Genomic DNA, 55,080 nt, shown 5'->3' on the forward strand with positions numbered 1-55,080 from the left:
GCCTCTTAAGAGAAGCAGGGTTCTACCTTGCGTCCGAGAATTATGAATATGATCAAATCACGAGCTGCCGTCGCCTTTGCGGCGAACCAGCCTCTGCAAATTGTCGAAGTCGATGTGGCGGCACCGCAAGCCGGCGAGGTGCTGGTACGTATCGTCGCCACAGGTGTCTGCCATACCGATGCCTTTACCCTGTCCGGCGCCGATCCCGAAGGGATTTTTCCGGTGATTCTTGGCCACGAAGGCGGTGGTGTCGTCGAGGCCGTGGGTGAGGGCGTGACGTCGGTCGCCGTTGGCGATCATGTGATCCCGCTCTACACCCCGGAGTGCGGTGAGTGCAAATTCTGCATGTCCGGGAAGACTAACCTTTGCCAGAAAATTCGTGCGACTCAAGGTAAAGGCCTGATGCCAGACGGCACCAGCCGCTTTTCCTACAAAGGCCAGCCCATATTCCACTACATGGGCACCTCGACGTTCTCCGAGTACACGGTGTTGCCGGAAATCTCGCTGGCTAAAATTCCCAAAGAAGCGCCACTGGAAAAAGTGTGCCTGCTGGGTTGCGGTGTGACGACCGGCATCGGCGCGGTACTCAACACCGCCAAGGTGGAAGAGGGCGCCAGCGTGGCCATTTTCGGCCTGGGCGGTATTGGTCTGGCAGCGATCATCGGCGCCACCATGGCCAAGGCAGGCCGAATAATCGCGATCGATATCAACCCGGCCAAATTCGAAATCGCCAGGCAATTGGGCGCTACCGACTTTATCAATCCAAAGGATTACGACAAGCCGATCCAGGACGTGATTGTCGAACTGACCGAGGGTGGCGTGGATTACTCCTTTGAATGCATTGGCAACGTCAATCTGATGCGTGCTGCCCTGGAGTGCTGCCATAAGGGTTGGGGCGAGTCGGTCATTATTGGTGTCGCCGGCGCCGGCCAGGAAATCAGTACCCGACCGTTCCAGCTGGTGACCGGCCGTGTCTGGCGCGGCTCGGCCTTTGGCGGCGTGAAAGGACGCAGCGAACTACCCAGCTATGTCGTGAAGTCTCAGGCCGGTGAAATCCCGCTGGAAACCTTCATCACCCACACCATGGGCCTTGAAGACATCAACAAGGCCTTCGACCTGATGCGTGAAGGCAAAAGTATCCGCACCGTTATTCATTTCGATCGCTGACTCAACTGGCCTGGCGATCATCGTTAAACGAATGGCGCCCGGTCGGAAAACTGCAATACCCACCCTGTTTCTAACCAAGAGAACATCACAATGAGCATTTTCACGCATGTCACCGTCGGCACCAACGATCTGCAAAAAGCCCGTAGTTTTTACGACAATGTGCTGGGTGCACTGGGTCAAAAACGCATCGCCGATCTGGACGACAATGGCTCGATCTGGGGGAAGGACGCCCCGTCCTTCTTCGTGCTGAAACCGGCCAACGGCGCCCCGGCCAGCGTGGGCAACGGTGTCACTGTCAGCTTTGAAGCATCGGATCGCGCAGCCATTGACGCTTTCCACGCCGCAGCGTTGGCCAGTGGCGGCACCGACGAAGGTGCTCCCGGGGCACGAGGCTGGGCACCCAACGCTTATGCCGCTTACGCCCGAGACCTCGACGGTAACAAGCTGGCTGCGTACTGCTTCAAGCCTGTCTAAGCTGTCTTATCGAGTGTCTGCGCGTCCAATCTGAATCGTGAATCATCCCAGGCCTGCTTCCCCCTGATCGATTCAGTCACTGCGATGTGCACGGCATGACATGACCAAGGACAATGTGGGTAGCCCGGAGCCGGAGGAGGTTTGGAAATGGCTACGGGTTACCTTTTAGCCGCGTGATTTACCGAGTAATGAGGCGCAGAACTGACAAAGGGCCAGCGGCAGTCGGTACTAACCACAGGCATCAGTTACGGCCTTCGCGGCGCGTTCAATTTCCTGCTTGATGTCAGTGGTTATGCGCTGTTTGATGAGTTTCTGTTCGAGGAATAGCTGGCTTCCCTGGTTTTTTAATTGGGCGTCGGCTGCGGCGTCCTGCGCCTTCAGCTCGGCGGCGTGTGCGTCGATGACGGCTTCAACCTCGGCAACATTGTTGGCGGAGTCCAGGGCTCTGACTAATTTGCCCACGTCCGCGTTCTCGGCCTCGGCATAAGCCTCGACAGACAGTCCAGCCGCCATCGCTCGCGCTCGAACTTCAAGGCTTTCGACATGCTGGTGTGCTGCCTTGCATGCCGCATCCCGCCGTTCGCTCTCGCCGGCTCTCCAATCCATAAACACATGCGCAGTAATACCCATCACGGCCAGGGTGATGGCGGTACCTATCAATTGGCCTCTCACACTCAGCCACCTCAGGGTTAAGGGGAACACTATCTTGTGATTATCGCTCGACTCCATTCAAGGCATTAAGAGAAGAGCGTAGCAGGCCGAGCGGTGCTGAAAAGCTACTGTTGTCACTTGCCGTACGTCGTCCCCGGTGAACGTCCCGATTTGCGACGCTCTCTAACGCAACACGGCCCTTTGGAGGCGTCGCCATGGACGAAGACCGGAAATCACAAGCGCTTGCGACCTGGCAACAATTGTTGGGCAGGTCTGAAGTTCGAATGACTGCGCAAGAGCAATACGAGGAGCTGCTCCGACTTGCAGAGCAGTACCTCAAACAAGGTTTCATCGATCGCGACGAGCGTAAGCACCTCGTGACCGAGGCGACCAAACGTTATGCCCGGACAGTGGAAGGCGTGGGTGGCGGGACATAGGATTTTTTTTGACGCCTGTGAGACCTGAGAGCGCTTGCATGGATATCCTGTGTATCCATACTTGAGCGTTATCCGGAGCTTTGCATGAAAGTTGGCGTGATCTCCGACACCCATGGCTTACTGCGCGCCGAAGCCCTGGTGGCTCTGGAAGGTTGTGAACGGATCATTCATGCCGGCGACATCGGCAAACCGGAAATTCTCGACCAACTGGCGTCAATTGCCCCGTTGCACGTCGTACGCGGGAACAATGATCGGGATGCCCCTTGGGCAGACAGTCTCGCCGACCGCTTATGTTTCGACCTGAATGGATGGCAGACCTTGCTGGTACATGACATTGCCGATGTTCCAGCCGTGCTGGATGCAGGCGTCAAGCTGGTTATCACCGGTCATTCGCATAAGCCAGGCATAGAATGGCGCGGCCAACAGCTCTACCTCAATCCAGGCAGCGCGGGCCCGCGACGTTTCAAGCTACCGGTGACGCTGGCGCTACTCGAGGTGCTGGAGTGCTCGATTGAGCCGCGCCTGGTCTCGCTCCTGGAATGACAACGCCGACCCTGAGTCCACTGTAGGAGCGAGCTTGCTCGCGATGGTTGTTAACGATGACGCGTATTTACTGACTAAACGCGGCACTCTTGAGCCCATCGTCGGAACGCCGCCCGGAGCAAGCTCGCTCCTACAATTTCCTAACCCTGAGTCGGTGTTGTTTTTTTCAGTTTACCGCAGTGCCACGCTGACCTCTGGCGTGCGCTTGCCCAGCTTCATCAGCCAGTAATAGCTCAGCGCGGGCACCAGGAGCCCGACGATCCAGGCCAGGTCCACACCGTCCAGCGCGTTGGCCACCGGTCCCACATACAGCGTGGTGTTCATGAACGGAATTTCCAGAGCGATTGCCAGCAGGAAGCTGCCACAGGCGATCCAGTTGATACGACCGTAGATCCCGTTCAGGTTGAAGATGTCATCGATCTGGTACTGGCCTTTGCGCAAGCAGTAGTAGTCCACCAGGTTGATCGCCGTCCAGGGGATCAGGAAGTAGCTCATGAAGAAGATAAAGTTGAGGAAGAAGTTGATGAAGTTGTCCTGACTGATGGTGCACAACGCCGTGGCCAGCAGGCTGATCAGCAACATGAACAGTCCGCGCACCCGAGGCGTTACCTTGAGTCGGGCAAAGGGTTCGATCACGGTGATGGTCGACATGAACGCGCCGTACAGGTTGAAGACGTTGATCGACACCTGGCCATACAGGATGAACACGAACAACAACACAGCGCCGCCGCCGAACAGCCCGGCGACATGACCTCCGACGTTGCCGGAAAAGTCAGTGATACCTACGCTGAGGATCGCGCCGAGGATCATCATCCATGCGCCACCGCTGACCGTGCCGGCGTAGCTGTACCAAAACACTTTTGCGGTGGGTGTTGTGCTCGGCAGGTAGCGTGAGTAATCGGCGACATAAGGGGCGTACGACAGCTGCCAGGTGACCGCGATGCTCACCGCCACGAGGAACTTCGACAGTGAGAAACCGGTTGGCAGCCATTGTTCAGCGGGTATCGGCAGCTGCAGAGCCAGCAGGGTGGCGGCAAAGAACACCACCAACGACAGCAGCGACAGCCACTTCTGCAAACGATGGATCAGGCGATAGCCATACAGCGCAACGACGAAGCACAAGGCCCCGATCAGGTAGACATTCGCAGTCGCCGACATGGGGCTGACGGACTCTATGGCCTGGGCCGCGAGCAAGGTATTGCTGACGAAGAATCCCAGGTAGATCAGCATTACAAACAGCAGCGGCAACACCGCGCCCAACACGCCGAATTGCGCACGGCTCTGGATCATTTGCGGGATGCCCAGTTTCGGGCCTTGGGCGGAGTGGGAAGCCATGAAAATCGCCCCCAACAGTGAGCCGATAATGATCGCCAGCGCACTCCAGAACAGATTGAGCCCCATCACCACCGGCAACACGCCGGAAGCGATGGTTGTGATGTTCATGTTGGCGCCGAACCAGATGAAAAACAGTGAGCCGGGTTGGCCATGGCGTTCGGATTCAGGAATGAAATCAATGCTTCTTTTTTCGACTTGCATGGCGATTACTCCTGAGTCCGGGCGAGGTGGGTTTGCAGACGGGCAATGGTGCTTTCGAACTCATGCGGTTGATGAGCGAACAGGTCCGGGCTCTCGGGAATCAAGCTCAGGTAGTCGCGAGATTCGAGGGCGTGCAGACATTGGGCGCTGGTCAGGATCTCCAGTGAGTAAACCCAGTTGGCCATGATCAACAGTGCCGAGTAATGCCCCGCCAGGGTGGTCGTGGTGCAGGCATCGCTGACCAGCCGAACGTGATAGCCCAAGGCAAAGGCGTCGAACACGCTGCTGAGGACGCAGACATCGGTCAAGACGCCACAGACGATCAGCGTATCGACGCCTTGCGCCTTGAGTCGGGCATCCAGATCGGTGCAGTGGAAGGCGCTGTAACGGCCCTTGTCCAGGACCTGCTCATCAGGCAGCGGCGCCAGTTGCTCGAGTATTTCCACTTGCCGGGTGCCGGCGCGGTAACTGCTCGGACCGCCGTCGGCTGCCCGTGGTTCGCCGCGCGGCATGTCACTGCCGTCGGCTTGATTGATGTGACGGGTATAGATGACAGGTACCCGCTGGCGGCGGGCGGATTCGAGCAAGGCGGTCGTGTTAGCCACCACCGTGTCGAAGTTTTCCAGGACGAAACCGTCCTCCTGTTGCATGTCGATGATCAACAGCGCGTTGTTATTGTTCATTGAGCAAACCTGATCATGAGCCAAAGCACAATGCACCGTGCACGTCCCCGCGATGGCGAGAAGTGGGGTGCGTGAATGTCTGTTCGGGTGGGCTCAGTGAACTAATTGCCAGAAACCGTTCTGCTTGGCAGAAACGCTGGCGCGCAGGCGCTTGAAATGGATATGCGAAGCGGTCCATTCGCCGCGCAGGTAGGCCTGCTCGGCGCTGGAGGGAGGGGCGAGTGATGGGAGACGACCGTTCTGCATTGGAATCGACCCTACACGTCAATCAGCCCCCCGGCTTCGCGTCCGGGGGACAGGGCAGCGGACTCAGCGAAACGCCGGGACCACGTGTTTGATAAACAGCTCCAGGGATTTTTTCTTTTCCGCATGGGGCAGGCTGTTATCGCACCAAAAGCTGAACTCGTCGATGCCCAGTTCCTCGTAATACTTGATGCGCGGGATGATTTCTTCCGCGGTGCCGATCATGGCGGTCTTGTGCAGACTCTCCAGCTCGAACTCCGGGCGACCGGTGAATTTTTCTTCCGGGCTCGGCGCCAGGAAACCGTTGACCGGTACTGCCTTGTTGCCAAACCAGGCGTCGAAGGTGCGGTAGAAACGGGAGATCGCCTTGGCCCCGACTTTCCAGCCCTCTGGGTCATCGACGGCGTGGACGTGGGTGTGACGCAGCACCATCAATTGTGGGCGCGGCACGTCCGGGTTGTTATCCAGCGCGGCCTGGAACTTGTTCTTCAGGTCCAGAACTTCTTCATCGCCCTTCATCAGCGGCGTGACCATGACGTTGCAGCCGTTGGCCACCGCAAAGTTGTGGGAGTCCGGGTCGCGGGCGGCGATCCACATCGGCGGGTTCGGCTTCTGGATCGGCTTCGGCACGCTGGTGGACGTCGGGAATTTCCAGATATCGCCGTCATGGGCGTAATCGCCCTGCCACAGGGCGCGAACGACCGGAACCATTTCCCGCAGTGCCTGGCCGCCGGAAGAAGCAGGCATGCCGCCTGCCATCCGGTCGAACTCCACCTGATAGGCGCCACGTGCCAGGCCGACTTCCATGCGGCCATTGCTGATCACGTCCAGCAACGCGCATTCACCGGCCACCCGCAACGGGTGCCAGAACGGCGCGATGATGGTGCCGGCGCCCAGGTGAATGGTGGTGGTCTTGGCTGCCAGGTAGGCCAACAACGGCATCGGGCTTGGCGAGATGGTGTATTCCATGGCGTGGTGTTCGCCGATCCAGACGGTGCTGAAACCACCGGCCTCGGCCATCAGGGTCAGTTCGGTCAGGTCTTCGAACAACTGACGGTGACTGACGCTTTCGTCCCAGCGCTCCATGTGCACGAACAGGGAAAATTTCATGACGCTTACCTCAAATCTTTTGTTGTCGGCCTGTCGACTGCGGGCCTGTTGCCTGGAATGAGCGCTGAGCGCTCCCGGGTGTTCTCGCCAATGTGACGCGTTGCAGAGTGCGGCTGTTCGGCTGATTGGTTATTGGTATACCATAATATGGAATATCCGCAAAATATTTCTCTCCGACGGTCGCTTATCTGGCCGAGCCCCCGCAGCTGCAGAACATTGATGCCAGCCTGAAACGCTATTTGGCAAGCGATGCAGCTCAAGTTCCGATGGGTGAGTACGTCGTTTCAGAACGTAAGGCAAGCACGGCAGCGGCGGTGATACACGCCGCTGCCGTGTGCTCGAATCAGGCGAGGACGGGCAGGGCGCCCATCTTGCCGTGGCAGTACACCAGTGGCCCGGCGTTCTGCTGGGGCACGATCAGGTTCTTCACCGCGCCGACCATGATTGCGTGGTCGCCACCTTCATACTCACGCCACAATTCGCATTCGATCACCGCCGTGGCATTGGCCAGAATCGGATTGCCCAGCTCACTCAATGTCCACTCGATGCCTTGCGCCTTGTCCTTGCCTTTGCGCGCGAAGGCGTACGCTTCGCTTTGCTGGCCGCCGGACAGTACGTGAATGGCAAAGCGCTTGTTCTTGATCAGTACCGGATAGGAATCGGAGCTGTAGTTGGGGCAGAACAACACCAGCGCCGGGTCCATGGACAGCGAACTGAACGCGCTGGCGGTCAGGCCGACGATTTGTCCGTCGTCATCCAGCGTGGTGATCACGGTGACCCCGGACGGAAACGAACCCATCACTTGTTTGTAGATGGCGGAATCGATCATGGGACGGTCCTCTCGCGGTGAAACAGATTTTTATGAGTTTGTAGGTCTGATGGTATACCGTAATACATCGTTTGCAAGGGCTTTTTAAGGCACCCGATAAACGTATGCGTTTGGTCTTAAAGTCAATGATTACGGGGCTTCTAGCTAGGTTTGGCAGGCGGTTACAGGTCAAAATGGCGGATCAGATGCGAATTCTAAGACCAGATCAGTCTTGTGAAAATGTTGGAATACCATAATATGGCCCGCATCTGAGGGGCAGCCGTAGAGCACCCCCGGTTTGGCTTCATACAAATATAAGATCAGACAAACTTGAGTTAATGCACATGTCCCAGATGTCCCGGCAAGACCCCCTGATCGAGAATCACACGGTTGACTACGTCCCACTCGCAGAGCGCCACGGGAAGGCCCGCGATCTTTTCACCCTATGGTTCAGCACCAACATTGCGCCACTGCCTATCGTCACCGGTGCCATGGTGGTCCAGGTGTTCCACCTCAATCTGTTCTGGGGGTTGCTGGCGATCGCGCTTGGGCACATGGTCGGCGGGTTGGTGATTGCGCTTGCGTCGGCCGAGGGCCCGCGCATGGGCATTCCGCAAATGGTTCAGAGCCGCGGCCAGTTCGGCCGGTATGGTGCGTTGCTTATCGTGTTTTTTGCGGCTCTCATCTACATCGGTTTTTTCATCTCCAATATCGTACTGGCGGGCAAATCCATCGTCGGCATCGCGCCTTCGGTTCCCGTGCCGGCCAGTATCCTGATCGGTGCCCTCAGCGCCACGGCCATCGGGGTGATCGGTTACCGCTTCATTCATACCCTCAACCGCATCGGCACCTGGGTCATGGGCAGTGCTTTGCTCGCCGGCTTCCTGTTTATCTTTGCGCATGATCTGCCGGCGGACTTCTTCACGCGCGGTGGTTTTAACCTGTCCGGCTGGTTGGCCACGGTGTCGCTGGGGATTATCTGGCAGATCAGCTTCTCGCCGTATGTGTCGGACTATTCGCGTTACCTGCCGGCGGATATCGGTATTGCTCGTCCGTTCTTCGCCACCTACCTGGGCGCGACGTTGGGCACCATTCTTTCGTTCTCCTTCGGCGCGGTGGCCGTGTTGGCAACCCCGGAAGGTACTGAGGCGATGCTGGCGGTGAAGCAATCCACCGGTTGGCTGGGGCCGATTCTGATGGTGCTGTTTTTGCTCAACATCATCAGCCATAACGCCTTGAATCTGTATGGCGCGGTGTTGTCGATCATCACCTCGATCCAGACGTTTGCCAGTCAGTGGACGCCTAGTATCAAGCTGCGCGTGGTGTTGTCGGGTTTTGTTTTGGCGGGCTGCTGCCTGGTCGCGCTGAGTGCTTCGGCGGATTTCATTTCGCAGTTCATCGGGCTGATTCTGGCGCTGTTGCTGGTGTTGGTGCCGTGGGCTTCGATTAACTTGATTGACTTTTATCTGATCAAGCGCGGCAGCTATGACATTGCTTCGATCTTTCGTGCGGATGGCGGGATTTATGGGCGTTTCAACCTGCATGCGATCGTTGCGTATTTCATCGGGATTATCGTGCAACTGCCGTTTGCCAATACGTCGTTGTATGTGGGGCCGTATGCCAATTTGGTGGACGGCGCTGATCTGTCGTGGCTGGTGGGGTTGGTGGTGACGTGTCCGTTGTATTACTGCCTGGCGACGCGTGGGCAGGCTCAGGAGGTCAGGGCTTCGCGGCTTGGTTTTGCTGATTAGTTTTTGATTCGTGTTTGTCTGGAATGCCCGGTTTATGCCGGGCATTTTTTTGTCGTGTGTATATCCGTTTTTTGGGTAGCGGCCGCTATCGGTTCCGCCCTTACGGCGGGTCACTTTGAAAAGCGCAAAGTAACCAAACGCTTCTTCCCCTGTCGTTCGGTGCCTAGCCTAGGCTCGGCATGCCCTCGCTCCGGTCCTGCTCCGTGGGCCCGCCGCCATCGGCCATCCATGCCGGGTTGCCCACTGCGCAGAACCTCCACTCGGCCTCACGAGGGGGCGGTGCATCGAGATCAAAAGCTGCAGGCGAGCTAACGCTCGGCCTGATGAGTGGTGAAAAGCAAAAGCTCCACGCCGATCTGCTGTATGTGGGAGCGAGCCTGCTCGCGATGGACGTGAACGATAACGCGTGCTGTCTGGAAAAATGCGTTGCCTTCGAATTCATCGCGAGCAAGCTCGCTCCTACAGGGGGAATGCGTACGCTCTGTAGGAGCTGCCGAAGGCTCGGGCCGCGTTCGGACGATCTTTTGATCCTGATGTTGCTGTTGCCTCAGATCTGCTGCCCCTTTCCCGGAGTGAGGGCATGCCGAGCCTAGGCGAGGCACCGAATGAAGGGGCGTACGTTTTGGTTCCTTTTTGGCGTTTGAAAAAGGGACTCGCTGTAAGAGCGAAATCGCCAGCAGCCACAACCAAAAAACGGATATGCCCACAAACCAAAGCGCAAAAAAAGGCCGCCACAACCCGACGTTGCAGCGACCCGAGGGTGACTCTATTTAATCCGGCCCACTAACATGAGCCGTCAAAAGTTTAATGCGCCCCAGCAGCCTTGTTCAGATCACTCTCAGCCCATTGCGTATAAACGCACGCATCCGCAGTGGCCCAGCGCACGCGAACCGGGTCGCCGGTCTTGAGCGGCATGCCGGCGGCGGAGAGTGCCTTGACGGTCATCGAGGTGCCGCCGAGGGTTTTCACGGTGCAGGTCTGACTCTCACCGAGGAACAGCACCTCACCGACGATGGCCGACACTTCATTCCAGCCTGCCGCCAAGGGTTCTTGAGCGGCTTGCTCAACACTCAAGGCCAAGGCTTTTTCCGGGCGAACCATGAGCAGGACATCCTGATCGATTTGCAACCCCGCGGTCAGGCGGATGGACAGCGATTGGCCTTCAAACGAAGCCACCGCATTGCCTTGAGCCTTGAGCTTGAGGAAGTTCGAGTTGCCGAGGAACGAAGCGACAAAGGCATTCGGCGGATTCTGGTACAGGTCATAACCGCTGCCCAAACCGACAATCTTGCCGTGGCTGAAAATGGCAATGCGCTGAGACAAGCGCATGGCTTCTTCCTGGTCGTGGGTCACGTAGACGATGGTGATGCCAAGGCGCCGATGCAGCTGGCGCAGTTCGTCTTGCAGGTCTTCACGCAGTTTTTTATCGAGCGCACCGAGCGGTTCGTCCATCAGCAAAATGCGTGGCTCATAGACCAGTGCCCGAGCAATGGCGACCCGTTGCTGTTGGCCGCCAGAGAGTTGCGAAGGGCGGCGATGGGCGAACTGTTCGAGTTGCACCAGTTTGAGCATGGCATCGACCCGGCGCTCGCGCTCGGCACTGGCCAGTTTGCGAATCGCCAACGGAAACGCGATGTTGTCGCGCACCGACAGGTGAGGGAATAGCGAGTAACGCTGGAACACCATGCCGATGTCGCGCTTGTGCGGCGGCACGTTGACCAGCGATTGGCCGTTGACCAGGATCTCACCGCTGCTCGGGGTTTCGAAGCCGGCGAGCATCGACAGCGTGGTACTTTTGCCGGAACCACTGGAACCCAGGAAAGTGAGGAATTCACCGTCCTTGATGTCCAGAGAGATGTCGTCCACGGCGGCAAATTCGCCGTAGTACTTGTTCAGGTTACGCAGGCTCACCAGGGGTTGGTCATTGTGTTGCGCGGTATCTTTGATCACTGCACTCATGTCGTACTCCTGGGCGCTCAGGCGCTGATTTCATTACGCCGGCGAACGGCGGCGGCGATCACCATGACCAATACCGAGAGGCCGATCAGCAGCGTCGAGGCGACGGCAATCACGGGCGTCAGGTCCTGGCGCAGGGTGGTCCACATTTTCACGGGAAGGGTTTGCAGGGTCGGGCTGGCCATCATCACGCTCAGCACCACTTCATCCCAGGAAACCAGGAACGCGAACAGCGCGCCGGCAACCATGCCCGGACGAATCGCCGGAAAGGTCACCTTGAACACCGCCTGCAGGCGTGAAGCACCACAGATCACCGCCGCGTCTTCGATCGACTGATCGAACAGCTTCAGCGAGTTGATGATCGAGATGATGGTGAATGGCAACGCAACAATCACATGGCTGACGACGAAGGCAAACATCGTCCCGGTGTAGCCGAGTTTGAGGAACAGCGCATACACCGCCACCGCAATGATCACCAACGGCACGATCATCGGCAGGGTGAACAGGCCATAGAGCAGTTCCCGCCCAGGGAAGCGTCCGCGTACCAGGGCAAAAGCAGTGGGTAAACCGAGCGCCACGGCGAAGAATGTGGTCAGGACCGCGACCTTCAGGCTCGCCAGTGCGGCGTTCATCCAGTCGGGGTTGGAGAAGAACTGGCCGTACCATTTCAGCGTCCAGCCCGGTGGCGGGAACACCAACCACTGGGAGGAACCGAACGACAGCAGCACGATGAAGACGATCGGCAACAGCAGGAACAACGCGATCAGGCCAGTCGTGAAGTACAGGCCGAAGCGCATGCGCCGGCTCATGGCATTGGGGGTCAGGAGCATGACGGCTTACCTCGCGTTGCTGGCGCCAACCGGGGATTCCGGCTGAAGCTTCAGGTAGAAGTAGAACAACACCAGCGTGATGACGATCAGCAATGCGGCACCGGCACTGGCCAGGCCCCAGTTGAGGAACGATTGCACCTGCTGAATGATGAACTCGGGCAACATCATGTTCTGCGCACCGCCCAGCAACGCCGGGGTGACGTAGTACCCAAGCGACATAACGAACACCATCAGGCCACCGGAGAACAGCCCTGGCCGACACAGCGGCAGGAAGACCCGGAAGAAGTTGGTCCACGGACTGGCACCGCAGATCGAGCCGGCTTGCAGGATCATCGGATCGATGGCCTGCATGGTCGCCTGCAGCGGCAGCACGATGAACGGGATCATGATGTAGCTCATGCCGATCACTACACCGGTCAGGTTGTGCACCATTTCCAGCGGTTGATCGATGATGCCCATCGCCATCAGCGCCTTGTTGATCACCCCGGAGGCTTGCAGCAACACCAGCCAGGAATAGGTCCGGGCGAGGAGGCTGGTCCACATCGACAGCAGCACGATGTTGAGGATCCAGCGCCCCCAGCCTTTTGGCACCAGGGTGATGGCCCACGCCAGTGGAAAGCCCAGCAGCAGGCTGAACAGGGTCACCAGCCCGGCCACCGAGAAGGTGTTGAGCAGCACCCGGGCGTACGCCGAGTTGGCAAACAACTGCGCGTAGTTGCCCAGCCCCGGTGTCGGTTCAAGCACGCCGCGCAGTAACAACCCAATCAACGGCGCCAGAAAGAACAGGCCGAGGAACAGCAGGGCAGGGACCAGGTTACTGGCGCCACGCCAGCGCTGCGCCAGTGAAGGGGATTGATTCATCGCAGCCGCCTTTCCGGTAACCGCCCCGAGAGCGCCAGCGGCGCTCCCGGTCGGCGTCGATTGACGGGGCGCAGTTGCCGTCATTTTCATTTGACCAGCCATTCGTTCCACCGTGTCGCGATGGCCGGACCGTTCTTGGCCCAGTACGCGAAGTCTAGAGTGATTTGATCCTTGGCGTAGGCAGTCGGCAGGTTAGGTGCCAGCACCGAATCCAGGCGCGCCACGCTGTCGACGTTGACCGGTGCATAGGCGGTCAGGTTGGAGAAGTCAGCCTGGCCTTTGGCGCTGCTCGCGTTGGCCAGGAATTTCATCGCCGCTGCTTTGTTTTTCGTCCCTTTGGGCACGACCAGAATGTCGGCCATGACCAGGTTCTGTTTCCAGCTCACGCCCACCGGTGCGCCATCCTCCTGCAGGGCATGAATCCGGCCGTTCCAGAACTGCCCCATGCTTGCTTCGCCCGAAGCCAGCAGTTGTTGCGACTGCGCGCCGCCGCCCCACCAGACGATGTCTTTCTTGATGGTGTCGAGTTTCTTGAAGGCGCGATCCAGGTCCAGCGGATAGAGCTTGTCGGCGGCTACGCCATCGGCCAGCAGGGCCAATTCGAGCACGCCAGGGCTTGGCCATTTGTAGAGGGCGCGTTTACCGGGATAGGTTTTGGTGTCGAACAGCGCGGACCAATCCTGGGGCTTGCCGGCGCCAAGCTTGCTCTCGTTGTAACCGAGGACGAAGGAGAAGAAGAACGAACCGACGCCGTAATCGGAGACAAATCGCGGGTCGATTTTGTCACGCTGGATGACCGCGAAATCGAGGGGTTCGAGCAGGCCCTCGGAGGCGGCGCGCAAGGCGAAGTCGGCTTCGACGTCGACCACATCCCACTGCACGTTGCCGCTTTCGACCATGGCTTTGAGTTTGCCGTAGTCGGTCGGGCCATCCTGGACCACGGTGACGCCGCTAGCCTTGCTGAACGGGTCGGCCCAGGCCTGCTTCTGCGCATCCTGAGTGCTTCCGCCCCAGCTGACAAAGTTGACGCTTTCAGCCGCCATTGCCACGTGACTGGCCGTGGTCAGTAAACCTGCGAGCAGTACTGCGATTGCACGTTTGTTCAACACCATTTTCACGCCCTCATTGTTGTGTTTATGAGCGGGGCTTTTGAGTGCCCGCCTAGTGGGGAGCAGCAGGTCCGTCTAGTCAGTCAAGATCGTCCGGTCGATGGAATATCATATTATGGTATTCCAAGCTTTGTGCAAGCACTTTGCCTTACCGGCTATCCGCCAAACCGTGTTTTTTGTAGACCGGAACACGGTCCTGTGTAGGAGCGAGCTTGCTCGCGAATATGGAACATCCGGCACATTTTCTGTGGTTGAACGACCATCGCGAGCAAGCTCGCTCCTACACACAGCCGAACGCAGGCTTCGCCAACTGCTATGTATTGCATTCCTGGCGGATCACTGGGTAAACGGAATGCTCTCCACCACTTCCAGGTCATAACCGGTCAAGCCTGCGTATTTCAACGGCGGCCCGAGGTGACGCAGCTTGCCGACGCCGAGGTCCTGCAAAATCTGCGCGCCGGTCCCCACTTCAGAATAAATGTGCGACTGTGAGCGGCTGAACTGCCGTGGCGGCTGAGTCAGCTGAGGCACGCGTTCGAGCAGTGCCTGTGACGATTCGTGATTGGCCAGCACCACTACCACCCCGCGACCTTCCTCGGCCACGCGCTGGAGTGCGGCCCACAGCGTCCAGTTCGCCGGACCGCTGTATTCGGCACCCACCAGATCGCGCAGCGGATCGATCACGTGCACACGTACCAGCGTCGGCTCATCCCGGCGTAACTCACCCATCACCATTGCCATGTGGACACCGCCTTCAATGCGATCCTCAAAGGTGATCAGACGAAAGGTGCCATGCACCGTGGGCAATTCACGTTCGCCAATGCGCATCACCGTGTGTTCGGTGCTGAGGCGGTAGTGAATCAAGTCGGCGATGGTGCCGATCTTGATCCCGTGCTTGCGCGCGAACACTTCCAGGTCCGGACGACGGGCCATGGTGCCGTCATCGTTCATCACTTCGACGATCACCGAGGCCGGGGTAAAACCCGCCAGGCGTGCCAGGTCGCATCCGGCTTCGGTGTGTCCGGCGCGTGTCAGCACGCCGCCTTCTTTGGCGCGCAAGGGAAAGATGTGGCCGGGTTGTACGAGGTCGGCGGCGCCGGCATTGAGGGCGACGGCGGCGGCCACCGTGCGCGCCCGATCAGCGGCGGAGATGCCCGTGGTGACGCCGACGGCGGCCTCGATGGACACGGTAAACGCGGTGCTGAAGACGCTGCCGTTGCTCGGCACCATTTGCTCCAGCCCGAGGCGTTGGCAATGCTCGTCGGTCAAGGTCAGGCAAATCAGGCCGCGGGCCTCCCGGGCCATGAAGCTGATAGCCTCGGCGGTGCAACAGTCAGCGGCGAGCAGCAGGTCGCCTTCGTTTTCCCGGTCTTCGTCATCGACCAGGAGTACCATTTTGCCAAGTCGATAGTCTTCGATGATTTCTTCGATGCTGTTGAAGGCCATGCTGGGGTTCTCTGTGTTTGATTGACATGTAATTTGGTATACCATAATACAAAACAAACCAAGAGGTCACTATGAAGGCGTACTGGATTGCTCATGTAGACATCACCGACCCCGATCAATACAGCCAATACACCCAGCGGGCGCCGGCGGCATTTGCATTGTATGGCGGGCGGATACTGGCCCGGGGCGGGCGCAGCGAAGCGATGGAAGGCCGGGCGACACCGCAACGGAGTGTGGTCATCGAATTCGACTCGTATGAGCAGGCGCTGGCCTGTTACCGGTCCGAGCAATATCAGGAGGCAAAGCTGCGGCGAGAGGGTGTGGCCCAGGCCGAGGTCATCATTGTCGAGGGCGTGGCGCCGCAGTGAACCACGACGCAATCTGTAGGAGCGAGCTCGCTCGCGATGGACGTTAATGAAAACGCGTTCTTCCTGAATAAACGTGTTGCTCTCAGGACTTTCGCGAGCGAGCTCGCTCCTACAGGGGGGGCAGTGTTTGTTTGTGAAGTGGCACTAGGTCTGGGGAATCAGGCGCTGTCGGCAACCGAGCACCAACCGCGCACCACCGAGTTCGCTGGTCCCCACGTCAAGCGAAAACCCATGCAAGCTGACAATCGCCGCAACGATCGACAGCCCCAATCCGAATCCGCTTTTCTGATGACCACCCTCGGCACGATAGAAGCGCTGGAACACCGCCTCTCGTTCGGCTTCCGGAATGCCGGGGCCGGAGTCGAGCACTTCAATGCGGGTATGCCCCCCCTCACTGACCCCACGTAAAATCACCTTGCCACCGGGCGGGGTGAACTTGATCGAGTTGCTCAGCAAGTTGGCCACCGCCTCGAACAGCAACGCCCGATCGCCATTCAGCGCGGGCAACGACGCCGGCAATTGCAACGTGAAAACCAGCTCGCCTTCCTCTGCCAACGGCAGGTAAAAGTCGTGCAATTCTTGTAGCAACGGCACTGGATCAAGCTGCACAAAACCGGAGCGCCGCTGGCGATCCTCCAGTTCGGAAATCCGCAATAACCCACGAAACCGAGCCATCAGCGTGTCCGCTTCGCCGAGCACTGAATCCAGCTGTGCGGCCAGCGTCGAACCGTCGTCCGCCTGCTGCTGAATCCGGTACAGCTGCGCCCGCAGGCGGGTCAGGGGTGTGCGCAAGTCATGAGCAATGTTGTCGCACACCCCCTTGACCTCATTCATCAAGTGCTCGATGCGCTCGAGCATGGCGTTGACGATAGTAGCGAGCATGTCCAGTTCATCGCGGCGATTGGACAGCGGCAGGCGGCGGGTCAGGTCGCCGGCGACGATGGCCTCGGCGCTGGCCTGGATCCCGCGAATTCGCCGCAGTGGACGGCGACGCAACAAGTGCCAACCGGCGATACCCGGCAGAATGGTCAAGGTCACGCCCCAGAACAACGCGTGGAGGATGATGCGTGTGACAGCGAACAGCGAGCCGTTGTCCCGCACCAGCACCAGCCAGCGTCCGTCATTGGTCTCGGTCGCCACCGCGTCGCAGCTGTCGGCGGGCAGGGTCGGGTCGTCGGCCTCGACGCAGTCGCTGAGCATGTGGATCTTGCCGTCCAGCGGCAGGCCTTTGGGGATCTGGCGCAAGGCGCCGCTGAGGTAACGATGCTGACCATCGAACAAGCCATAGCCATCGATGCCGCGAATGTCGAAGGTCATGCTGACGGCGAGGGCGTCTACCAGTTGTTCGCCCTGAAAGCGCGAAAACAAGTGCTGACGTTGCATCAGCGAGTGTTTGGCCAGGTTGTCCAGGTAAGCGGAAACCTCGTAATACATGACGCCCATGAGAATCGCGCTCCAGATCACGAACAGCGAACTGTAGAGCGCGAGTAAGCGACTGCTGGAAGAGCGCCAGCCTTTAGACGGGTTCGGCAATGACATAACCCGAGCCTCGCACGGTCCGAATCAATGGGACATTGCCAGGTGGGTCGATTTTTTTGCGTAACCGGCCGATGTGCACGTCGATCAGGTTAGTGCCGGGGTCGAAGTGATAACCCCAGACTTCTTCGAAAATCATCATTCGCGACAGAATCTGCCCGGTGTTGCGCATCAGGAATTCCAGCAACTTGTATTCGGTGGGCAACAGCGTCAGCAGCTCGCCGTCGCGGCTGGCTTCGTGGCTGATCAGGTTCAGTTCCAGATCCGCCACGCGAAGTGTGGTGGCCTGGGCGGTCACCGTGTTCTGACGACGCAAAAGGACCTCGACCCGGGCGGCCATTTCATCGGTGGCAAACGGTTTGGTCAGGTAATCATCACCTCCGGCGCGCAGGCCGCGCACACGCTCGTCCACGTCGGAGAGGGCGCTGATCATCAGGATCGGCGTGGCCACCCCCATGGTTCGCAGCGTGGTGACAATCGCCAGGCCATCGAGCTCGGGCAACATGCGGTCGAGGGTAATCAAGTCGTAGTTGCCGCTGACCGCACGCTCCAGACCTTCGCGGCCATTGTCGACCCAATCCACGTCGAGGCCATGGCTGCTCAGTTCGGCGACAATTTCCCGGGCGGTCACGGCGTCGTCTTCGATGGTCAAGATGCGGGTCATAGGGCTGGCCTGATTAAGTGTTCACAACATTGCGCGGCATTTTGCCAATAAATGATGGCAGGCTTTCTAAATTAAACTTCATTTAAAAGCAAAAGATCGCAGCCTGCGGCAGCTCCTACATTGGAACTGCCGCAGGCTGCGATCTTTTTTGGTCAATGCATAAAACCCGCTGATATTGCCTGTTCCTTGCATTTTGCATGGGCTCAGGAAGTTCAAAACTTATAACAGGTTGAAATATAGCGATTTATCTGGAAATGGCGACTGGCACGGTGGGTGCAATTCCTTGGTTGAAGAGTTGTAACACCATCTTTCCTGCCTGGAGCGATATAACAATGAATAGATCCTCTGATGGTTTCTATCCTGGCGCAGATGAATCAAGCACGCTCTCGGGTGTGTCCTGGGGGGCGATCTTCGCCGGGGCCGCAGCGGCCGCGGCGTTGTCGCTGATTCTGGTGCTGCTCGGTTTTGGCCTGGGTTTTTCGGCGGTCTCACCGTGGGCCAACCATGGGGTGAGCGCCAAGGGGCTGGGCATTTCAACGATTGTCTGGCTGGCGTTTACTCAAATCGTCGCTTCCGGGCTTGGCGGTTACATTGCCGGTCGGTTGCGGGTGAAGTGGGCGAACATGCACGGTGATGAAGTCTATTTCCGTGATACCGCCCATGGTTTTCTGGCCTGGTGTGTGGCGACATTGGTGACCGCGACCCTGGTGGTCGGCTCGGTCAGCAGCATCGTCAGCGGAGGTGTGCAGGCCGGTGCAAGTGTCGTTGGCGGTGCTGCAAGTACCCTGACTCAAGCCGCTGGCACAGCGGCCGGTAACACCGACAGTGACCAGTATGGTTACTTCGTCGACAGCCTGTTCCGTGACGATCACCCGGCTGCCGTCAGCGATGACGCTGTCCGTGGCTCCGTAACCCGCATCTTCGTTCGGACCTTGAGCAACGACGGCCAACTGGCTGCCGAGGATCGGACCTACCTCGCGCTATTGGTGGCCCAACGCACCAACCTGACTCAGGCGGATGCCGAACGTCGGGTCGATGAAGTTTTCGCCAAGGCCCATAAAGCCGTAGAAGACGCCAAACTCGCCGCCAAACAAGCTGCAGACACCGCCGCCAAAGTCGCTGCCATGACGGCATTGTGGATGTTTGTCGCGCTGCTGATCGGTGCGTTCTTCGCCAGCTTCGCTGCAACCTTCGGTGGTCGTCGTCGGGATGCGGTGGTGTATGTCGAATCCGATGCCTACGTCACCACTGCGCCTATTCGCTAACCCAGGAGAATCATCATGCGCTCACTATTGCTGTTCTTTCTCGGCGTACCGATCCCGATCATCATCCTGATCGCCCTGTTCATGCACTGATCTGCTAAAGGCAAAAAGATCGCAGCCTGCGGCAGCTCCTACACGAATCCCGGTAGGAGCTGCCGCAGGCTGCGATCTTTTGATGTTGAAACCCTCAATCGATCGGGGTGTTCACAAACACCTCAAGCCCCTCGGCATACGCAGTGAATTCAACGATCCGTGGAAATTGCGCCACCTCCACCTGGTCCGGCACCACGAGGTTGGTAAAACTCCAGGCCACCGCCAAGGTAATTCCATCCTGAGTCAGCGAGCCGTCGGTTTTCAGCGGCTGCTTTTCCAGTTCCCGCTCCAGCGCTGACCAGGCTGCGGCCAATTGCCCTTCAACCCGTTCCACCCACGGTTCGAATTGAATTTGCGTCGGGCGCAGGTTGCGCTCGTAATAGAGCTGCACGGACTTCTCGCACGCCGCCAACGCCAGGCCAGTCAGGCGCAACGAGTGCAGTCGCTGGTCGAGCTCACCGGGCATCAAGCTGTTACCCGGTCCGGCCAGCGCTTCGAGGTAATCGATGATCAACGTCGAATCCATCAATACCTCACCGTCGTCGAGCACCAGCGTCGGCGCCTTGACCACGGGGTTGATCTGCTGGAACTGCTCGAAGTGCCGAAACACCGACACCGACTGGTGTTCCAGCGGTATGCCAAGGCATTTGGCGGAAATGGCGACGCGCCGCACGTAGGGCGAATCCAGCATGCCGATCAGCTTCATTGAACTTCTCCTTTTATAGAGCCATTTCGGGAGGCACAACCTTAGCTGAGGTTCGGTGGGCTGCAAACGGCATCGCGCTGTTACAGCCGTTTGTCTTCTATATACAGCCGCTCGATTGAATTTCTTGCTATAAACGCACTCCGATGACCGCCACAAAGGCTGCTATAGAGCATTTTCCGGGCCTTGTCGGACAAATTCGCTGTCTTTTCAGTTGCTGAGGCCTCAAGTCGGCCTTAGACTGCCGCCCCTCGTAAATTGAGTGCCGGGTGGCGCTTGGAATAAACGGCGCCTTTCCGCTGATCGACCCAGGTCTGCCGGAACGCTCCCTAATTCGCCTTAATGCACGTTTTTTTATAGAGATATCAATGACAAAGGACAAGTTGCTGGCCATGCCGGCGGATGACTACATGAATGCCGAGCAACATGCGTTTTTCTCTGAGCTGTTGCAGAACATGAAAGTCGAAACCCATGAGCGAATCGAGCAGAACCGCATCGCCATCGAGAGTCTGGACACCCCGGCCGATCCGGCCGACGCAGCTTCTGTTGAAGAAGAGCGCACGTGGCTGGTGAACGCGATTGATCGCGATCAGCGCATGCTGCCTCAGTTGGAACAGGCTCTGGAACGTATCAAAGAAGACAGCTTCGGCTGGTGCGATGACAGCGGTGAGGCCATCGGCCTGAAGCGCCTGCTGATCAGCCCGACCACCAAGTACTGCATCGAAGCTCAAGAGCGTCACGAACAGATCGACAAGCACCAACGTCAGGCCTGATTCGATGAGGCAACCCATTGAATGTGGGTTGCCTTGAAAAGATCGTCCGAACGCGGCCCGAACCTTCGGCAGCTCCTACATGGGTTCGCATAAACCTGTAGGAGCTGCCGAAGGCTGCGATCTTTGCTTTTCGCTGTCTCCGATTCCGGCGTACTTCTATTGATCTGCTGCAAGACCCACGACTAATGGACCATAGATAATGGCCTTGTAATAGCATTCAATGCGATTACAACAATTAGAAGGCACGTGGGGGTGACGAAGATGACGCGAGACGGATCTCCGGTGGGGGCAGCGCCTGCACCCGTACTATTAGCGAACACCCTTTGGCTGACGCCGACCCTGCAAAGCATCGCGTTGATGCTCTTGTTGTGTGGCACGACGCTGGGTGGCTGGTCGCTTTACCTTGGCCTGCCATTGGCCGTGCTGATTATTTGGCTGCCTCGCCTGCGCGCGCGCGCGCTCCCTGAGGCAACGCCTGCGGACAACGCCGACACTCTCGGCCAGTTGACTCGCGATCTTTCCTACACCACCAGTCATAACGCGTTGTCTGCCGCTGGCGTGGCGTTTTCGGTCAAGCAGTTGGCCGACAAGCTGCAATCGCAACTCGGTGCCGCGGCGCAGATTGTCAGCAACGCCGAAGTGATGATTGCGACCGAACAAGCCACTTCTAAACTCAGTCGAGAAGCCCTCAGTGCCGCCAGCGAGGCTCATCAGAGCAGTGCAGTAGGGCGCACCGAGTTGATCGAATCCATTTCCCGAATGCATCAACTCAGTCAGCGCGCCAGTAACAGCCGCGAACTGATCGAGGCCCTGAGTCTGCGCAGTGACGATATCCAGCGGGTCACCCTGGTTATTCAGTCCATCGCCAGCCAGACCAACCTCTTGGCATTGAACGCGGCGATTGAAGCGGCGCGGGCCGGGGAGCACGGTCGCGGGTTTGCCGTGGTGGCCGACGAAGTGCGCGGCCTGGCGGCGCGCACCGCCTCGGCCACCGGCGAAGTCGGGGAGATGGTCAGCGACATCCAGCAGCGCACCGCGCAAGTGGTGGAGCAGATTCGTGAGCTGTCCAGCGACCTCGACATCGGTGTCGAGCAAGTCGAGCAGACCGGTCGGCACCTGGAAAACATCGCGCGTCTGGCGGCCGGGGTCGAACATCAGGTCGGGGAAATCGCACAGGGGGCAGAGACCAATCGCGGACAACTCGACAGCCTGTTCCGTGCCATCGAACAAATGCGCAGCGACCTGGCGATCAGCGATCAACAGACCCGGCACCTGGCTCAAGCCGCCGTACAAATGGAAGGTCAGGCCGAAACCATCAGCGAGCGCCTCGCCGAAGTCGGACTGGATGACTATCACCAGCGGATTTATGACCTGGCCCGCGAAGGCGCGAGCCAGATCGTGGCGCGCTTCGAAGCGGATATCGACCAGGGGCGTGTCAGTCTCGACGACCTGTTCGACCGCCATTACCAGACCATTCCCAACACCAGCCCGGCCAAATTCCAGACCCGCTTCGATCGCTACACCGATCAAGTCTTGCCGACGATCCAGGAGCCGTTGTTAACACGCCATGAAGGTTTGGTGTTCGCCATCGCCTGCACGGAGCACGGCTATGTGCCGACGCATAACACCGTCTTCAGTCTGCCGCTGACTGGGGATGTGCAAGTCGACACCTTGCAAAATCGCACCAAACGCAAATTCGCCGACCGCACGGGCATCCGCTGTGGCAGCCATCAACAAGCCGTGCTGCTGCAAACCTATACCCGCGACACGGGTGAATTGATGCATGACCTCTCGGTCCCGATCAGGCTTAAGGGCCGGCATTGGGGTGGTTTGCGGTTGGGGTACAAGCCGGAAAAACCTCGCTAGACACGATGAATTGTAGGAGCGAGCTTGCTCGCGATGGATTCGAAGGCAACGCAATTTTCCAGACAGGACGCGTTATCATTCACATCCATCGCGAGCAAGCTCGCTCCTACAAGTGCCACATTTGCTTTAGTGAATCTGGTGCATGCGCAGGTTCAGGTCGTCGACCACCCGCGACCAATCGGCGTCTTCACGCAGTTGTTCTTTCAAGAAGCCGGCTTGTTGTGGTGTCCAGAACTCGGCATCGATGAGTTTCTTGTCGTCCGCCAGGGGGGAATGACTGGCAATGAAATCGTCGATCGCCTTCTCGCTGGAGTCCAGGCCGAGTTGGTCGAACAAGCCTTTCAAGTCGTGCGTCGGTGAATCCATCTTCATCTCCTTGCGTGTCGCGTCGTGTGCGAGATCTGAGTGCGGCTTCATTGCATCTGAGGTGGCCGCGCTTCAGGCGTTCGTAAGCGATGTGCAAAAGCAGGAATGAGCATAGACCGCAAACCCGACCCTCAGGCGTTCAATGCGCCGCCATCAACGGCAAGTTTCAGTGCCTTGGCGGCGTCCTGGGCGGCGACGGCGGCGACGTCCGATGTCTTGAACCAGCGATCCTTCTCGACCTGGTGATACGTTACGGTGGTCAGCGGTGGTTTGGCGCGCATGACAATGACTGCCTGGAATTCGCCTTCGATTTCTCTGGCTTCGCCCCGGATAAAAAATTCGCCGATATCAAATTCCGTCACGTAGCAGCCTTCCTTTGGAAATAGTCTGTAGTGTTGAACGCTGTCCGCCCTGGGGCGGGTTTCATTGGTCTGGCAGTATGGCAGTAGTTGCCTGCCGGCGGCTGAGTTAAGTCATCGGCATGACGAAACGTCTTTGGACGTAGCCCGTCAATGGCGTAACTCAAGAGCACGTGCAAGGGCGCAGGCTTCGTTGTGGTTGCCACGAAAACCTCTGACACGGCCTGTGGAGATTTCCTTGATGTGGAAGAAGCAATTGCCGGCCAGAATGACCTGAAACCGAGGCGGGGCGGGCTCCTCAGGGTAGGACTCATGCAGGGGGAACGCTGCCGGGTGCAGCCTCGGCGAGCTGTTTGTGTGCGGTGTCTGGGGGGAGGCGAAGTGTGTCAGCGTGCACATATGAAGTCCTTTTCGTTATTTTGCCGACGTGTGTACGTCGTTATGGGTAGTCTCGGTGAGCATCACTGCTCTAGAATCACCGTCACTGGACGCCGATTGATGTTCATCTAAAGCAATTTTTTGCGCGCGATATGTCGGAAAAGTGCTTTTTTTTAAGAGTTTTTTCCCTAAAGTCGGTAGTCCGGTTTTCTCTGACCGTTAGAAGCACGTTTTCCTATTGCTGCTTTTTTTCTGCTGCGAGCTTTTTCAGCGCGCGGCATCATTTTCAGATGTGGGGATGTTTCCTTGGCAGTAAGTAATCTCGATATGCATGCTTTGTTCGTGCTGGGTGATTTGCGCGCAAAGCTGGTTAAACAGTTTCAGTCACGTTTTGTTTACATCACCGAACAGAACGCTGAAGGCATTTACATTGCCGAGCTCGACACCGAATCAGCCCTCGTGGTGGACGACAAGCCAGGACTCAAACTTAAGGTCGGTGATCATTTCAGCGCTTCAGTGTTACCCAGTCGCGAAGGCGGCAAGTTGGACATCAAGTTCCGCGACATCAAACTGACGGTTTACGGATTGGGTGATTACGCTTTCGTGACCACAGCCGACGGCCACGGGATTGTGTTCAAGGAAGGTCACAGCGTGGTAATGGTATTCGCCGCTCACCAACAGTTGCAGGAAGGCCTGACCAAAACCCTGAAGGCCGTAACCGCCAAGGCCGCCAAGTGGCGCAAGGGTGAACTGGTGACCTTCAAGGCTAGCGAGTAATGGCTCCGGGCTTGCAGGATCCTTCCGAAAATTAATACTTCCCCCTCGAAAGCAGGAACCTCTACTACAGTCAATTGACTGGGTATTTTGAGGCTTGCGGTCTTCTGCCAGGCCATCCTGCTATTGCTGTGAACAGCACGAGGTGCAAAAGCATGAACGGATTTCGACGGTTGTTGGCCGCGTCCCTGGCGGTGTTCGGTTTGTTGGCTTCACCCATTCCGGTATTCGCTGCCCAGACGCCCATCCACTTCGCCGACCTGAACTGGGAAAGCGGCAGTCTGATCACCGATATCCTGCGGATCATCGTCGAGAAGGGTTACGGGCTGCCCACCGATACCTTGCCGGGCACCACCATCACCCTGGAGACCGCGCTGGCCAACAATGATATTCAGGTCATTGGCGAAGAATGGGCCGGTCGCAGCCCGGTCTGGGTCAAGGCAGAGGCTGAAGGCAAAGTCGTGAGTGTCGGCGATACGGTCAAGGGCGCCACCGAAGGCTGGTGGGTGCCGGAGTACGTGATCAAGGGCGATCCGGCCAAAGGCATCAAACCGCTGGCGCCGGACTTGCGCAGTGTCAGTGATCTGCCGCGCTATAAGGGCGTGTTCAGCGACCCGGAAAGCCCGGGCAAGGGGCGCTTCCTCAACAGCCCGATCGGCTGGACGTCGGAAGTGGTCAACAAGCAGAAACTCAAAGCCTATGGGCTGGACGACAGCTATGTGAATTTCCGCAGCGGCTCCGGGGCGGCGCTGGACGCGGAGATCAGTTCGTCCATCCGGCGCGGCAAACCGGTGCTGTTTTATTATTGGTCGCCTACGCCGTTGCTCGGCCGCTACAAACTGATCCAGCTGGAAGAGCCGCCGTTTGACGCCGAAGCCTGGAAAACCCTGACCGACGCCGACAATCCGAATCCGAAGCCAACCCGTTCATTGGCCTCCAAGCTGTCCATTGGCGTTTCCACGCCCTTCCAGAAGCAGTATCCGCAGATTACCGATTTCTTCAGCAAGGTCGATTTACCAATCGATCCATTGAATAAGGCACTGGCCGACATGAGCGAAAAACACACCGCGCCGCGTCAGGCCGCCGAGGCGTTCATGAAGGCGCACCCGGATGTGTGGCGGGCCTGGGTGCCCAAGGATGTGGCGGACAAGGTGTCTGCCGAGTTGAAATAAAGGGGTGTCATGGCGGCGCAATGTCATCGATCAGCCAATGATGGCTGCCCGCCACCACTGACGAATACCCTTACAAAATCCTTCAATGAAGTTCATCCTCCCGCAACATTTCACGCTGGATCTCTAAATATGAGCCTAATGATCGCGCAATGGATGGCTGCAATTTTCCTGTTGATCAGCCTGGTCCACCTGTATTGGGCGGCGGGTGGCAAGTTGGGTAGCGAGGCGGCAGTGCCGCGAGTGCCTGGGGAGGGCGGCGGAGCACCGAGGCTGGCGTTCAAGCCTTCGGGTTTTGCGACCTTGCTGGTGGCGGTGGGGTTGTTGCTGATTGCGATGCTGGTGTGCCTGCGAGTCGGCCTCTATCTGCCGACGGTGCATCACTGGTCGCTGCAATGGGTGATCAGCGCCGTCGCGATGTTGATGTTCGCCCGTGCAATCGGCGATTCGGAGCTGATGGGGTTCTTCAAACAGGTCAAGGATTCGAGATTTGCCCGGCTCGATACCTGGGCTTATTCGCCGTTGTGCGTGGTGTTGGGGGCGGGGTTGTTGGCTGTCGCCTGGATTTGAGTTGTCAGGACCATCGCCTTCGCGAGCAAGCCCGCTCCCACATTGGATCTGCAGTGTTCACACAATTCCTGTGGGAGCGGGCTTGCTCGCGAAGGGGTCCTGCCAGGCAACACAAAACGCTGAGCTTAATACTCGCTTTCTGTACGCCGGCTACTCACCTCGGCCGGCACATCGTCCCCGGCCATGCGCTTTCGAAACAACGCCGCCCGAGCCAGCAGCAGCGTGGTCACCGGCATGGTAATCGCCAGCAGGATCGGGATCAGCCAGGCATGTAACACCGGCCCGGACTTGAGCGCCGAAAAGTAAATGATCGAAGCCAGGGCCACGCACCAGGCGCCCAGCGTCGACGCCAGCGCCGGCGGGTGCATGCGCTGAAAGTAATCCTTCATCCGCAACAGGCCAATGGCGCCGATCAGCGCAAACAGGCTGCTGAGCACCAACAGGATCGCCACCGGGATTTCAACCCAAAGAGACAGTTCTGTGCTCATTCGATCACCTCGCCGCGCAACAGGAATTTCGCCAGGGCAAATGAGCCGACGAAGCCGAACAGCGCAATCAACAGCGCCGCCTCAAAGTAAGTGTCACTGGCGTATCGAATACCCAGCGTCAGCATCATCAGCATTGCGATGATGTACAGATAGTCCAGCGCCAGAACCCGGTCCTGGGCGGAGGGCCCTTTGAACAGACGGATCAGGGTCAGAATCATCGCCATGGAAAAGATGAACAGACTCAGCAGGACCGCGTTCGACAGCAACTCGCTCATTCGAAAATCTCCATCAACGGACGCTCGTAAGCCGTCTTGAAGTGCTGGATGAACAGCGCTTCGTCATCCAGATCGAAGACGTGCAGCAACAGAATGCTGCGGTCCAGCGCCAGTTCCGACCAGACCGTGCCGGGAACTACCGTACAGATCATCGACAGCGCGGCCAGGCCGTTGGCATCACGCAGGTCCAGCGGCACCTTGATGAAACGCGAGCGCGGCGGACGCCGCCCTGCGTTGAGCACGCCCCAGGCCACGGCGACGTTGGAGACCAGCACATCGCGACCGACGAGGAAGAACAGGCGCAGGATCACGCCAGGCCGGCGAATGCGGATCGGCAGCGGACGCAATTTTCGCATCATCAATGGCGCGCAGAACCCCAGTACGGCACCCAACAGCAGGTTGCCGGGGCTCATCGACAGGTTCAATACCAACCACAACAGCCACAGTGCCAGCGACAACCACGGAGCAGGAAACAGACGGTTCATGGTTGCACCTCCAGCATCGCTGCTTTGGCTTCAGGGCTCGGCACCGCGCGGGTGCCGAGCACCGCCATCACGTATTGCTGTGGGTGGTTCAAGGCCTCGGCGGCGGCCTGCGTATAACGCAGCAGCGGCTCAGCCTTGAACGTCAGCAGGATACTCAGCCCCAACAAGGCAATGATCGGCACGCATTCGAGCCGTCGCAGCAATGGCGACGGTCGTTCTGCCGGCGTCCAGAAACGCTGGATGCCCAGGCGCGAGAAAGCGATCAGCGACGCCAGCCCGGACAGGATCAACAAGGCCAGCAAGCCCCACGCGGCGTTCGACACCGGTTCATCGCTGCCATTGCCCAGGCCCAGCGGGTTGAGCAGAGCGCTGAGCAGGCCGAGTTTGCCGATGAAGCCCGAGAGCGGCGGCATGCCGATGATCAGCAGCGCGCAGGCAATGAAACTCAAGCCGAGGAACGCCATGGTCCAGGGGATCACCTGACCGACAACGGCTTTCAGTTCGTCATCGAGGTTGATGCCTTTGAGCGGTGGCAGCGATTCCATCGGTCGCGCAAGCAGGTCGGCGTCATCGAACAATGGCATTTCATTGACCGAGCGCGAACGCTCGATCAACTCGGCCAGCAGGAACAGCGCACTCAACGCCAGGGTCGAGCTGACCAGATAGAACAATGCTGCGCCGATCAGGTTCGGCTGGGCGAAACCGATGGCCGACAGCAGAATCCCCGCCGACACCAAAATGCTCAGGCTGGCCATGCGTTCCAGCCGTTGCGCGGCGAGAATGGCGACCGCCGCGCAGACAATGGTCGCCATGCCGCCGTAGATCAGCCAGTCGCCACCGAAGTACGCCGAGGCGCCGGCTTGACCGGAGAACAGCAACGTCCACAAGCGCAGCAAGGTATAGACGCCGACTTTGGTCATGATCGCGAACATCGCCGCTACCGGCGCACTGGCCGAGGAATAGGCCGGCACCAGCCAGAAGTTCAGCGGCCACATCCCGGCCTTGGCCAGGAACGCTACCGCGAGTATCCCCGCGCCGGCATGCAGCAAACCTCGATCGGCTTCCGGTACCAGCGGGATTTTCAGCGCCAGGTCGGCCATGTTCAGAGTGCCGGTGACACCGTAGATCAGCGCCGCACCAATCAGAAACAGCGACGAGGCCAGCAGGTTGATCGAGATGTAATGCAACCCTGACGACACCCGCGCCCGGCCCGAACCGTGGAGCATCAAGCCGTAAGAGGCGGCCAGCAGCACTTCGAAAAACACGAACAGGTTGAACAGGTCGGCCGTCAGGAACGCGCCATAAAGCCCCATCAGCTGAATCTGGAACAGGGCATGGAAACTCGAACCGGCACCGTCCCAGCGGGCCATGGCGAACAGCAGGGCGCTGACGCCGATGACCCCGGTCAGCACCAGCATCATGGCCGACAGGCGATCGACCACCAGCACAAGACCGAATGGCACTTGCCAGTTGCCGGGCAGGTACACGCCGATGGAACCGGGTACGCCGGTGGTTTGCGTCCATTGCAGCAGCAACACCGAAATGCCCAGGCCCAGCAGGCTGGAGAACAGATTGATCCGGGCCTTCAGCGGACGGTGCCTCTCGCCGAGCATCAGCATGATGGCGGCGGTCAACAGCGGTAGCAGAATCGGCGCAGCGATCAGGTGCGTCATCGGATTCATTCTTTAGGCTCCCGGCCATCCACATGGTCGGTGCCGGTCAGGCCGCGGGATGCCAGCAACACCACCAGGAACAACGCGGTCATCGCGAAGCTGATGACGATCGCCGTCAGCACCAGCGCTTGCGGCAGCGGGTCGGTGTAGTGCAACAAATCCTGCGGCACGCCATCCTTGATGATCGGCTCCCTGCCGATGAACAGGCTGCCCATGCTGAAGATGAACAGGTTGACGCCGTAAGACAGCAGGCACAGGCCCATGACCACCTGGAATGTCCGGGGGCGCAGGATCAGCCAGACGCCGGACGCGGCCAGTACGCCGATGGCGATTGCGATGACTTCTTCCATCAGACGGCTCCTTTCGTGGCGACGGATTTAGGCTGGGCAGCGGTTTTGTGGCCGCGAACCGATTGGTGCGCGAGGGCGGTCAGGATCAACAGCGTCGAACCCACCACCACGGCATACACGCCAACATCGAAGAACAGCGCGCTGGCGATGTGAATGTCGCCCAGCACCGGCAGCTCGAAATGCCAGGTATGAGTGGTCAGGAACGGATAACCGACGGCCATCGCCCCAAGCCCCGTGACCGTGGCAAACAGCAGGCCGATGCCCATCCAGCGCAGGGGCCGCAGGCTCATTTGCGCTTCGACCCACTGGGTGCCGGCGACCATGTATTGCAGGATGAACGCCACCGACATCACCAGCCCGGCGACAAACCCACCGCCCGGTTGATTGTGGCCGCGCATGAACAGGTAGAACGACACTACCAGCGCAATCGGCAGCAGCAGGCGCACCAGCACCGCCGGGACCATCATGAAGCCAAGCGCGGTGTCGCTGGCATGACGCGGGTTGACCAGATCGGTGACCACGTCCGGCGCCAGCAGACGCTGTTGGGCTGGCAACTGCAGGCTTTCCTTGGGAGGACGGAAGCGACGCAGCAGGGCGAACACCGTCAGGGCCACGGCCACCAGCACGGTGATTTCACCGAGGGTATCGAAGCCTCGGAAGTCCACCAGCATCACGTTGACCACGTTGCTGCCACCGCCTTCAGGCAGGGCACGACTGAGGTAGAACGAGGAAATATCATTCGGTGTCTGGCGCGTCAGCATGGCGTAGGCCAGCAACGCCATGCCACCGCCGACCACGGTCGACAACAGCAAGTCGCGGATCCGCCGGATGCGCGCCTTGCGCAGGCTGCTCGGCAGCGGCGACACCTCTTCGATCCGTCGAGGCAGCCAGCGCAGGCCCAGCAGAATCAGCACCGTGGTCACCACTTCGACCACCAGTTGCGTCAGCGCCAGGTCCGGTGCCGAGAACCAGACGAAGGTCACGCAGGTCATCAGGCCGCAGACGCTGACCATGGTCAGGGCCGCGAGTCGGTGATATTTGGCCTGCCACGCCGCACCGAGGGCACAGGCAATCGCCAGCAGCCAGAGGATCACGAACACGATCGAACCTGCAATCTTCGGTCGGTCGCCCCAGCTCAGGCTGCTGTGGAGCATCGGGATCAACCCGGCGAGCACCGCCGCCAGTACCATCAGGAACAATTGGGTTTGCAGGCGTTTGGTGTTGACGCGCCGCTCCAGACGACGGGCCACGCGCATCATGATCACCAGGCTGCGCTCGAACAAGCGCTTGCCGTTGAGCCGGCCGATGATCGGCGGGCACTTGAAACGCCCTAGCTTGAACTGATTGCGCAGCAACAGGTAGAGCACGATGCCACCGGACATGGCAATCAGGCTCATGATCATCGGCGCATTCCAGCCGTGCCAGATCGCCAGGCTGTATTCAGGCAGGATGCCGCCCACGACGGGCAGGGCCGCGGCGGCGAGCAATGGGCCGACCACTTGGGCAGGGAAGATCCCCACGATCAGGCACGTGAACACCAGCAATTCCACCGGCGCGCGCATCCAGCGGGGCGGCTCGTGCGGGGTGTGCGGCAAGTCGGTGGCGGTGGGGCCGAAGAACACGTCGACGGTAAAACGCAGCGAATAGGCGACGCTGAACGTGCCGGCGATGGTCGCGACAATCGGCAGGGTCATTTCGACCCAGGCGGTCGCGTTGATGAACACGGTTTCGGCAAAGAACATTTCCTTCGAGAGGAAACCGTTGAGCAGCGGTACACCGGCCATGGAGGCGCTGGCGACCATGGCCAGGGTGGCTGTGTAGGGAATCAGTTTAATGAGGCCGCTGAGTTTGCGAATGTCCCGGGTGCCGCTTTCATGGTCGATGATCCCGGCGGCCATGAACAGCGAGGCCTTGAAGGTGGCATGGTTGAGAATGTGGAACACGGCGGCCACGGCAGCCAGCGGACTGTTCAGCCCCAGCAGCAGGGTGATCAGGCCCAGGTGGCTGATGGTCGAGTAAGCGAGCAGACCTTTGAGGTCGTTCTGGAACATCGCGCAATAGGCGCCGAGCAACAGGGTGCAGGCCCCGGCCCCGCTGACGATGTAGAACCATTCTTCGCTGCCGGACAGTGATGGCCACAGTCGTGCGAGCAGGAACACCCCGGCCTTGACCATGGTCGCAGAGTGCAGGTAGGCCGAGACCGGTGTCGGCGCGGCCATCGCGTGGGGCAACCAGAAGTGGAAGGGGAATTGCGCGCTTTTGCTCAGGGCGCCGATCAGGATCAGGGGGAGCAGGATGGGGTAGAGGGCATGGGCGCGAATCAGATCGCCGGCGGCCAGGACCTTGTCCAGGTCATAGCTGCCGACCACATGGCCGAGCAGCATGACCCCTGCCAACAGGCACAAACCGCCTGCGCCGGTGACCATCAGCGCCATGTAGGCGCCCCGCCGGGCATCGGCGCGATGGTGCCAGTAACCGATCAACAGGAACGAAAAGAGGCTGGTCAGCTCCCAGAAAAACACGATCTGGATCAGGTTGCCGGAAATCACCAGCCCAAGCATGGCGCCCATGAATGCCAGGAAAAACGCAAAGAAGCGTGGCACCGGATCATCCGGCGACATGTAGTAGCGGGCGTATAACGAAACCAGCGCGCCGATGCCCAGCACCAGCATCGAGAACAGCCAGGCGAAACCGTCCATGCGCAGAACAAAGTTCAGGCCCAGGCTCGGTAGCCAGAAAAACTCTTCACGGATGACACCGCCATGGGCGATTTGCGGGTACAAGAAGGCGACCTGAACAGCACCGATCAAGGCAACCAGGCCAGCCAACAACGATTCGGTATTGCGCGCGTTGTGTGGCAACAAGGCTGCCACACAGCTGCCGATAAAAGGCAGAAGCAGTAGAACTATCAGGGACATAGGCTTCTAATCTGCGGAAGTTTGTGAAGCATCATACGTGCCAGTTCCCGGATCACCAAACGACAAGCTGTCGCAGAATCCTACACGGTAGACCGAAAATCCCTCATTCACATTGTTTCAAAGTACGGGGCGGCCCCCAAAAGATCGCAGCCTTCGGCAGCTCCTACAGGAAGACGCATGCATTCCCCTGTAGGAGCTGCCGAAGGCTGCGATCTTTTGATTTTTGATGTTTAACGATCGCTTTCGCGCTCCAATGCCTCCTCAACCTCAATTGCACTCTTACCCTTGGTCTTCAACTCACTCACAATCACCGCTGCCACAATCAACCCCGCGCCCACCAACGCAATCGCCGGCAACCGTTCCCCGGCAATCCGCCCGACAATCCCGGCCCACACCGGCTCCCCCGCATAAATCAACGTGGCCCGCGTCGGCGAGACACTCTTCTGCGCCCAGTTCATCGCCACTTGAATCGCTGCGCTGGCCGCGCCCAGGCCTAGCGCGCTGCACAGCAGCAACCAGGAAAAGTCCGGAATCCTTTCCTGGGTCGGCACTACCATCAGAAACGCCAACGCAGAAGTCACCGCCAATTGCACCACCGTCACCCGCCGCACATCGACCTGGCCGGCATAGGTGCTGATCAGAATGATCTCCGCCGCAATCGCAATCGCACTGATCAACGTGGCGATTTCACCGGGGCTGAAATTAAACGAAGCGCCGGCAGGGCCGGACAACAGCATCAACCCGGTAAACGCCAGCATGATCCCGATGCTCGGCATCAACCCCGGTCGCCGCCCCAGCACCAGCCATTGCAGCAACGGCACGAAGGGCACGTACAACGCAGTAATAAACGCCGACTGGCTGCTGGGAATGCTCTGCAATCCGACGGTCTGCAAGCCATAACCGAGCATGATCGCCACGCCGATAAATGCCCCGGCCTTGAGTTCGAACAGGGTTAACTCCCGCAGGCTGCGCCAGGAAAACAGGGCGACGATGCTCGCGGCAGCGGCAAAACGCAGGCCGACGAAAAACATCGGTCCACTGACGGTCATCGCATGCTGAACCAGCAAAAAGGTGCCGCCCCAGACCATGGTAATCAGCACCAGCACGCATTCGGCCTTGCTGAACCGTGAGAAACGGGAAGAAGCCTGGGGAGAGTTCACCGACGTCATAACCTTGCACGCTACCTAAGGGGGACGCACAATGCGCCAAATGTTGCGCAGTATACTGCCCAACGCCACTAAGTGAGCAATATAGTGCACAAAGATTCCACGCAGCGGGCTTCGGTCCTCCAGCACGTCAGTCAGAACGTTCGACGTTTGCGCCATACCGCCGACATGAGCCAGACCGCACTGGCGGAAAAGTCCGGCGTCAGTCGACGAATGCTGGTGGCCATCGAAGCCGGCGAGAAGAACGTCAGCCTGACCACCCTCGACCGCGTGGCCGAAGCGCTGGACGTGGCCTTCAGCGACTTGATCCAGGCTCCCGATGCCCGCGACACAAGCCGCATCAATGAAGTGGCCTGGGCCGGCATCATTCCCGGCAGCAAAGCCGTTTTACTGTCCAAAGCCACCGCGACCCGCGAGGTGGAACAATGGGAGTGGTGCCTGCAACCGGGCGAAATCTATCCGTCGCAGCCCGATGCCGAGGGCTGGAGTGAGCAGATCTACGTGTTCGAAGGTTGCCTGACGCTGATGCTGGGTGACACGGCGCATGACATCGCCGCCGGCGAGTTCTTCATGTTTGCCAGTAACCAGCCTCATGCCTATCGCAATGAGGGGGCGGTGGCCACACGCTTTGTGCGCAACGTGGTGATCTAACTGTTTGCCGATCAACAGTGGATAAACACTTTGCTGTCTTGAGGTTGCAAGCTTTTCTAGAATAAATCGTTAAGAATTTGAAATATAAGGAATATGTATTTAGGCACGACTCCTGCAAAAGCGCTGATGTATTCATTTCGGAGTGCCGCTTGATGGCCCGGGAAATTCGTCTTAACGCTTTTGACATGAACTGTGTTGGCCATCAGTCGCCGGGGTTGTGGGCGCATCCAAGGGATCGCTCGTGGCAGTACAAGGATCTGGAGTACTGGACCGATCTGGCGAAAATCCTCGAGCGCGGCAAGTTTGACGGCTTGTTCATTGCCGACGTACTGGGCATCTACGACGTCTACAACGGCAACGGTGACGCGGCGATTCGCCAAGCGGCGCAGGTGCCGGTCAACGATCCGCTGCAACTGATCCCGCCGATGGCGCTGGTCACCGAGCACTTGGGTTTTGGCCTGACGGCATCGTTGTCATTCGAGCACCCGTATCCGTTCGCCCGACGTCTATCGACCCTCGATCACCTGACCAAGGGGCGCGCGGGCTGGAACATCGTCACATCCTATCTGGAGAGCGGCGCGAAGAACCTCGGCCAGAAAGCCCAGACCGAACACGACGCCCGTTACGACTTTGCCGAAGAGTACCTGGAGGTTTGCTACAAGCTCTGGGAGGGCAGCTGGGAAGAGGGCGCCATCCTGCGAGATCGTGAACGACGGATCTTCAGCGATCCGAGCAAAATTCACGAGATCCGGCACGTCGGCAAACACTTTCAGGTGCCGGGCATTCACCTCTGCGAACCTTCGCCGCAACGCACTCCGGTGCTCTATCAAGCCGGTGCGTCGAGTCGCGGCAAGCAGTTCGCCGCCGAGCATGCTGAATGCGTGTTCGTCGCCGCGCCGTCGAAAGTGCTGCTGAAGAAGACCGTCGCGGACATCCGTCGGCGTGCCGCCGAGGCCGGGCGCGATCCGTCGAAGGTCCTGATTTTCAACCTGCAAACGGTGATCCTCGGCGAGACCGACGCCAAGGCCAAAGCCAAGTTCGAGGAATACAAAACCTGGGTCAGCTATGAAGGCGCGATGGCGTTGATCTCCGGGTGGACGGGCATTGATTTCAGTCAGTTCAAACCCGACGAGCCGCTCAAGCACGTGCACACCAACGCCATTCAATCAGCGGTGGAAGCGTTCTCCACGGCGGATCCGAACAAGGTCTGGACGCCCAACGAGCTGGCGGACTGGGTGGGCATCGGTGGTTTTGGACCATTGTTCGTTGGCAGCCCCGAAACCGTCGCCGATCTGCTTCAGGAGTGGGTCGAGGAGACCGACGTGGACGGCTTCAACCTGGCGTATGCACTGACTCACGAAACCTTCATCGACGCTGTGGAGCTGCTGGTGCCGGAGTTACAGAAGCGTGGGGTGTACAAGACCGAGTACGCGCCGGGGACTTTGCGCGAGAAGTTGTTCGGCGAAGGGCCGCGATTGCCAGACATTCATCCGGGAGCCGGTTATCGAAATCTGGCGGCATTGCGTCAGCAGGAGAGGAAAGAGGCCGTGGCTTGAACCCTGTGGCGAGCTTCCGGTTTGCCGGGCAACACATTAATGTGGCATTCAAATACGCCTCAACGGCCTTCATCCTCGACACTGACCAGTGAGCACGGCATGACTGAACCTCAAAGCGGACTGGCGACGCCCGCCATCCGTCACGCAGACATCCTGATCGTCGGTGGCGGCCTCAGCGGCGCGATGCTGGCGGCGCAGCTGCTGCGTTTGCCGGGCAAACGTTCGGTGCTGGTGATTGAACCTCGTGCCGAACTGGGGCGGGGGGAAGCGTACAGCGCGGTCGAGTTGGGCCATACGCTCAACGGCAACGCGGCGCGCATGAGCGTCGACCCGGACAACGCCGACGACCTGACCCAATGGCTGACCGAGTACATCGCAGCCGGCGGCTGGCCGGAGTCGGATGAGCAGCATGTGCCGGTCAGTGAATTGTTCCCGCCCCGGGGGATTTTCGGCCTGTATGTGCAGCAGCGACTGGCTGAGGCGCAAGCTGTCGGAGCACTGAGCGGTTCAACGGTCGAGCACGTGCGGGCAGAGGTGGTTGATCTGCAAACGCAGGATGATTCGGTGCGGCTGACCTTGAGCGACGGACAATGGCTGCAGGGCACGTTTGCCGTGCTGGCCACGGGCATGTTCCCGGCAGCGCGCACGCCACAGACCGAGTCCAGCGGTTTGAACGCCGCCGCACTTGATCCGTGGGATGTCGCCGCCATGCGGCAACTCGATCCGCAGTCGACGGTGCTGATCATCGGTTCTGGCCTGACCATGGTTGATGCAGTGGTGTCGCTGGAGCAGGCCGGGCATCGGGGGCCGATTGAAGTGTTTTCCCGGCATGGCTTGTTGCCGCACGTGCGTCGACAGCCACCGGCCTGGGTGGACTTTCTCGCCGAGGATCATAGCCTTCGCACGCCGCGACAATTGGTGCGTGAACTGCGTCGGCATTGCCGGGACGCCATTGCGCAAGGCATCGACTGGCAAGCGCCACTGGATACCGTGCGGGCGCATATCGGGCGGTTGTGGAATCAGGCGACGGACGTGCAGCGTCGGCAGTTCGTGCGACATGTTCGACCGTGGTGGGAGAGCCATCACCACCGCTCGCCACCGTTGAGTGCCGAATTGGTGGCGCGGTTGTACGGGGAAGGGCGTTTGCGGATTCAGGCGGCGTCGTTCAAAGGGCTGGAGCCTTCGTTGGGCGGTGAAGTCAGGATCCGCATTCGCCGTCGTGGCGAGGCCGAAACGTGCGTGGTCAGTGGTGCGGCGTTGATCAACTCCAGCGGCATCGAATATGACTGGCGCCGGGTTGCGCGACCGTTGCCACAGCAATTGCTGGCGCGCGGGTTGATTCGGCCTGGGCCGTTGGCGTTGGGGATTGCGGCGGCCGTTGATGGCGCGGTTTTGGATGCCGAGGGGCGGGTCGCCGGTCGACTGTTCGCCCTGGGGCCGCCGTTGCGGGGGATGTGGTGGGAGAGTACGGCTGTTACCGATGTGGCGAGTCAGGCTAAGGCGTTGGCCATTCGCCTGGCGGCTTCGTTTTTGCGGTGAGTCGCTGGTTGGGGGACAGGCTCAGGGCGTGAGGGGGCGGTGCGTCAAGATCAAAAGATCGCAGCCTTCGGCAGCTCCTACAGAGCGCACGCAATACCCTGTAGGAGCTGCCGAAGGCTGCGATCTTTTGATCTTGATGTCGCTTTAGATTTTGATCTGCCGCCCCTTTCCCAGAGGCGGCCAACGCCAAAAAAATCTCATGACTCAGCACCCAGCAATTCCACAGGATAGGAAAACACATACCCTTCGCTACGCACGGTTTTGATGTAAGTCGATTCCCGAGGATCATCCATCAATCGTTGACGCAAGCGGCTCACCAGCAAATCGATGGACCGGTCGAACAAGTCGGCATCGCGCCCCTGGGTCAGGTTGAGCAACTGGTCGCGGCTGAGGACCCGTTGCGGATGATCGAGAAACACCCGCAACAGTCGGTATTCGGCACCGCTAAGAGCGACCATCGTCCCGTCTTCGTCCAGCAAGTGGCGTGCGGTGGTGTCCAGGCGCCAGCGGCCGAAACCGAGCAGCCGGCCGCTTTCAGTGATCAGCAGGTTCGGCGGCAGCATTCGCGTGCGGCGCAGCACGGCGTTGATCCGCGCCAATAGTTCGCGTGCGGCGAACGGTTTTGTCAGGTAATCGTCGGCGCCCATTTCCAGGCCCAGGATTCGGTCGGTTTCGTCGTTGCGTGCGGTGAGCATCAGGATCGGCGTGGCTTTGTGCTTGCCCGAGCGCAATTCGCGGCACAGCACCAGGCCGTCATCGCCGGGCAGCATGATGTCCAGCACGATCAGGTCCACCTGATTCGTTTCCAGAAAGTTGCGCATCTGCCGACCATCGGCAACCACGGTGGTGCGCAGGCCGTTCTTCTTCAAGTAATTGCCGACCAGTTCGCGGATCTCGCGATCGTCATCGACGATCAGGATGTGGTTCACATGGTCCATTGCTCAACCCTCTTGTTACACGCACGTTGCGCATTCCAGGGCGCCACGGTGCACCTGCCCATGGGTTTTGTATCGCACTGTATCCCGTGCCCTGTGTGACACTTTATGCCTTAAAAACAGCGTTTTTACGACACATGCCGGATACCCCGGGTCTATTGAATGGGTTCCATCGAGACGCGTCCACTACGCTCATCGCTACCCGCAGCCGGCTTACAGGAGAGAACACCGTGAAGATGACTGTGTTAAGCAACAAAGCCCCTAAACGCCGCCGTCTGATCGGCCCCTCGGTCTTCGCCTTTGCGCTGATGCAGTTCGGTGCCCTCGGTGCCGTCAATGCGCAAACCAGCAACGCTGCAAGCGTGGCGCCGGCGGCGGTCAATGCTGGCACGGTCAAGACGGATGCGCACACGTCGTTCGGCCCGCTGAAGCATGTCAACGCCGGTGTGCTGAATGTCGCTTACGCGGAGCTTGGCCCGGCCGATGGGCCAGTGGTGATTCTTCTTCATGGCTGGCCCTACGACATCCACAGTTATGTTGATGTGGCTCCCTTGCTGGCGGCGCAGGGTTACCGGGTGCTCATCCCGTATGCGCGTGGCTACGGCGACACACACTTCCTGTCTGCCAAGACCGTTCGTAACGGCCAACCCGCTGCGCTGGCCAGTGATGTCATCGACTTCATGGACGCGCTCAAGATCAAGCGGGCCGTGCTCGGTGGCTACGACTGGGGCGCGCGCTCGGCTGACATCGTCGCGGCGCTCTGGCCGGAGCGGGTGGAGGCGCTTGTCTCGGTAAGTGGCTACCTCATTGGTAACCAGGCCGCGGGCAAGAACCCGTTGCCGCCCAAGGCCGAGTTGCAGTGGTGGTATCAGTTCTACTTTGCGACTGAACGCGGTCAGGCCGGCTACGAAAAAAATCGCCACGATTTCGCCAAGTTGATCTGGGAGCTGGCGTCACCGAAATGGGCGTTTGACGACGCCACGTTCGACCGCAGCGCGGCGGCCCTGGATAACCCCGATCATGTGGCGATCACGATTTTCAACTATCGCTGGCGGTTGGGCATGATTCAGGGCGAACCACAGTATGAAGCGCTGGAGCAGCAGCTGGCCAAGGCTCCACCCATTACTGTGCCGACCATCACGCTTGAAGGCGACGCCAATGGCGCGCCGCATCCGGCGGCCGAGGATTATGCGAAGCGGTTTACCGGCAAATATGAGTACCGGCTGATCAACGGCGGGATCGGCCATAACTTGCCGCAGGAAGACCCGCAGGCCTTTGCCAAGGCAGTGATTGATGCTGATCATTTGTAGGAGCGAGCTTGCTCGCGATGAACGTTAACGATAACGCGTGTTTGCTGCTCAAACGCGTTGCTCTGACGTTTTTCGCGAGCAAGCTCGCTCCTACAGGGGGCTTGTGTGGCTACGCTACTACCTGATAACACGGTACATACGCCGCGCCACCCGGTAACTTCATCCGGTGCTGGGCAACGAATGCCTTGAGCAGCTGATCGAGTGGTTTCATGACCGCCGCATCACCACGGATCTGGTACGGGCCATGCTTTTCGATCAGGCGGATGCCCTTGTCCTTGACGTTTCCGGCGACGATGCCGGAGAACGCCCGTCGCAGGTTGGCGGCCAGTTCGTGGGCTGGCAACTCGCGACTCAGTTTCAGGTTGGCCATGTTTTCGTGGGTCGGGTCGAACGGGCGCTGGAAGCCTTCGTCGATCTTTAGCAGCCAGTTGAAGTGGAACGCATCATTACGCTCGCGGCGGAACTGTTTCACCGCTTTGAGGCCGGCAGTCATCTGCCGCGCGACTTCGGCCGGGTCGTCGATGATGATCACGTAGTGCTGCTTCGCCGCTTCACCGAGGGTGGAGCCGACAAAAGCATCCAGTTGTTCCAGATACGGTGCCGCGTGCCTTGGCCCGGTCAGGATGACCGGGAAGGGCAGGCCGGCGTTGCACGGGTGCATCAGGATGCCGAGCAGGTACAGGAACTCTTCGGCCGTGCCGGCACCGCCCGGGAAAATGATGATGCCGTGGCCGACGCGCACGAAGGCTTCCAGACGTTTTTCGATGTCCGGCAGGATCACCAGCTCGTTGACGATCGGGTTCGGCGCTTCGGCGGCGATAATGCCTGGCTCGGTCAAACCGAGGTAACGGCCACCGTGGATACGCTGTTTGGCGTGGGCGATGGTCGCGCCTTTCATCGGACCTTTCATCACGCCCGGGCCGCAGCCCGTGCAGATGTCCAGGCTGCGCAGGCCCAGTTCATGGCCGACTTTCTTGGTGTATTTGTATTCTTCGGTGTTGATCGAGTGGCCGCCCCAACACACCACGATCTTCGGCTCGACGCCGGGGCGCAGGGTGCGGGCGTTGCGCAGCAGGTGGAACACGTAGTCGCTGATGCCCTGGGAATTGCTCAGGTCGATGCGTTGGCTGTCGAGTTCGTTTTCGGTGTAGACGATGTCGCGCAGGGCGCTGAACAGCATCTCGCGGGTGCTGGCGATCATTTCACCGTCGACGAAGGCGTCGGCGGGGGCGTTCAGCAGTTCGAGGCGTACACCACGGTCCTGCTGGTGAATGCGGATTTCGAAGTCTTTGTAGGCTTCGAGGATGGTCTTGGCGTTATCAACGTGGGCGCCGGTATTGAGGATGGCCAGGGCGCACTGGCGGAAGAGGGTATAGGTGCTGCCGGTTCCGGCTTCGCTCAGTTGTTGTACTTCACGTTGCGAGAGGGTTTCCAGGCTGCCTTTAGGGCTGACAGAAGCGTTGATTACATGTCTTTGGGTCATTCAATGATCCTTAAAACGATGTCATTCAGACAGGCAAATGGCATCCGAATAGTGTGAATCCATAAAGAAGATGGCACGAACTGCGCTGTATCGCCATTTCCCCGTTTGACGATAAAAGCTGAAAAGGAGCCCCAGCATAGCTAAATCCCCCATAGAGGCGATAATGCCGGCCAGTCTTTTTGTCCATGATGTTAAGGAAACCTGCCGCGATGTTTGAAATCCAGCCGATGAACGCCGAAACCTTTCGACAACAGACACGGCGCAGCACGGTGATTATTGCCCTGATTTTCCTGGCGCTGGCGATGCTGCTGTCCACCACGGCGGTGGCTGTGTTCGGTGAGCCCGGCGGCGACAACCTGCGGTTCAACGTCGGCGGGGTGTTTGTCGCGGTATTGCTGATGGTGGCGCTGATGCGCGGCAAATTCTGGACCCAGGAATGGATGGCGCCGGCGGTGTATGGCTGGCGGCTCAAGCGCAGCCTGATGAGCGTCACCAACGTCATGCATCAGGTGACGGCGGCGATAGAGGCGGGTGATCCCACCGCCATGAAGCTGCTGCGCTTCTATCACCTGGGCTTGAGCCAGATGCATGAATTGGACGGCAACTCCAGTGACCACAGTCAGTTGACCCGTGAAATGGATCTACACAAGGCGCGGATGGAAGCGCTGGGCATCGACACTGAACAGACGCAATTGAATCCGGCCTGGCTTGATGCGGTGAAGCAGACACCCCGGTAAAACCTCTGGTGTGGCAGCCGCACCGCAAACCTTGTAGGAGCTGCCGCAGGCTGCGATCTTTTGATTTTGTTTTTTAAGAACAGGATCAAAAGATCGCAGCCTGCGGCAGCTCCTACACGGATCGCGTTATGGCGCTCAAACCCGCAGGCGAAGGGTTTCAAAGAGTTCCCGGTCTTCCTTTTTCGCCGAACGGGCATGGCGCCGAATGACCTGCAACAGGCACTCGGTGAAGCACAACGCCGGATTGCTCAGTGAGCCATTGCGGCGCGTGACGATACTCAGCTGGCGGGGCTCGAACTGTTCGGCCAGCCCCAGGGACACCAACCGGCCGAGAAACGGTGGGGCGATGCTGACGATGGACGGCCCCCAGGTGCACATGTCTGCCCGCTCGACCATCATCTGCAGTATGGCCAGCGAGTGGGCCCGTACGATTCGGTTCTCATCGATCTGCGCGCCATGTTTCCAGAACAGCTCCTGCATCAACCCATCGTGCCCGTCCGGGGCATAGTTCAGGGTCCAGTTCTGCTCCAGCAGTTCATGGATCGACCGAGCGTTTTGCCGTGCATGGCCCTGGCGGACCAGCACTGACGTCTGGTAATCGAGCAAGGTTTCGCAGGCAAACTCCTGGCTTGATTGCCCAGGGTGAAGCTGGCCGATTGCAAAATCCATGCTGCCATCGCGCAACAGTGGCTGGGCGACGGCCATCAGGCTTTCGAACAGCTCCAGGCGGATTTCCGGCATGCGTTCGCGAAACGCCAGGACCACTTCGGGCAGGAAAGTCAGGGCAATCCAGGGTGTGATCCCGACACAGAGCCGCCCTTGAGCCTTGCCGCGCATGTGGTCGAGTTCGGTTTGCGCATGCTCGAGTTGCTTGATCACGAGCCGGGCGTGGGTCAGCAATACTTTTCCGTATTCGGTGAAGTTCAGGCCGCTGGGCGTTCGGGTGAATAGTGGCAGTTGCTGAGCGGTCTCCAGCTCGCGCAACGCTTTGGTCACCGCCGCCTGGGAAATGTCCAGCGAGCGCGCCGCCGCCCGGATGCTGCCGGTTTCGGCACTGGCAATCAGTGCTTGTAATTGATGCAGCTTCATCTGCTTACCCTGGTGACAACTGATGGTTGTCATCATAACCAAACTGCGTCTCCCCAGCCCAGCGCCCATTCCCTAAGATCCAGCTCAGCAACCGCTCAGGACTTATCGAAGGATGACAACAATGAACGCCGCCCCTGTCTTGCCAGGTATTGCAGAGATTCAGGACGAAATGATCGCACTGCGTCACAGCATTCACGCGCACCCCGAGTTGGGTTTTGAAGAGTTCGCCACCAGCGAGCGGGTTGCCGCGTGTTTGACGCAATGGGGCTTTCAGGTCAGCACCGGCGTGGGCAAGACCGGTGTCGTCGCCACCTTGAAAAATGGCCAAGGGCGGTCCATCGGTTTACGTGCCGACATGGACGCGCTGCCGATTCAGGAGACCACGGGGTTGCCCTATGCCAGCCGGATCGACGGTGTCATGCATGCCTGCGGCCACGACGGGCATACGGCGACCCTGCTGGCGGCAGCCAAATACCTGGCGCAGACCCGGTCGTTCAACGGCACGGTGCAGCTGATTTTCCAGCCGGCCGAAGAAGGGCTGGGCGGCGCCCGCAAAATGCTGGAAGACGGCCTGCTCGAACGTTTCCCCTGTGACGCGATTTTCGCCATGCACAACGTGCCGGGTTATCCGGTCGGGCATCTGGGGTTCTACAGCGGCCCGTTCATGGCGTCGGCCGATACGGTGAACATCAAGATAGTCGGCAATGGCGGTCATGGCGCAGTCCCGCATAAGGCCATCGACCCGGTGGTGGTGTGCGCTTCGATCGTGATCGCGCTGCAAAGCATCGTCTCGCGTAACGTCAATCCGCAGGACATGGCGATCATCACCGTGGGTTCGATCCACGCTGGAAGCGCTTCGAACGTCATTCCGTCCAGTGCCGAGATGAGCTTGAGCGTGCGCGCGCTGACCCCCGAGATTCGCCACTTGCTCGAAGTCAGAATTACCGACCTGGTACACGGTCAAGCGGCCAGTTTTGGCGCCAGGGCCGACATCGACTATCAGCATTGTCATCCGGTGTTGATCAACCACCCCGAGCCCACCGCGTTGGCCCGAGAAGTCGCGCGTGAGTGGCTGGGCGAAGGGCGATTGATTGACGACCTGCGGCCCTTCACGGCGAGTGAGGACTTTGCCTTCATCCTGGAAAAATGCCCCGGCAGCTATCTGGTGATCGGCAACGGCGACGGGGACAGTGGGTGCCTGCTGCACAACCCCGGCTATGACTTCAATGATGCTTGCCTGCCTGTCGGGGCGAGCTACTGGGTCAAGTTGGTTGAACGTTTTCTAAGTTGAGACGCCGTATTTTCGAGCGTCATGCCTGGCCTGAGAGGAAAAGAATAATGAACAAGATGATGGCGGCTGTTTCACTGGTGTTGTTGACGGCATCCGGCCTGGCCGGCGCGGCCGACTGGTCTGGCAAAGTCTTGAAGCTGGGGGTCGACCCCACGTACCCACCGCTGGAGTACAAGAATCAGGACGGCACACTGACCGGTTTCGGGGTCGATATCGCCGAGGCACTGTGCGCTGAACTGCATGCCCGTTGCCTCTGGGTGGAAAGTAGCTGGGACGGGATGATCCCGGCGCTGCTGGCGCGCAAGTTCGACGCGGTGGCTTCCTCGATGACCGTCACACCCAAGCGCCTGGAGCAGATTGCGTTTACCGACAAGGTGTCCAATGCGCCGGCACGACTGGTCGTCAAACGTGGCTCCGGCCTGCTGCCGACGCTTGAATCGCTCAAAGGCAAACGCATTGGCGTAGAGCAGGGTTCGACCCAGGAGGCGTTTGCAAAAGCCGTCTGGGGTTCGAACGGCGTGGATGTCCTGTCCTATCAGAATCAGGATCAGGTCTATGCCGACCTGGTGGTGGGACGACTCGATGCCTCGTTGCAGGGCTCGATCCAGGCCAGTTACGGCTTCCTGAACACGGCGCAGGGCAAGGACTATGAGTTTTCCGGTGCGACCCTGGATGACCCGGCTTTTTTCGGCGTCGGGGATGGCATCGGTGTGCGCAAGAGCGACGTCGAACTGCGCGAAGACTTGAACAAAGCCCTGGCGACGATTCTCGCCAACGGCACTTACGAGCGGATCAACAAAAAGTACTTTGATTTCGATGTCTACGGGGCGAAATAACACCGCCTCGACAGACCGGGCAGGGCGGTCGTCCGGGCCGCCCTGTTTCAGCAAACCTCCTTCACCTCAACCTAATAAAAACAAGGAGAGTGAAATGCTTCTGGAAGGCTTTGGCCCGCAGATCCTGCTGGGCACCCTGGCCACAATCAAACTGGCGCTCTGGTCGTTGTCGATCGCTGTCCTGGCGGGGCTGCTAGGCGCCAGTTCCAAGTTGTCCTCCAACCGTTTATTGCGCGCGCTGGCCACCGGTTATACGACGGTGATCCGCAGCATGCCGGACCTGGTGATCATGCTGTTGCTGTTCTTCAGCCTGCAGATGTTGCTCAACCGCATGACCGACGGGTTAGGCATGGCTCAGATCGATATCGACCCGTTTCTGGCCGGTGTCATTACCCTGGCTTTTATTTACGGGGCCTACTTTACCGAGACGTTTCGCGGTGCGTTTCAGGCCGTCCCGGCGGGTCAGATTGAAGCGGCGAGGGCCTACGGCATGTCCCGTGGCAAGACCTTTCGCAAAATCCTGTTTCCGCAAATGCTTCGTCACGCACTGCCGGGCATCGGCAATAACTGGCAGGTGTTGATCAAGTCGACCGCGCTGGTATCGATCATCGGCCTGACCGATGTCATCAAGGCCACGCAGGACGCGGGCAAGGGCTCGATGCAGTTCTTTTATTTCACAGTGGTCGGCGGCCTGATCTACCTCGCGATTACTACCGTTTCCAACGGTGTGTTGATGTGGCTTGAACACCGCTATTCGGTGGGTGTCAGGAAGGCTGCGCTATGACGAACATTCTCAAAGACTACTGGCAGGCTTACCTGTGGAGTGACGGGCCGTACTTTTCCGGGCTGGCGGTGACCTTGTGGTTGCTGATTCTTTCGGTGGTGATCGGCTTCTTGCTGGCGGTGCCGTTGTCGATCGCCCGCGTCAGTCGCAACCCGCTGATCCGCCTGCCGGTCTGGGGTTACACCTACGTGTTTCGCGGTACCCCGTTGTACGTCCAGCTGCTGTTCTTCTACTCCGGCGTGTACAGCTTGCACGTGGTTCGCTCCCAGGATTTTCTCAACGCGTTTTTCCGTGACGGGTTCAATTGCACGGTGCTGGCGTTCGGGCTCAATACCTGTGCCTACATGACCGAGATCTTTGCCGGGTCAATCAGGGCGACCGCCCACGGGGAAATCGAGGCAGCCAACGCCTACGGCATGAGCCGCTTTACCCTCTATCGCCGGATCATTCTGCCGTCGGCGTTACGCCGGGCCCTGCCGTTTTTCAGCAATGAAGTGATTCTGATGCTGCATTCCACCTCGGTGGCGTTCACCGCCACGGTGCCCGATTTGTTGAAGATCGCCCGGGACGTCAACTCGGCGACCTACGCCTCTTTTACCGCGTTCGGGATCGCCGGAGTGCTGTACGCCGCCAGTGCGTTGTTGCTGATCTGGCTGTTTCGTCGCGGCGAACTGCATTGGCTTGCCTACCTCAAACCCCGCACGCACTGACCCCTACTGGACCTGCTCGAATGTATAAATTGATCGTTGAAGATGTGCATAAAAACTACGGCAGCCATGAAGTATTGAAGGGGGTCTCGCTCGCGGCCAAAGCGGGTGATGTGATCAGCGTCATCGGTTCGTCGGGGTCCGGGAAGAGTACGTTTTTGCGTTGCATCAACCACCTCGAACAACCATCGGCCGGGCGCATTATCGTCAACGCCGAGGAACTGCTCACCCGCAAAAATTCACGGGGGGACTTGTGTGCGGTCGATCCCCGGCAGCTACAGGCCATGCGTAGCAAGCTGTCGATGGTGTTTCAGCACTTCAATTTGTGGAGCCACATGACCGTGCTGGAAAATCTCATCGAGTGTCCGATGAGCGTGCTGGGGATCGGTCGGGCGCAAGCCATTGAGCGGGCGCGTCATTACCTGGCCAAAGTGGGGTTGCCGGCCAAGGTCGAGGCGCAGTATCCGGTCCATCTCTCGGGTGGCCAGCAGCAACGCGTCGCTATTGCCCGCGCGCTGGCCATGGAGCCTCAGGTCATGCTGTTCGACGAACCGACCTCCGCACTGGACCCCGAACTGGTGGGTGAGGTGCTTAAAGTCATGCAGCAGCTTGCAGAAGAGGGCCGCACGATGGTGGTGGTCACCCATGAAATGGCATTTGCCAGACAGGTGTCGAACCACGTCATGTTTTTGCATCAGGGCCGGGTGGAAGAACAGGGCGTACCGGGCATTGTGCTGGAGCAGCCTCGTAGCGAGCGGTTGAAGCAGTTCCTGGCGGGGAGCCTCAAGTAACGGAAAACACCCGCACGCTGGCGAGGCGGTCGTGCGCCAATTTCTCGGGTAAACTCCCCCGGTCGGGTGCTTGTTGATGCATAGTCGCCTGACACCAGGCGGCTCATCCCGTCATGGTCATAAAAAGGGCGAACGAAGATTCGCCATGTGATCGGGATCCAGGGAGCGCCATGGGCCATCCATCCATTAAAGATCGTATTGAACAATCCCGGTCTGCCTTGCCATTGATGGCCGAGCAGACCGGTGCAACGCTCAAGGTTCGCTCGGTGGTGTTCCTGCTCGTAGCGGTGTGCCTGTCCATGACGGCCATCGTGATTTGGGAAGCCTGGAATTCGCGCCAGTACCATCTGCATGAAAAAGAAGTGGCGATGTCCAACCTGGCGCAGACCCTGGCCTCGCAAGCGCAAGCGTCGATCAAACAAGCCGATACGCTCCTGTTTACCTTGGTGGACCGCGTCGAAAACGACGGCACGGGACCGGCGCAGCTGCCCCGACTGCAACGCCTGCTCAGCGCCCAACGCAGTGAGCTGGCACAGCTCCATGGTTTGTTCGTGTATGACGAAGACGGGCGCTGGGTCGCCAACTCCAATGGCGCAGAACTGCCCAGCGCGAATAATTCCGACCGTGAATATTTTATCTTCCATCGCGATCATCCCGACCGTGGGCCCCACATCGGTCCGTCGATAAAGAGCCGATCGAGCGGTGAATGGATCATGACGGTGTCGCGCCGCATCAATCATCCCGATGGCCGCTTTGCCGGCGTGGCATTGGCAACGCTCTATCTCAGCCATTACCTCGAGCTCTACGACAGCATCGACATGGGCAGTAACGGCGTGATCAGCCTGTTCGCCGACGACGCGACCATCGTGGTGCGCCGGCCGTTCAAAGAGGCTGAAGTCGGCGCCAGCGTGGCGAACGGTCCACTCTTCACGCAGTTGTTGCCCAAGGGCGACGCCGGGACGGCAACGGTCAAATCGGTGCTCGATGGCGTGGTGCGAGTGGTGGGGTTTCGACGGGTCGAGGGGTATCCGTTGATTATCTACGCCGCGCTCAACAAGGACGAAGTCCTGGCCAGCTGGCGCAAGGAATCCATGCTGAGCGCGGGCATCGTGGCGTTGTTGCTGGGGGTTCTGGGCATTTTCGGTTATCGCCTCATTCGCCTGATGAAGCAGCAGAATCATGTTCAGAGCGTATTGCTGGAGGCTCAGGAAAAGCTCATCGAGGTCAATCGCAGCCTTGAGTTGCTGGCCCTGGAAGACGCGCTCACGGGGCTTTCCAATCGGCGCCAGTTCGACTTGTTCATCCAGGCGGAAGTGGGCCGTGCCAAGCGCAGCCTGACCAGCCTCGCCCTGCTGATGATTGATGTCGACCATTTCAAACGGTTCAACGATCACTATGGCCATTTGGCCGGCGATGAGTGCCTGCGCAACATCAGCGCGATCATTACCGACAACATCAAGCGGCCCGGTGATCTGGCCGCCCGCTATGGCGGTGAAGAGTTTGCGGTGGTGCTGCCCGGGACTGATTATGTGGGGGCGTTTCTGGTGGCGGAAAAAATTCGTCGCGCGGTTCAGCAAGCCGGCATCCAGCACAGTGAGGGTGCCGAGGGCTTGGTAACGGTCAGCCTGGGTGTCGCTGCTTACGATCCGGCGTCACAAGCCCAGCCCAACGACCTGGTCGGCGCCGCTGACAAGGCACTGTACGTGGCCAAGGCCAGCGGGCGGAACATGAGCGTTATTGCCAACTGAACTCAGACAAACCGGTCGCTACCCTGAACCAGCTGGGTGGACAGGTAGGATTGCTTGAGTTTTTCCAGCCACCAGCCCAGGGCGCGACCGTCATGATCGCCCCGCCAGCCGGCATAGAGAATGTTCGGCTCGCGCGGGTCGGCCATCTGTTTTTCAATCAGCGTGCCGTTCTTCAGCAGCGAGCCGACCCGGTTTTTCGGTAACCAGCCCACGCCCAGAGCGTCGCATTGGGCGAGGATTTTCGCGCGCATGGTTGGCACGGCCAGCACCGGTTGCCCGCCGGAGACGCCATAGGTGCTGCCCTCGGTGCCCCGGGACGAATCCGCCACGACAATCGCCCGGTGCTGCGCCACCATGGCGCGTGAAATCGGTTCTTTGGCCTTGGCCAGCGGATGCTTCGGTGAGACCGCGAACACCCATTCCAATTCACCCAGTTGCATCCAGCGCAAGGTGGGAATGGCCGGTGGTTCGTTGGTCGCGCCGATGATCAGGTCCGCGCGGCCTTCACGCAGGGCTTCCCACACGCCTTTGAGTACCTCCTGGGTGATGCGCAGCGGCACGCCGGATTCCAGCGCGTCGAACTCATGAATCACCGGGATCAGGGTTTCGAATTCCAGTAATTCGTCGGTGACGATCCACAGCCGGCTCTCCCAGCCGTTGGCCACTTGTTGTACCCGTTGGGTCAGGCGTGAGACGTCCTGCATCAGCCGTGCGGCCTCGTTCACCAGCAACTCGCCCGCCGGGGTGAGCTGCAAGCGATAGCGACGCCGGTCAAACAGCAAGGCATCGAAGCGCTCTTCGAGTTGTCGCGCGGCGTAGGAAATGGTCGAGGGCGCCTTGCCAAGGTGGGCCGCCGCCCGCGACAGGCTGCCGGTTTCGCGGATGGCTTCCAGCAACGCCAGGTCTTCAATCGACAACATGTGCTAAATCCTCGAAAGATCAAAAGATCGCAGCCTTCGGCAGCTCCTACAGGGGAATGCGTGCTCTCTGTAGGAGCTGCCGCAGGCTGCGATCTTTTAGCCGGCCCACCTGATCAACCACACATAGACCGCCACGTTGATCGCCAGTACCACGCTGCCCAACCCTAGCTGAATCGCGGGTGTCAGCCCGGCCGGATAAATGATTGGCCACACGTAATGTTCGATGAAACCGTCGCCATAGCCGGTTTGCCCGGCAGCATGGCGCATCAGGTTTTCCCAGTGGGTAAGCGGACAGGTCAGCTGGAAGACCTCCACGATCACGCCCCACGCGACGGCGGGCAGGTGCCACCCAATCACGTGGCGCCATTTGAGTGCCAGCAGCCCGCCGAACAGCACGAACAGAATGAACAGCAGATGAAACAGCACCAACCCATCGGCGGCGATCCGGTAAAGCATGTCCACTCCCTGACGAACCAGGCGAATCGCTTTATGGTACTCGGGTGGGGTGTGCTGGCTCTACCGATTAAAGGCGCTTAGGGGAACTCGGCAAATTCGGCGCGCATCCGGCCGTTGTGCTTGGCCTTGTAGAGCAACTTGTCGACCTGTCCGACGAACTCCAGCGCCGTTGTCTCTGGCGAAGCCTTGATAGTGCCGACGCCGAGACTGAGGCTCAGCAGTGTCGACACCGCCGAGAATTCGTGGGGGATTTGTTGTTGGCGGATCAGGTTCAGGCATTTGCGTGCTACCAGCCTGGCGGATTCGGCATCGGTTTCCGGCAGGAGCCAGACAAACTCTTCACCGCCGATCCGGGCGATGAAGTCCCGCGGTCGATTGGCCGCCAGCGACAGGGTCTGGGCGACACGACGCAAACATTCGTCACCCTTGAGGTGCCCGTAATGGTCGTTGAACTGTTTGAAGTAATCGATATCCAGAATGATCAGCGACATAACTGAACCACTGCGCTGGGCGTTGCTCCATTCGCGCTCCAGCACGGTGTCGAACATGCGCCGGTTGGCGATGCCCGTCAGGCCATCCTGGAAGGAATATTCCTCGAGTTGTTTCTGCAGGCGATTGAGGTGCTCTTCGGTTTTCTTGCGCTCGCTGATGTCGAACATGAAGCCCACCAGCGCGTCCACTTCTCCGTGCTTGCGCACCACGTGCACCACGTCGCGTATCCACACGTAGTCGCCGTTGTGGGTCAGTGCGCGATAGTCCGCTTCATGGTCCACCCCGGCACGGGATTGCGACACGCAGAATTCCACCACGTAATCCCGATCATCCGGGTGCATGCGCTCAACCCAGTCGTTGACCGATGCCCAACTGTCCTGTTTCCAGCCCAGTAAAGCCTCTATCTGCGGGCCAATGTAGCTGAACGTCATGGTTTTCCAGTCGATTCGCCAGGGAATCGCTTTCGTCGATTCAAGCAGGGTTTTGTAGACATCGGTATCGACTGAACTCATGGCGGGCCTGACCTCAATGAAAAATGCAGCGCCATCATGTTGCTACTATCGGGGCGAATCAAGCGTGCAGCCGATGAATGGACGAAGTTCGCGGACCTCGTTTGCAGCACAAGTGCGTGGCCCAAGTGCGCAAGATTGTTCAAGCCATCGGCCGCGACTGCTGGCACAGTCTGAGGTCTTTCCCTGGTAGTAGAGCGTTATGTCCAACTCACTCATGCCGCGCAGTGCCTTTCTTCGCGGCGCCGTGGCGATCATGCCGTTGTCCCTGGCGACTGCGCCCTGGGGGTTGCTGGCCGGTTCCATGGCGATCGAAGCCAATCTCACGCCCCTGCAAGGCCAGGGCCTGTCGAGCATCGTGTTTGCCGGGGCCGCCCAATTGGTGGCGATCGGCATGCTCAAGGGCGGTGCCGGGATCTTTTCGATTCTGCTGACGACTGTGTTGCTGACCTCCCAGCATTTGCTTTATGGGATGAGCCTGCGTTCGGTAATTTCACCGTTGCCGGGGCGCTGGCGGATGGGGCTGGGTTTTCTGCTCACTGATGAGCTGTTTGCCCTGACCAGCCAGCATGACAAGCAACAGTTCAATCGTTGGTACGCGCTGGGTGTCGGCCTGACGTTCTACATCGCCTGGAACCTCTTCACCCTGGCCGGCATCGTGCTGGGCAGCAGCATTCCGGGGCTGGAACACCTGGGATTGGACTTCTCCATCGCCGCGACCTTCATCGCCCTGATCACCCCGGTGGTGCGCAACGTGCCGACCGTGGTGTGCGTGGCGGTGTCGCTGTTCTGCTCGGTGCTGTTCAGCTACTGGCAATGGGGCTCGGCGCTGGTGCTGTCGGGGTTGGCGGGGATGACGGCTGGCTTTGTCTGCAATAAATTCTATGGGGCGCGCACATGATGGTCTGGGCGGTGATTATCGGAATGGGGGTATTGGTTTTCCTCAACCGTTACGTGTTTCTCGAGCCGCGGTTGCCGGTACGCCTGAGCAGCAATGCCCGACAGTTTCTGGGTTTTGCAGTACCGGGCATGCTGACGGCGATTTGCGGGCCGATTGTGTTCATGCCTGGCAAGCAACTGAATCTGCATTGGGACAACCCGTACCTCATCAGTTCGCTGGTGGCGGTGGGGTTGGTGCTTTATACCCGCAACACCTTGCTCAGCATGTTGTTGAGCATGGGGTTTTTCTTTTTGCTGCGTTGGTGGCTTTGAACCGGGTGCTTGAAAGTGTTCTACGCTTAATACGGATGACTGATCCCTTCGGGAAGAGAGGTGGACATGGCTACTGAGCAAAAGCATCCAGAGCCGGAAGAAGACATGGATGAACCTACGGAAGAAGAGATCGAGGAGCAGAAGCGTTCGATACCGGACTGGAAACATCCGGACGATGGTAAAGAGTTGTCGGAACGCGATGTGGAGATTCCTTTGAAGCCCTGATTGGGTGCGTCAAGATCAAAAGATCGCAGCCTTCGGCAGCTCCTACAGATTGGATGCATTCCCCTGTAGGAGCTGCCGAAGGCTGCGATCTTTTGATCTTGATGTTGCTTTAGATTTTGATCTGCCTGCCGCGACCGCGCCGATCTTCGACAACTCGTTCCAGCTGTCTTTTACCCAGTCACCCATGATCCCGGGCAGCGCCGGAACCAAACTCTGTGTACCCTGATCCAACCTCGGCCCGTAGCGACTTGCGGGCTGGCGAAGGATGAACGGGCAAAGGATTTTTGCCGTTTGAAGTGGTGACCTAAACGGTCTGGCCCAAGGCAAAACATGAAACAGTTGTTCAAGGTTCTCTCGGCGTTCGCCATGGCAGCCAGTCTGCTGGGTTGCATCGCGGCCCCGATCGAAATGACACCGCAGACCGAACAGCGTCTGCGCATACAACCCCCGATCCGCTTTCTGTTGACCTTCGATGACGGTCCCAGTGCATCGAGTTTCTGGAACCCGACCGAAACCGTGCTCGATAGCCTGGCGCGTAATCCGCTGCAACCGGATATCAAAGCCGTGTTCTTCGTGCAGACCCGTGCATCGCGAGCCGGCGGCAGTGAGATTGGACGCGCGGTCATGCAGCACGAGCGGGACGCCGGGCACATTCTGGGCTTCCATACCGCCACGCCTTCGCACACCAACCATCGCTCTCTCGACCCACAGGAACTTGAACAAGCCCTCACTAATGGCTGCGCCGACATCGCCGCGATCACCGGAGCACCACCGACGCTGCTACGCCCGCCATTCTGGAGTTACGACAAGCGGACCTTCGCCGCGTATCAGCAACATGGCTTGCATGTGTTGTTGACCGACTTGAGCGCCAATGACGGCAAGATCTGGGGCTTTAACGCCAGCCCCCGGCGGCGGGCTCACTTCCTGCGCTCAATGTCCGAAGTGCGCGAGCGCATCGCGCTGGGAGAGCTGCCGGTGGTGGACGGGGTGATTCCGGTGGTGGTGACCTTTCACGACCTCAATCGCTATACCGCCCGGCACACCCGCGAGTACCTGCAAATCCTGCTCGACAGTGCGCAGGCAACAGGCGTGAAAACCGCGGAACAACCGTTTTACGACGACACCGCTGCGCTGCAACGGGCGGCGATGGCGCGTACGGTGCGCGACAGTTCGCAGCCGGTTAAATTGCCGGGGATCTGGAATTGGATCTGGAAAGGCAATTCCGAGTGAAAAGCTGTTCGAAGTGAGAGGCAGCTAACAGTTTTTCTGGCGCAAGAACGGCAAAGTGCATCTATCCTCAGTGGATCCAATCCGATCAACTGCAGACAGAGGCGCCGGCCATGGTTCCCATCTCAGTCCTTTGCAACATCGTCGAGTCCGGTTTCATGCCGCTGTCCTGCGAATGCACGGAGAGCGGCGGGTTGCTGCAAATCACGGTTTATGAACCCAGCAGCAAGCGAGTCGAGCTGTTGATTCGCGGTGTCTCGACCGAACATCTGACCAGCGTGCGCGCCATCTCCGACTTCATTGGTGAGTTGCGCACCGAGATGAGCGCCGGACGCCGGGCGTTTGCTGGTTGATGCACCAGGTTGTCAGAGACGATCACTGAACTGTGGCGAGGGAGCAAGCGCCCTCGCCACAGGGCTCCCGCGGTTGCAACTCCTCGATCACCTTCAAACAATGATTCAACCCTGGCGATACATCACCCACGCGCCGACTGAGAATGATCGGCGAGGTTGCGTTGTCTTCCAGCAGCGGCGTGAAGCCGATGTCGTCGCGGTGCAGCAATTGCACCGAGGCGGGCACCAAAGTGACACCAATGCCGGCCCCCACCAGACCGATGGCTGTTTGCAGTTCGTTGGTCCATTGCGCCACATGGATGCTCACGCCATAGGATTCAAATAACGCGATCACATGGTCGGCATAGCTGGGGCGCGGGTTGCCGGGGTACAGCACGAAGGGTTCCTT

At 59.2% G+C, this 55,080-nt stretch carries 58 protein-coding genes and 1 pseudogene (1 of these 59 only partly in view); 28 read left to right on the forward strand and 31 right to left on the reverse strand.

Going from position 1 to position 55,080, the window contains the following annotated elements; translation table 11 throughout:
• Positions 1-48 precede the first annotated feature (48 nt).
• Both JFU37_RS24125 and JFU37_RS24130 read left to right on the forward strand, forming a co-directional pair.
• Entirely contained in the window at positions 49-1,167 is a 1,119-nt protein-coding gene (locus JFU37_RS24125) for an S-(hydroxymethyl)glutathione dehydrogenase/class III alcohol dehydrogenase (RefSeq protein WP_201119566.1), read from the forward strand.
• A 90-nt stretch (positions 1,168-1,257) separates the two neighbouring features.
• Entirely contained in the window at positions 1,258-1,641 is a 384-nt protein-coding gene (locus tag JFU37_RS24130; RefSeq protein WP_201119567.1) for a VOC family protein, read from the forward strand.
• Positions 1,642-1,869: 228 nt separating this feature from the next.
• Here the strand turns inward: JFU37_RS24130 and JFU37_RS24135 are convergent, their stop codons facing one another.
• Complete coding sequence (locus JFU37_RS24135) at positions 1,870-2,313, reverse strand: hypothetical protein (RefSeq protein ID WP_201119568.1); 444 nt, start codon at positions 2,311-2,313, stop codon at positions 1,870-1,872.
• Positions 2,314-2,507: 194 nt separating this feature from the next.
• On the opposite strand from JFU37_RS24135, the gene JFU37_RS24140 reads away from it, so the two are divergent.
• Complete coding sequence (locus JFU37_RS24140; protein ID WP_201119569.1) at positions 2,508-2,729, forward strand: hypothetical protein; 222 nt, start codon at positions 2,508-2,510, stop codon at positions 2,727-2,729.
• An 84-nt stretch (positions 2,730-2,813) separates the two neighbouring features.
• Positions 2,814-3,272 carry a metallophosphoesterase family protein gene (locus JFU37_RS24145; RefSeq protein WP_201119570.1) on the forward strand — a complete coding sequence of 153 codons (459 nt, stop codon included), beginning with the start codon at positions 2,814-2,816 and terminating at the stop codon, positions 3,270-3,272.
• Between the two features lie 171 nt (positions 3,273-3,443).
• Here the strand turns inward: JFU37_RS24145 and JFU37_RS24150 are convergent, their stop codons facing one another.
• The 5 genes from JFU37_RS24150 to JFU37_RS24170 form a co-directional block, all read right to left on the reverse strand.
• Positions 3,444-4,808: a purine-cytosine permease family protein gene (locus JFU37_RS24150; protein WP_201119571.1), complete on the reverse strand. Its 1,365-nt coding sequence runs from the start codon at positions 4,806-4,808 to the stop codon at positions 3,444-3,446.
• A gap of 5 nt (positions 4,809-4,813) precedes the next feature.
• Positions 4,814-5,491, reverse strand: a complete 678-nt coding sequence (locus JFU37_RS24155) for an isochorismatase family cysteine hydrolase (RefSeq protein WP_201119572.1) — start codon at positions 5,489-5,491, stop codon at positions 4,814-4,816.
• 93 nt (positions 5,492-5,584) lie between these two features.
• Entirely contained in the window at positions 5,585-5,737 is a 153-nt protein-coding gene (locus JFU37_RS24160) for a hypothetical protein (RefSeq protein ID WP_201119573.1), read from the reverse strand.
• A 63-nt stretch (positions 5,738-5,800) separates the two neighbouring features.
• Positions 5,801-6,844: an LLM class flavin-dependent oxidoreductase gene (locus tag JFU37_RS24165; protein ID WP_201119574.1), complete on the reverse strand. Its 1,044-nt coding sequence runs from the start codon at positions 6,842-6,844 to the stop codon at positions 5,801-5,803.
• 343 nt (positions 6,845-7,187) lie between these two features.
• On the reverse strand, positions 7,188-7,673 hold the full coding sequence (locus tag JFU37_RS24170) for a flavin reductase family protein (protein ID WP_201119575.1): 486 nt from the start codon (positions 7,671-7,673) through the stop codon (positions 7,188-7,190).
• 323 nt (positions 7,674-7,996) lie between these two features.
• Between JFU37_RS24170 and JFU37_RS24175 the strand changes: the two genes are divergently transcribed.
• Positions 7,997-9,403 carry a purine-cytosine permease family protein gene (locus JFU37_RS24175; protein ID WP_201119576.1) on the forward strand — a complete coding sequence of 469 codons (1,407 nt, stop codon included), beginning with the start codon at positions 7,997-7,999 and terminating at the stop codon, positions 9,401-9,403.
• Between the two features lie 804 nt (positions 9,404-10,207).
• Here the strand turns inward: JFU37_RS24175 and JFU37_RS24180 are convergent.
• From JFU37_RS24180 to ribBA, 5 genes are all read right to left on the reverse strand, one after another.
• On the reverse strand, positions 10,208-11,362 hold the full coding sequence (locus JFU37_RS24180) for an ABC transporter ATP-binding protein (RefSeq protein ID WP_201119577.1): 1,155 nt from the start codon (positions 11,360-11,362) through the stop codon (positions 10,208-10,210).
• Positions 11,363-11,379: 17 nt separating this feature from the next.
• Positions 11,380-12,189, reverse strand: a complete 810-nt coding sequence (locus JFU37_RS24185) for an ABC transporter permease (RefSeq protein ID WP_201119578.1) — start codon at positions 12,187-12,189, stop codon at positions 11,380-11,382.
• Between the two features lie 6 nt (positions 12,190-12,195).
• Positions 12,196-13,140 carry an ABC transporter permease gene (locus JFU37_RS24190; RefSeq protein ID WP_201120070.1) on the reverse strand — a complete coding sequence of 315 codons (945 nt, stop codon included), beginning with the start codon at positions 13,138-13,140 and terminating at the stop codon, positions 12,196-12,198.
• Positions 13,137-14,162: an ABC transporter substrate-binding protein gene (locus JFU37_RS24195; protein ID WP_201119579.1), complete on the reverse strand. Its 1,026-nt coding sequence runs from the start codon at positions 14,160-14,162 to the stop codon at positions 13,137-13,139. The genes JFU37_RS24190 and JFU37_RS24195 overlap by 4 nt, the downstream gene beginning before the upstream one ends.
• Positions 14,163-14,495: 333 nt before the next feature.
• Positions 14,496-15,605: a bifunctional 3,4-dihydroxy-2-butanone-4-phosphate synthase/GTP cyclohydrolase II gene (gene ribBA / locus JFU37_RS24200; RefSeq protein ID WP_201119580.1), complete on the reverse strand. Its 1,110-nt coding sequence runs from the start codon at positions 15,603-15,605 to the stop codon at positions 14,496-14,498.
• A gap of 71 nt (positions 15,606-15,676) precedes the next feature.
• On the opposite strand from ribBA, the gene JFU37_RS24205 reads away from it, so the two are divergent.
• Positions 15,677-15,973, forward strand: a complete 297-nt coding sequence (locus JFU37_RS24205) for a DUF1330 domain-containing protein (protein ID WP_201119581.1) — start codon at positions 15,677-15,679, stop codon at positions 15,971-15,973.
• Positions 15,974-16,117: 144 nt separating this feature from the next.
• Here the strand turns inward: JFU37_RS24205 and JFU37_RS24210 are convergent, their stop codons facing one another.
• Both JFU37_RS24210 and JFU37_RS24215 read right to left on the reverse strand, forming a co-directional pair.
• Positions 16,118-17,512 carry a sensor histidine kinase gene (locus JFU37_RS24210; protein WP_201119582.1) on the reverse strand — a complete coding sequence of 465 codons (1,395 nt, stop codon included), beginning with the start codon at positions 17,510-17,512 and terminating at the stop codon, positions 16,118-16,120.
• On the reverse strand, positions 17,490-18,173 hold the full coding sequence (locus tag JFU37_RS24215; RefSeq protein ID WP_201119583.1) for a response regulator transcription factor: 684 nt from the start codon (positions 18,171-18,173) through the stop codon (positions 17,490-17,492). Before JFU37_RS24215 ends, JFU37_RS24210 begins: the two co-directional genes overlap by 23 nt.
• A gap of 332 nt (positions 18,174-18,505) precedes the next feature.
• Between JFU37_RS24215 and JFU37_RS24220 the strand changes: the two genes are divergently transcribed.
• The gene (locus JFU37_RS24220) at positions 18,506-19,438 is read left to right on the forward strand and encodes a hypothetical protein (protein ID WP_201119584.1); all 933 of its coding nucleotides are present in this window, start codon (positions 18,506-18,508) and stop codon (positions 19,436-19,438) included.
• A 184-nt stretch (positions 19,439-19,622) separates the two neighbouring features.
• Here JFU37_RS24220 and JFU37_RS24225 read toward each other — a convergent pair whose 3' ends face one another.
• Positions 19,623-20,234, reverse strand: coding sequence for a glutathione S-transferase (locus JFU37_RS24225; protein ID WP_201119585.1), 612 nt, complete (start codon positions 20,232-20,234; stop codon positions 19,623-19,625).
• 365 nt (positions 20,235-20,599) lie between these two features.
• On the opposite strand from JFU37_RS24225, the gene JFU37_RS24230 reads away from it, so the two are divergent.
• Positions 20,600-21,004, forward strand: coding sequence for a TraR/DksA family transcriptional regulator (locus tag JFU37_RS24230; protein ID WP_007907888.1), 405 nt, complete (start codon positions 20,600-20,602; stop codon positions 21,002-21,004).
• A 642-nt stretch (positions 21,005-21,646) separates the two neighbouring features.
• Entirely contained in the window at positions 21,647-22,870 is a 1,224-nt protein-coding gene (locus JFU37_RS24235; RefSeq protein WP_446739610.1) for a methyl-accepting chemotaxis protein, read from the forward strand.
• A gap of 126 nt (positions 22,871-22,996) precedes the next feature.
• Here the strand turns inward: JFU37_RS24235 and JFU37_RS24240 are convergent, their stop codons facing one another.
• The 3 genes from JFU37_RS24240 to JFU37_RS30810 form a co-directional block, all read right to left on the reverse strand.
• Positions 22,997-23,236, reverse strand: coding sequence for a DUF2789 domain-containing protein (locus JFU37_RS24240; RefSeq protein WP_201119587.1), 240 nt, complete (start codon positions 23,234-23,236; stop codon positions 22,997-22,999).
• A gap of 131 nt (positions 23,237-23,367) precedes the next feature.
• Positions 23,368-23,598 (reverse strand): hypothetical protein, encoded by a 231-nt coding sequence (locus tag JFU37_RS24245; RefSeq protein ID WP_201119588.1) that lies wholly within the window; start codon positions 23,596-23,598, stop codon positions 23,368-23,370.
• Between the two features lie 147 nt (positions 23,599-23,745).
• On the reverse strand, positions 23,746-23,994 hold the full coding sequence (locus tag JFU37_RS30810; RefSeq protein ID WP_242485814.1) for a hypothetical protein: 249 nt from the start codon (positions 23,992-23,994) through the stop codon (positions 23,746-23,748).
• Positions 23,995-24,279: 285 nt separating this feature from the next.
• Here JFU37_RS30810 and JFU37_RS24250 point away from each other — a divergent pair, with 285 nt between their 5' ends.
• From JFU37_RS24250 to JFU37_RS24260, 3 genes are all read left to right on the forward strand, one after another.
• The gene (locus JFU37_RS24250; protein ID WP_201119589.1) at positions 24,280-24,750 is read left to right on the forward strand and encodes a hypothetical protein; all 471 of its coding nucleotides are present in this window, start codon (positions 24,280-24,282) and stop codon (positions 24,748-24,750) included.
• 152 nt (positions 24,751-24,902) lie between these two features.
• Entirely contained in the window at positions 24,903-25,919 is a 1,017-nt protein-coding gene (locus JFU37_RS24255; RefSeq protein ID WP_201119590.1) for an ABC transporter substrate-binding protein, read from the forward strand.
• 129 nt (positions 25,920-26,048) lie between these two features.
• On the forward strand, positions 26,049-26,486 hold the full coding sequence (locus tag JFU37_RS24260) for a DUF3995 domain-containing protein (RefSeq protein ID WP_201119591.1): 438 nt from the start codon (positions 26,049-26,051) through the stop codon (positions 26,484-26,486).
• 125 nt (positions 26,487-26,611) lie between these two features.
• Here the strand turns inward: JFU37_RS24260 and JFU37_RS24265 are convergent, their stop codons facing one another.
• From JFU37_RS24265 to JFU37_RS24295, 7 genes and pseudogenes are all read right to left on the reverse strand, one after another.
• Complete coding sequence (locus JFU37_RS24265) at positions 26,612-26,974, reverse strand: Na+/H+ antiporter subunit G (RefSeq protein ID WP_201119592.1); 363 nt, start codon at positions 26,972-26,974, stop codon at positions 26,612-26,614.
• Positions 26,971-27,249, reverse strand: coding sequence for a K+/H+ antiporter subunit F (locus JFU37_RS24270; RefSeq protein ID WP_201119593.1), 279 nt, complete (start codon positions 27,247-27,249; stop codon positions 26,971-26,973). Before JFU37_RS24270 ends, JFU37_RS24265 begins: the two co-directional genes overlap by 4 nt.
• On the reverse strand, positions 27,246-27,734 hold the full coding sequence (locus tag JFU37_RS24275) for a Na+/H+ antiporter subunit E (RefSeq protein WP_201119594.1): 489 nt from the start codon (positions 27,732-27,734) through the stop codon (positions 27,246-27,248). Before JFU37_RS24275 ends, JFU37_RS24270 begins: the two co-directional genes overlap by 4 nt.
• Positions 27,731-29,416, reverse strand: a complete 1,686-nt coding sequence (locus JFU37_RS24280) for a monovalent cation/H+ antiporter subunit D (RefSeq protein ID WP_201119595.1) — start codon at positions 29,414-29,416, stop codon at positions 27,731-27,733. Before JFU37_RS24280 ends, JFU37_RS24275 begins: the two co-directional genes overlap by 4 nt.
• The gene (locus tag JFU37_RS24285; RefSeq protein ID WP_007944721.1) at positions 29,413-29,757 is read right to left on the reverse strand and encodes a Na+/H+ antiporter subunit C; all 345 of its coding nucleotides are present in this window, start codon (positions 29,755-29,757) and stop codon (positions 29,413-29,415) included. The genes JFU37_RS24280 and JFU37_RS24285 overlap by 4 nt, the downstream gene beginning before the upstream one ends.
• Complete coding sequence (locus JFU37_RS24290; protein ID WP_201119596.1) at positions 29,757-32,675, reverse strand: monovalent cation/H+ antiporter subunit A; 2,919 nt, start codon at positions 32,673-32,675, stop codon at positions 29,757-29,759. Before JFU37_RS24290 ends, JFU37_RS24285 begins: the two co-directional genes overlap by 1 nt.
• A gap of 230 nt (positions 32,676-32,905) precedes the next feature.
• Positions 32,906-33,934 (reverse strand): annotated as a pseudogene (locus JFU37_RS24295) (DMT family transporter).
• Here JFU37_RS24295 and JFU37_RS24300 point away from each other — a divergent pair.
• The 3 genes from JFU37_RS24300 to JFU37_RS24310 all read left to right on the forward strand — a co-directional run bounded on the left by JFU37_RS24300 (position 33,929) and on the right by JFU37_RS24310 (position 37,587).
• A complete protein-coding gene (locus JFU37_RS24300; protein ID WP_201119598.1) occupies positions 33,929-34,492 on the forward strand; it encodes a helix-turn-helix domain-containing protein in 564 nt (187 codons plus the stop codon). The pseudogene JFU37_RS24295 and the gene JFU37_RS24300 overlap by 6 nt on opposite strands.
• A gap of 152 nt (positions 34,493-34,644) precedes the next feature.
• Positions 34,645-36,048 (forward strand): LLM class flavin-dependent oxidoreductase, encoded by a 1,404-nt coding sequence (locus JFU37_RS24305; protein ID WP_201119599.1) that lies wholly within the window; start codon positions 34,645-34,647, stop codon positions 36,046-36,048.
• 99 nt (positions 36,049-36,147) lie between these two features.
• Entirely contained in the window at positions 36,148-37,587 is a 1,440-nt protein-coding gene (locus JFU37_RS24310; RefSeq protein WP_201119600.1) for an FAD/NAD(P)-binding protein, read from the forward strand.
• Between the two features lie 197 nt (positions 37,588-37,784).
• Here JFU37_RS24310 and JFU37_RS24315 read toward each other — a convergent pair whose 3' ends face one another.
• Positions 37,785-38,525, reverse strand: a complete 741-nt coding sequence (locus JFU37_RS24315; RefSeq protein ID WP_201119601.1) for a response regulator — start codon at positions 38,523-38,525, stop codon at positions 37,785-37,787.
• Positions 38,526-38,758: 233 nt separating this feature from the next.
• Between JFU37_RS24315 and JFU37_RS24320 the strand changes: the two genes are divergently transcribed.
• Entirely contained in the window at positions 38,759-39,832 is a 1,074-nt protein-coding gene (locus JFU37_RS24320; RefSeq protein ID WP_201120071.1) for an alpha/beta fold hydrolase, read from the forward strand.
• A gap of 109 nt (positions 39,833-39,941) precedes the next feature.
• Here the strand turns inward: JFU37_RS24320 and ppnN are convergent, their stop codons facing one another.
• Positions 39,942-41,315 (reverse strand): nucleotide 5'-monophosphate nucleosidase PpnN, encoded by a 1,374-nt coding sequence (gene ppnN, locus JFU37_RS24325; protein WP_201119602.1) that lies wholly within the window; start codon positions 41,313-41,315, stop codon positions 39,942-39,944.
• 209 nt (positions 41,316-41,524) lie between these two features.
• Here ppnN and JFU37_RS24330 point away from each other — a divergent pair, with 209 nt between their 5' ends.
• On the forward strand, positions 41,525-42,052 hold the full coding sequence (locus JFU37_RS24330; protein ID WP_201119603.1) for a DUF3087 domain-containing protein: 528 nt from the start codon (positions 41,525-41,527) through the stop codon (positions 42,050-42,052).
• 135 nt (positions 42,053-42,187) lie between these two features.
• On the opposite strand, the gene JFU37_RS24335 is transcribed toward JFU37_RS24330, so the two are convergent.
• Positions 42,188-43,177: a LysR family transcriptional regulator gene (locus tag JFU37_RS24335; protein ID WP_201119604.1), complete on the reverse strand. Its 990-nt coding sequence runs from the start codon at positions 43,175-43,177 to the stop codon at positions 42,188-42,190.
• 85 nt (positions 43,178-43,262) lie between these two features.
• Here JFU37_RS24335 and JFU37_RS24340 point away from each other — a divergent pair, with 85 nt between their 5' ends.
• From JFU37_RS24340 to JFU37_RS24365, 6 genes are all read left to right on the forward strand, one after another.
• Positions 43,263-44,432 (forward strand): M20 aminoacylase family protein, encoded by a 1,170-nt coding sequence (locus JFU37_RS24340; protein WP_201119605.1) that lies wholly within the window; start codon positions 43,263-43,265, stop codon positions 44,430-44,432.
• A gap of 47 nt (positions 44,433-44,479) precedes the next feature.
• Positions 44,480-45,268, forward strand: a complete 789-nt coding sequence (locus tag JFU37_RS24345; RefSeq protein WP_201119606.1) for an ABC transporter substrate-binding protein — start codon at positions 44,480-44,482, stop codon at positions 45,266-45,268.
• A 94-nt stretch (positions 45,269-45,362) separates the two neighbouring features.
• Entirely contained in the window at positions 45,363-46,052 is a 690-nt protein-coding gene (locus JFU37_RS24350) for an ABC transporter permease (protein WP_201119607.1), read from the forward strand.
• Positions 46,049-46,762 carry an ABC transporter permease gene (locus JFU37_RS24355; protein WP_201119608.1) on the forward strand — a complete coding sequence of 238 codons (714 nt, stop codon included), beginning with the start codon at positions 46,049-46,051 and terminating at the stop codon, positions 46,760-46,762. The genes JFU37_RS24350 and JFU37_RS24355 overlap by 4 nt, the downstream gene beginning before the upstream one ends.
• A gap of 20 nt (positions 46,763-46,782) precedes the next feature.
• Entirely contained in the window at positions 46,783-47,550 is a 768-nt protein-coding gene (locus JFU37_RS24360) for an ABC transporter ATP-binding protein (protein ID WP_201119609.1), read from the forward strand.
• Between the two features lie 170 nt (positions 47,551-47,720).
• Positions 47,721-49,298, forward strand: coding sequence for a sensor domain-containing diguanylate cyclase (locus JFU37_RS24365; protein WP_201119610.1), 1,578 nt, complete (start codon positions 47,721-47,723; stop codon positions 49,296-49,298).
• Positions 49,299-49,300: 2 nt separating this feature from the next.
• On the opposite strand, the gene JFU37_RS24370 is transcribed toward JFU37_RS24365, so the two are convergent.
• The 3 genes from JFU37_RS24370 to JFU37_RS24380 all read right to left on the reverse strand — a co-directional run bounded on the left by JFU37_RS24370 (position 49,301) and on the right by JFU37_RS24380 (position 51,678).
• Positions 49,301-50,218: a LysR family transcriptional regulator gene (locus JFU37_RS24370; protein WP_201119611.1), complete on the reverse strand. Its 918-nt coding sequence runs from the start codon at positions 50,216-50,218 to the stop codon at positions 49,301-49,303.
• Between the two features lie 96 nt (positions 50,219-50,314).
• On the reverse strand, positions 50,315-50,674 hold the full coding sequence (locus JFU37_RS24375; RefSeq protein WP_201119612.1) for a DUF2784 domain-containing protein: 360 nt from the start codon (positions 50,672-50,674) through the stop codon (positions 50,315-50,317).
• 77 nt (positions 50,675-50,751) lie between these two features.
• On the reverse strand, positions 50,752-51,678 hold the full coding sequence (locus JFU37_RS24380; protein WP_201119613.1) for a sensor domain-containing diguanylate cyclase: 927 nt from the start codon (positions 51,676-51,678) through the stop codon (positions 50,752-50,754).
• Between the two features lie 199 nt (positions 51,679-51,877).
• Here JFU37_RS24380 and JFU37_RS24385 point away from each other — a divergent pair, with 199 nt between their 5' ends.
• The 5 genes from JFU37_RS24385 to JFU37_RS24405 all read left to right on the forward strand — a co-directional run bounded on the left by JFU37_RS24385 (position 51,878) and on the right by JFU37_RS24405 (position 54,692).
• On the forward strand, positions 51,878-52,576 hold the full coding sequence (locus tag JFU37_RS24385) for an AzlC family ABC transporter permease (RefSeq protein ID WP_201119614.1): 699 nt from the start codon (positions 51,878-51,880) through the stop codon (positions 52,574-52,576).
• The gene (locus JFU37_RS24390; protein ID WP_201120072.1) at positions 52,576-52,887 is read left to right on the forward strand and encodes an AzlD domain-containing protein; all 312 of its coding nucleotides are present in this window, start codon (positions 52,576-52,578) and stop codon (positions 52,885-52,887) included. Before JFU37_RS24385 ends, JFU37_RS24390 begins: the two co-directional genes overlap by 1 nt.
• Before the next feature lie 66 nt (positions 52,888-52,953).
• Positions 52,954-53,112 carry a hypothetical protein gene (locus tag JFU37_RS24395; protein WP_201119615.1) on the forward strand — a complete coding sequence of 53 codons (159 nt, stop codon included), beginning with the start codon at positions 52,954-52,956 and terminating at the stop codon, positions 53,110-53,112.
• 330 nt (positions 53,113-53,442) lie between these two features.
• On the forward strand, positions 53,443-54,342 hold the full coding sequence (locus tag JFU37_RS24400) for a polysaccharide deacetylase family protein (RefSeq protein WP_201119616.1): 900 nt from the start codon (positions 53,443-53,445) through the stop codon (positions 54,340-54,342).
• A 110-nt stretch (positions 54,343-54,452) separates the two neighbouring features.
• Complete coding sequence (locus JFU37_RS24405) at positions 54,453-54,692, forward strand: DUF1652 domain-containing protein (protein WP_201119617.1); 240 nt, start codon at positions 54,453-54,455, stop codon at positions 54,690-54,692.
• 22 nt (positions 54,693-54,714) lie between these two features.
• On the opposite strand, the gene JFU37_RS24410 is transcribed toward JFU37_RS24405, so the two are convergent.
• Positions 54,715-55,080, reverse strand: the final stretch of a protein-coding gene (locus JFU37_RS24410) for a LysR family transcriptional regulator (RefSeq protein ID WP_201119618.1). 558 nt of this gene lie beyond the right edge of the window; the window shows 366 of its 924 coding nt (coding positions 559-924); its start codon lies beyond the right edge, outside the window — the gene reads right to left on this strand; it ends in the stop codon at positions 54,715-54,717.

This window comes from Pseudomonas sp. TH41 (genome assembly GCF_016650695.1).
Lineage (GTDB): Bacteria > Pseudomonadota > Gammaproteobacteria > Pseudomonadales > Pseudomonadaceae > Aquipseudomonas.

Excerpts from the sequence above, each read along its gene's own strand:
- JFU37_RS24305 (WP_201119599.1), top strand. The coding sequence starts at position 34,645 with ATGGCCCGGGAAATTCGTCTTAACGCTTTTGACATGAACTGTGTTGGC.
- JFU37_RS24215 (WP_201119583.1), bottom strand. The coding sequence starts at position 18,173 with ATGACCCGCATCTTGACCATCGAAGACGACGCCGTGACCGCCCGGGAA.
- JFU37_RS24140 (WP_201119569.1), top strand. The coding sequence starts at position 2,508 with ATGGACGAAGACCGGAAATCACAAGCGCTTGCGACCTGGCAACAATTG.
- JFU37_RS24210 (WP_201119582.1), bottom strand. The coding sequence starts at position 17,512 with ATGTCATTGCCGAACCCGTCTAAAGGCTGGCGCTCTTCCAGCAGTCGC.
- JFU37_RS24320 (WP_201120071.1), top strand. The coding sequence starts at position 38,759 with ATGACTGTGTTAAGCAACAAAGCCCCTAAACGCCGCCGTCTGATCGGC.
- JFU37_RS24375 (WP_201119612.1), bottom strand. The coding sequence starts at position 50,674 with ATGCTTTACCGGATCGCCGCCGATGGGTTGGTGCTGTTTCATCTGCTG.
- JFU37_RS24195 (WP_201119579.1), bottom strand. The coding sequence starts at position 14,162 with ATGGTGTTGAACAAACGTGCAATCGCAGTACTGCTCGCAGGTTTACTG.
- JFU37_RS24380 (WP_201119613.1), bottom strand. The coding sequence starts at position 51,678 with ATGAGTTCAGTCGATACCGATGTCTACAAAACCCTGCTTGAATCGACG.
- JFU37_RS24370 (WP_201119611.1), bottom strand. The coding sequence starts at position 50,218 with ATGTTGTCGATTGAAGACCTGGCGTTGCTGGAAGCCATCCGCGAAACC.
- JFU37_RS24180 (WP_201119577.1), bottom strand. The coding sequence starts at position 11,362 with ATGAGTGCAGTGATCAAAGATACCGCGCAACACAATGACCAACCCCTG.
- JFU37_RS24315 (WP_201119601.1), bottom strand. The coding sequence starts at position 38,525 with ATGGACCATGTGAACCACATCCTGATCGTCGATGACGATCGCGAGATC.
- JFU37_RS24290 (WP_201119596.1), bottom strand. The coding sequence starts at position 32,675 with ATGTCCCTGATAGTTCTACTGCTTCTGCCTTTTATCGGCAGCTGTGTG.
- JFU37_RS24340 (WP_201119605.1), top strand. The coding sequence starts at position 43,263 with ATGAACGCCGCCCCTGTCTTGCCAGGTATTGCAGAGATTCAGGACGAA.
- JFU37_RS24385 (WP_201119614.1), top strand. The coding sequence starts at position 51,878 with ATGTCCAACTCACTCATGCCGCGCAGTGCCTTTCTTCGCGGCGCCGTG.
- JFU37_RS24355 (WP_201119608.1), top strand. The coding sequence starts at position 46,049 with ATGACGAACATTCTCAAAGACTACTGGCAGGCTTACCTGTGGAGTGAC.
- JFU37_RS24150 (WP_201119571.1), bottom strand. The coding sequence starts at position 4,808 with ATGCAAGTCGAAAAAAGAAGCATTGATTTCATTCCTGAATCCGAACGC.
- JFU37_RS24220 (WP_201119584.1), top strand. The coding sequence starts at position 18,506 with ATGAATAGATCCTCTGATGGTTTCTATCCTGGCGCAGATGAATCAAGC.
- JFU37_RS24285 (WP_007944721.1), bottom strand. The coding sequence starts at position 29,757 with ATGGAAGAAGTCATCGCAATCGCCATCGGCGTACTGGCCGCGTCCGGC.
- ppnN (WP_201119602.1), bottom strand. The coding sequence starts at position 41,315 with ATGACCCAAAGACATGTAATCAACGCTTCTGTCAGCCCTAAAGGCAGC.
- JFU37_RS24130 (WP_201119567.1), top strand. The coding sequence starts at position 1,258 with ATGAGCATTTTCACGCATGTCACCGTCGGCACCAACGATCTGCAAAAA.
- JFU37_RS24160 (WP_201119573.1), bottom strand. The coding sequence starts at position 5,737 with ATGCAGAACGGTCGTCTCCCATCACTCGCCCCTCCCTCCAGCGCCGAG.
- JFU37_RS30810 (WP_242485814.1), bottom strand. The coding sequence starts at position 23,994 with ATGTGCACGCTGACACACTTCGCCTCCCCCCAGACACCGCACACAAAC.
- JFU37_RS24350 (WP_201119607.1), top strand. The coding sequence starts at position 45,363 with ATGCTTCTGGAAGGCTTTGGCCCGCAGATCCTGCTGGGCACCCTGGCC.
- JFU37_RS24190 (WP_201120070.1), bottom strand. The coding sequence starts at position 13,140 with ATGAAAATGACGGCAACTGCGCCCCGTCAATCGACGCCGACCGGGAGC.
- JFU37_RS24405 (WP_201119617.1), top strand. The coding sequence starts at position 54,453 with ATGGTTCCCATCTCAGTCCTTTGCAACATCGTCGAGTCCGGTTTCATG.
- JFU37_RS24125 (WP_201119566.1), top strand. The coding sequence starts at position 49 with ATGATCAAATCACGAGCTGCCGTCGCCTTTGCGGCGAACCAGCCTCTG.
- JFU37_RS24310 (WP_201119600.1), top strand. The coding sequence starts at position 36,148 with ATGACTGAACCTCAAAGCGGACTGGCGACGCCCGCCATCCGTCACGCA.
- JFU37_RS24185 (WP_201119578.1), bottom strand. The coding sequence starts at position 12,189 with ATGCTCCTGACCCCCAATGCCATGAGCCGGCGCATGCGCTTCGGCCTG.
- JFU37_RS24280 (WP_201119595.1), bottom strand. The coding sequence starts at position 29,416 with ATGAATCCGATGACGCACCTGATCGCTGCGCCGATTCTGCTACCGCTG.
- JFU37_RS24260 (WP_201119591.1), top strand. The coding sequence starts at position 26,049 with ATGAGCCTAATGATCGCGCAATGGATGGCTGCAATTTTCCTGTTGATC.
- JFU37_RS24230 (WP_007907888.1), top strand. The coding sequence starts at position 20,600 with ATGACAAAGGACAAGTTGCTGGCCATGCCGGCGGATGACTACATGAAT.
- JFU37_RS24170 (WP_201119575.1), bottom strand. The coding sequence starts at position 7,673 with ATGATCGATTCCGCCATCTACAAACAAGTGATGGGTTCGTTTCCGTCC.
- JFU37_RS24205 (WP_201119581.1), top strand. The coding sequence starts at position 15,677 with ATGAAGGCGTACTGGATTGCTCATGTAGACATCACCGACCCCGATCAA.
- JFU37_RS24390 (WP_201120072.1), top strand. The coding sequence starts at position 52,576 with ATGGTCTGGGCGGTGATTATCGGAATGGGGGTATTGGTTTTCCTCAAC.
- ribBA (WP_201119580.1), bottom strand. The coding sequence starts at position 15,605 with ATGGCCTTCAACAGCATCGAAGAAATCATCGAAGACTATCGACTTGGC.
- JFU37_RS24330 (WP_201119603.1), top strand. The coding sequence starts at position 41,525 with ATGTTTGAAATCCAGCCGATGAACGCCGAAACCTTTCGACAACAGACA.
- JFU37_RS24165 (WP_201119574.1), bottom strand. The coding sequence starts at position 6,844 with ATGAAATTTTCCCTGTTCGTGCACATGGAGCGCTGGGACGAAAGCGTC.
- JFU37_RS24335 (WP_201119604.1), bottom strand. The coding sequence starts at position 43,177 with ATGATGACAACCATCAGTTGTCACCAGGGTAAGCAGATGAAGCTGCAT.
- JFU37_RS24360 (WP_201119609.1), top strand. The coding sequence starts at position 46,783 with ATGTATAAATTGATCGTTGAAGATGTGCATAAAAACTACGGCAGCCAT.
- JFU37_RS24265 (WP_201119592.1), bottom strand. The coding sequence starts at position 26,974 with ATGAGCACAGAACTGTCTCTTTGGGTTGAAATCCCGGTGGCGATCCTG.
- JFU37_RS24365 (WP_201119610.1), top strand. The coding sequence starts at position 47,721 with ATGGGCCATCCATCCATTAAAGATCGTATTGAACAATCCCGGTCTGCC.
- JFU37_RS24255 (WP_201119590.1), top strand. The coding sequence starts at position 24,903 with ATGAACGGATTTCGACGGTTGTTGGCCGCGTCCCTGGCGGTGTTCGGT.
- JFU37_RS24175 (WP_201119576.1), top strand. The coding sequence starts at position 7,997 with ATGTCCCAGATGTCCCGGCAAGACCCCCTGATCGAGAATCACACGGTT.
- JFU37_RS24225 (WP_201119585.1), bottom strand. The coding sequence starts at position 20,234 with ATGAAGCTGATCGGCATGCTGGATTCGCCCTACGTGCGGCGCGTCGCC.
- JFU37_RS24145 (WP_201119570.1), top strand. The coding sequence starts at position 2,814 with ATGAAAGTTGGCGTGATCTCCGACACCCATGGCTTACTGCGCGCCGAA.
- JFU37_RS24275 (WP_201119594.1), bottom strand. The coding sequence starts at position 27,734 with ATGAACCGTCTGTTTCCTGCTCCGTGGTTGTCGCTGGCACTGTGGCTG.
- JFU37_RS24400 (WP_201119616.1), top strand. The coding sequence starts at position 53,443 with ATGAAACAGTTGTTCAAGGTTCTCTCGGCGTTCGCCATGGCAGCCAGT.
- JFU37_RS24155 (WP_201119572.1), bottom strand. The coding sequence starts at position 5,491 with ATGAACAATAACAACGCGCTGTTGATCATCGACATGCAACAGGAGGAC.
- JFU37_RS24395 (WP_201119615.1), top strand. The coding sequence starts at position 52,954 with ATGGCTACTGAGCAAAAGCATCCAGAGCCGGAAGAAGACATGGATGAA.
- JFU37_RS24235 (WP_446739610.1), top strand. The coding sequence starts at position 21,647 with ATGATTGCGACCGAACAAGCCACTTCTAAACTCAGTCGAGAAGCCCTC.
- JFU37_RS24240 (WP_201119587.1), bottom strand. The coding sequence starts at position 23,236 with ATGGATTCACCGACGCACGACTTGAAAGGCTTGTTCGACCAACTCGGC.
- JFU37_RS24345 (WP_201119606.1), top strand. The coding sequence starts at position 44,480 with ATGAACAAGATGATGGCGGCTGTTTCACTGGTGTTGTTGACGGCATCC.
- JFU37_RS24270 (WP_201119593.1), bottom strand. The coding sequence starts at position 27,249 with ATGAGCGAGTTGCTGTCGAACGCGGTCCTGCTGAGTCTGTTCATCTTT.